Here is a 57,319-nt window from a genome sequence, read left to right on the forward strand (position 1 = left end):
TATGGCTCGTTGTTCCTAGTCGCGCTGCAACATCAGCCACGCTATGACCTTTTTCAGTCACTTGTTTGACTGCTTCAATTTTAAATTCTTCTGGATATCTCTTACTGCTCATAAGCACCTCTCTATTAGTCATTTTGTCTAACTAAAAGGTGTCTATCAAGTCGGTGGCTATTCAACCTAAATGTCCAGATACCTTGTTTAGAGAGTGTAAGATAGCGCATGTTTTAGTACCTACTTTTAGTACAAAACTGCAAAACGAGAGTCAACTTAAACAAAAAGGGCCAACTCTTTCGAGTTGGCCCTTTCCAAACGTTTGGTGGAGCTGGCGGGAGTTGAACCCGCGTCCGAAAACCTTTCATCATTGGTACTACATGCTTAGTCGATCTTTAATTTCACCACCGACCTGCGAACCGACACGCTAGCTGATGGCTATCCTGAATTATAATTCGTCGTTCATCTCTCAGGCGGGAGAATCCGGACTAGCGCGTTTGGGTTTGATCCCTCGTTGGTCCCCGTCTTACGTGCGGAAGCTAGGGCGAGAGAGCTCTGAGCAGGTTATTAAGCTGCTAGTGCGTAGTTTTCGTCGTTTGCGACTATTTTTTTGCGGTTTGTTAACGAGGCCTACCGCACCTCGGCATGCACCTCAGACTTCTGAATTCCCGTCGAATCCTAAATCAGCCCCAAGTGTTGGAAGCATAGTACCAGAAAAGCCCAGCCTGTCTAGTACTCTACTTCTTAAGTGGTCAAGATTAGCGCAATCCGCTCTTCATTACGCGCGCTTTTTCACGAGCCCAATCTTTTTCTTTAAGATCAGTACGTTTATCGTGCAGTTTCTTACCTTTTGCTACACCAATTTTGATTTTGACCCAAGAGCGAGACCAATATAGAGATAGGGCAGCAAGTGTCATACCTTCGCGGTTGATTCGACCAAACAAGTTGTCGAGTTCGCGACGGCTCATAAGTAGTTTACGCACACGTGTCGGGTTAGCGACAACGTGGGTTGATGCTTGATTAAGAGGAGTGATTGTCATGCCGCTGATAAAGGCTTCTCCGTCACGCATAAACACATAGCTTTCTGCGATATTGGCTTTGCCTTGGCGTAGGGCTTTCACTTCCCAGCCTTGTAGCTCCAAGCCAGCTTCAATTTCATCGTCAATGAAGTATTCGTGGCGAGCTTTCTTGTTAAGCGCGATAGTATTGCTACCCGCTTTTTGTTTTGAATTTTTCTTTGCCATAATGGCGACATTATACGGTGCACTGATGGGTTAGCAAATCCCTTTATTTGCGCTCAAGGCAAATAAAAGTAAAATTGCACTGAGCTTAACGCTTAGATTGTTCTGAAGTAGGAGAATATATGAAGCAAGTCACTCGTTCTGCATTGGTATCCTTTAGTGCTGATCAGATGTTTGATCTAGTTAATGATGTAGCCAGTTACCCAGAGTTTTTACCAGGTTGCTCTGGCTCGCGCATTTTAGAAGCGAGCACGTCTGGAATGGTTGCTTCGGTAGATGTCTCCAAAGCAGGGATTAGCAAAACCTTTACCACTTCAAATGAGTTAGTGGCAGGTGAGGCAATTTTGATGAACCTCGTTGACGGTCCATTTAAAACCTTAAAAGGTGGCTGGTTCTTTACTGCTCTTGATGAACAAGCGTGTAAAGTTGAGCTAAAACTGGAATTTGAGTTTTCCAGCAAGATGATTGAAATGGCTTTCGGCAAGATTTTTAATGAATTGACCAGTAATATGGTGAATGCTTTTACCAAACGCGCGAAACAGGTGTACGAGTGCTATGAGTATTGAGTCGGATATGATTCATGTGGAGGTAGTGTACGCACTGCCGCACGAACAACGTGTGTTTACTCTAGTGGTGAATAAGGCGATGAAAGTTGAAGAGATCATCGCGCAATCTGGTGTGCTTGAGTTGTACCCAGAGATTGACCTTAAAGAGAATAAAGTCGGAGTATACAGCCGTAATGTGCGTTTAGACGCGACAGTGCGTGATGGCGATCGTATTGAAATTTATCGTCCGCTGCTGGCGGATCCAAAAGAGATTCGCCGTAAACGTGCTGAGCAAGCTAAAGCGGCGGGTTCTGCTGATCCGGTAACCGGCGGCAAACCGAATGCTCTGCGCAAGAAAGATTAAACCTATTTTGGCTTAGATAAAACAAAGGCTCGCAATTGCGAGCCTTTTTAATGTTTCAATTCAGTGATTTAGTTGATGCTTTCGTAGAAAGATTCACTGATTGGGTAATCACCAGTTACTTCAACTAAGCGACCTTGATCATCGAATTTCACGATTAAGTCGCGTTGAATCGATTCTTTATGACCTTCGGTATGGTGGTAGATGTAATACCAAGTATTTGGGTATCCATTTTCTACTAACATTGGTGAGCCCATTACAAAGCGCACTTGCTCCTTGCTCATACCAAACTTCAATTTGTTTACCGCTTCTTGCTCAATGTAGTTACCTTGGTTGATATCAATGCGATACACCAACTTTTCTAACAGCGAACAACCCGTCAGCATTGTCATTGCGAGTGGTAGTGCGATAAGCCACTTTTTAAATTGCATACTCAAATTCTTGTAACTATCCATTTGTTAATCTGGGCTGATAATAAACAAGCTTGCCCCTAATGTAAAAAGCTCATCTTGTTTTGAATTATTTCAGACCATGATTTTTGAATTAGGTTGCAAAGTCACAATACAAATCGGGCAAAATTTACCAATTATGCCGCAATCAGCAATTCGCGTGCGTTGGCAAGCGTCGACTCGGTAATTTGGCTACCACCCAGCAAGCGAGCCAATTCCGCAACACGTTGGTCAACTGCCAATTGGTTCATCTGTGTTTCGGTTTTACCGCCTTTAGTTTGTTTGGCGACAAATAGCTGTTGATGACCACAACCTGCCACTTGAGGTAGATGCGTTACACACAGCACTTGCGTTGACTCTCCCAATTTACGCAGCATTTTGCCCACAACTGCCGCAGTAGGACCGCTGATACCCACATCCACTTCATCGAAGATCAAGCTAGGAGTATCAACTTTCTGTGCGGTGATGACTTGGATTGCCAGTGAGATACGTGACAGCTCACCACCAGAGGCGACTTTGGCGATTGGCTGCATTGGTTGCCCAGGGTTGGTCGAAACCACAAAACACACGCTGTCTAAACCCAGTGGTGATGGATGTGCACCTTGGTTAGTGACCTCAATACTAAACTGGGCTTTTTCCATGCTCAGCTCATGCATGCTTTCGGTGATCAGCTTGTTGAGCTCTTTGGCGTAGCGGCAACGTGATTTATGCAGTTTTTCAGCACTTGCCAAGAAGGCTTGGTATTTGGTCTCCACATCTTGTGCTAATTCTTCGAGTTTTTCATCTGAACAATCAAGTTGTTCAATTTGCGCCAGCAAGTCTTGATGGTGCTGGTAAAGCTCTTCTGGTAACACATGGTGCTTGCGTGACATCGACATGACTTTAGAGAAACGCTCTTCCACAAATGCCATGCGTGCGGGATCAACATCGATGTTATCCAGGTAGTTACGCAGTTCGCTATTGGCTTCTTCGACTTGGATGATCGCTTCTGCCAGCATATTCGGCAGTTCAGCCAATTTTTCATCCAGTTCTGCAAGCTGAATTAGGGAGTGACTGGCTGATTGCAAAATACCAAGCGCATTAACTTCTTCACCTTCGTAAATAAGCTCGATGGCTTGTTGGCAAGTTGAGGCAAGCTCTCCGCTATTGGACAAGCGTTTATGTTCTTGTTCGAGTTCTTCATACTCTTCCTCACCAAGTGAAAGTTCATTAAGTTCTTTGATTTGGTATTCCAACAGCTGTTTCTGCGCTTGGTTTTGTGCGCTATTTTCGCGAAGTTGTTTTAGGTTGTTATCCGCCTGACGCCAAGTTTGGTAAGCGTTGCGGGTACTTTTCAGCAAGTTAAGGTGTCCAGCATACTGATCCAGCATTGCCAGTTGGTATTCACTTTTCATCAATTGATGATGCGCGTGTTGACCATGGATATTAATCAGTAATTGCCCTAAAGATTTAAGTTGCGAAAGGGGAACAGGGCTACCGTTAATAAAGGCGCGTGAGCGACCATCTTTAGTGATGGTACGGCGCAAGATGCAGTCATTGCCATCTAACAGTTCATTGTCTTCTAACCAGCGGGTGGCATGGAGGTTATTCTCCAGTGAAAAAGCCGCACTGACTTCGGTTTTTTCTTCGCCTTGGCGCACCATAGAGGCTTCCGCGCGACCGCCTAAACATAACCCCAGCGCGTCAATCGCAATGGATTTACCTGCACCCGTTTCACCAGTAATAGTGGTCATGCCTTTAGAAAGTTCTAGCTGCAAAGATTTAACAATAGCGAAATTATTAACACTTAGATGAGCCAGCATTTTGAGTTACCTGTTTAAATGAACAACACTGTATATAGATTCAGTATATACTGTTTCTTTATACAGTAAATATAGGTAGGCAAAAAATTGTGAGGAAAGTGGAGGAAAATCAATATTGAATTACATTGTTTGCTTATTTCTTGATTGATTTGTTGAGGAGTTGAGCAAAGAGAATCTTCCTAACTCTTTGCTCTATATGACAAAAAATAAGCATCGCTCGGGAGGCACTCCCTTATTTTGATAAACGATTTGCTAACATTTCTATGCTTTTTTGCACGGCAATCGGTGGATGTGCGGTAAACGCTGTGAGCGCGTATACAGTATTGTTTGGCAGTGTCCATTGAGGCGTGAGGTTGACGATCTGCGGTGATGTTTGCTCAAGATAAAAGTCAGGAATTAGTCCAATGCCAGCGCCTGCACGGATCAGAGCAAGGCAGCTGTGAAATGAATTACTCATGCAGTTGGCTTGGCTGGTAAAGGGAGTCACATCACCAGAGCTGGATTGAAAGTGGTGAACATATTGCTCACCTTGCCAGGAGTTGGCGATATAGGGCAATGCTTCCAGCGGTTTGCCAAGCATGGCGGCGCTGCCACACAGCACATCACGAAACTGTCCGATGCGTTTTTGTTTTAGGTTGCTGTCGGGTGAGTTACCCACGCGAATAGCCAGGTCGATGTCGTGCTGCATAAAATCAAGCCTTTGATCATCGTTAATCAGTTCAGGGCGCAGCTTTGGGTATTGCTTGAGGAGTTCGGCAATAACAGGGGCGACTAAGGTATCCATCAAAGCGTGCGGCGCGGTAATGCGGATTCTTCCTGCGGGTTCCGCTTGCTGTTGACGTGTGGCGTTCCAAGCTTGATCGGCAATGCTGTTAATGTTTTGGCAGCTAAGGTAGAACTGCTCACCCAGTTCAGTCAGGGTTTGGCGACGTGTGGTACGTTTTAACAAGGTCGCGCCGAGCTCGTGCTCAAGGGCTTTGAGGTGCTGGCTCACAACTGACTTAGAAAGATCGAGTTTATCTGCTGCTGCCGAGACCGACCCTTGTTCGACGATATGAGCGAAGATAGACATTTGTCTGAGTCTATTCATTATTGTTCTCTTTTTCTAAACAGTGATTTCTATTGTCTTTGTATTTCATTGTAATCAACCCACCTACACTTGTGGTATCAAAATGACTAACGAGAAACGGATATGACAGTGAATACAATTGAACAAAACGCAGTGTTAGAAGCGTGCAAACAAGGCATTAAAGCGTGGCAAACGGCGTTTAATCAACAAGATGCCCAAGGTTGCGCGGCGCAATATCAAGAAAGTTGCACCATGCACGCGCGACCATTTGGTGAGTTTACTGGGCGCGAAGCTATCCAAGCTTTCTGGCAAGACATCATGGATAAGGGCTTTAAAGATGTCGATTACACCGAAGTCGAGTGGCAACCTCTTGGCGACGATGCGTTTATTCTGTCTGCCAAGTGGACTATGAACCAAGCCTTTGGCGTCGTGCACAAAGAAGTATGGCAAATTGACGCTGACGGCAAAGCCCGCCTAGCCAGCGATGACTTTGAAGTATTAGGCGAACGTTAATGAAAAAGGCTTGCTTTTAGAGTGCAAGCCTTTGCTATTTTATCCGTAATCCGTAATCCGTAATCCGTAATCCGTAATCCGTAATCCGTAATCCGTATTCGCGTTCTCACTTCTCGCCGCTAAAAGAGCTTACTCGCCCAGCCCAATTTGTTACGCAGTACGTGATAGTAGCTGTAATCTTTCGGATGGATCAGCTTAAGCACATTCGGGCTTTGGTAAATGTGGATCTCATCACCTGGAGAGACGGGCAGTGAAACTTGTCCGTCACAGCTGACTTCTTGCGTGCCACGGTTGTCCGGTGATACCACGAGCTTGATGCGGCGTTTGCTATCAACCACCAGTGGGCGGCTTGATAGGGTATGCGGAAACATCGGTACCAGCGAAATGGCATTTAAGCTTGGTGAGAGGATCGGACCGCCACCTGAGAGTGAATAAGCGGTAGAACCGGTTGGCGTTGAAATGATCAAACCATCAGAGCGCTGAGAGAAGGCGAAGCTATCATCAATATACACTTCAAATTCAATCATGTGTGCCACTTGCCCTGGGTGGAGCACTGCCTCGTTTAACGCTGCATTATGGCTTTTGATCTGTTTATGACGATGAATTTCCGCTTCAAGCAAGAAACGCTCTTCTTCGATAAATTCGCCATCCAGCACCGCTTTAAGTGCAGTTTGGAAATCTTCAGGGTTAAGATCGGTCAAAAAGCCTAGATTACCGCGGTTGACACCAATCACGGAGATATCGAATCGAGAGAGGACGCGCGCTGCGCCGAGCATATTGCCATCGCCACCAACTACAACCGCCAAGTCGGCAATTTTGCCAAGTTGGATAAGGCTCGCAAAATGCTCCTGTGGGATATCACTAAGAATGTCGCTTAAGCGGTCGTCAATATATACGCTGTAACCCTCGGCAGTTAACCAATCAAACAACTCTCTATGGGTTTGAATTGCTTGCTGATCTCGAGGTTTACCAATGATGGCGATCACTTCAAAAGGTTTTTTCATGTCTTTTCCGGCACAATTAGGCTTGATTCGATAATCTTCATCCCCATAATAATGGCAAGTTAGCTAAATATGCGAATTTTTGTGTATTTATAGCGTGTATTCGTGACACGCGGGCAGCACAAATACGTGAATTCTGGAGATATCATGAGCAACGAAGAGAAAAAGATCCAAGAAGAAGAGCTTCAGCAGCAAGAAAAAGCAGTTGAGTCTGACGTAGAAGCAGTTGGTACAGACGCTGATATCGAATGGAACGAAGAGACTGAGCTAGACGAGCAAGAAGCGAAGATCGCTCAACTAGAAGCAGCTCTACTTTCTAGCGAAGCGAAAATCAAAGATCAGCAAGACAGCGTGCTACGAGCGAAAGCAGAAGTAGAAAACATGCGTCGTCGTACTGAAACTGAAATCGATAAAGCGCGTAAATACGCCCTGAACAAGTTTGCTGAAGAGCTACTGCCAGTAATCGATAACCTAGAGCGCGCTATCGCAGCCGCTGACGGTGAAAACGAAGCAGTGAAGCCATTACTTGAAGGCGTAGAACTGACGCACAAAACTTTCGCAGACGCAGTTGCGAAGTTCGGCTTGAAAGAAATCAATCCTGAAGGTGAAGCATTCAACCCTGAATTCCACCAAGCGATGTCGATTCAAGAGAGCCCAGACCACGAGTCAAACACTGTTATGTTCGTAATGCAAAAAGGCTACGAGCTTAACGGTCGCGTGATCCGCCCAGCCATGGTTATGGTTGCGAAGTAATCTTTTGATTGCAAAAAACGCCTCGTCTTTCGACGGGGCGTTTTTTTGGAACGCTTCGCATACGGACGCTTCGCATACGGACGCTTCGCTTACAGAACGCTGGCGCTATGGAATTGGGATTTTTGCGACTGAATTTTGAGCTTACCCAGCAAATCTTCTATGTTTGCGAATAAGAGCAAATAGCATTTTGCTGATCCGTTCGCATTGCTCGCTTAGTACGTCACAATCGTCGTGAGGTATATAGTTGAGTTCTTTAGCCATCATCAATTGGGTTTTAAGCTCTCCAGTTGATCCTTTGGCGACATCTAGAAAATAAGCGGTTTCTTTGTCGCTATATCTTTCGATGCCCTCTGCGATATTGCTAGGAATAGATAACGCAGAACGCTGTATTTGATCGCGAAAAGAGTAATCTTTGGTGAAACGAAACAGTATGTAAATTTCCTTGCACAGCACAAAGCTCATTTTCCATACATCTAAGTTTTGGTATTTCATATCAACGCATTTGTTGGTGAAAAACTTAGTTTTGCTGAAGAGTGTTGTAATCTAGTGGGAAATTAGCACCAAATGTTGAGAGTTGATTCAACAGTTGACAATACTTGTCCCGAAAAAAACAAAATATCCCGCATCCCGCATCCCGCATCCCGCATCCCGCATCCCGCATCTTTTTTCAATTTTTTTTCCCTTGTTCCCTTGAAATGCTGTTTAGCGCCCTTATCTATGGTGCATACGAGAAGCAAACATTAAATTTTTTGTTTGTGAGCAAGGGTTGAAACCCGATTCTCTATCCCCCACATAGGGGATATAGCAAAACGAAAATAGAATTTATTCGGAGATAGCCTGATGGGTAAAATCATTGGTATTGACTTAGGTACTACTAACTCTTGTGTTGCTGTTCTAGACGGTGACAAGCCACGCGTAATCGAAAATGCGGAAGGCGAGCGTACAACAGCATCAGTTATTGCATACACAGATGGTGAAACGCTGGTTGGTCAACCTGCTAAACGTCAAGCAGTAACAAACCCAACTAACACGCTATTTGCAATCAAGCGTCTAATCGGTCGTCGTTTCGAAGACGAAGAAGTTCAGCGTGATATCGAAATCATGCCTTACAAAATCGTTAAGGCTGACAACGGTGATGCATGGGTAGAAGCGAAAGGCCAAAAAATGGCTGCTCCTCAAGTATCTGCTGAAGTACTGAAAAAAATGAAGAAAACTGCTGAAGACTTCCTAGGTGAGGAAGTAACTGGCGCAGTTATCACAGTTCCTGCTTACTTTAACGATGCTCAACGTCAAGCAACTAAAGACGCTGGCCGTATCGCAGGTCTAGAAGTTAAACGTATCATCAACGAACCAACTGCAGCAGCGCTAGCTTACGGTCTAGACAAGTCAGGCGGCGACCGCACTATCGCGGTATACGACCTTGGTGGTGGTACATTCGATATCTCTATTATCGAAATCGATGAAGTTGAAGGCGAGAAAACTTTCGAAGTTCTAGCAACTAACGGTGACACTCACCTTGGCGGTGAAGACTTTGACAACCGTCTAATCAACTACCTAGTAGATGAGTTCCAAAAAGAGCAAGGTATCAACCTTAAGAACGATCCACTAGCGATGCAACGTGTTAAAGAAGCAGCAGAAAAAGCGAAGATCGAGCTTTCTTCTACTTCTCAAACTGACGTAAACCTACCATACGTGACAGCTGACGCGACTGGTCCTAAGCACATGAACGTTAAAGTGACTCGTGCGAAACTAGAATCTCTAGTTGAAGATCTAGTACAACGTTCTCTTGAGCCACTAAAAGTAGCTCTAGCTGACGCAGACCTATCTGTAGGCGACATCACTGATGTTATCCTAGTTGGTGGTCAAACTCGTATGCCAATGGTTCAAGCGAAAGTAACAGAATTCTTTGGTAAAGAGCCACGCCGTGATGTGAACCCAGATGAAGCAGTAGCTATGGGTGCAGCAGTTCAAGGTGGTGTACTAGCAGGTGATGTTAAAGACGTTCTACTACTAGACGTTACTCCTTTGTCTCTAGGTATCGAGACTATGGGCGGCGTAATGACTAAGCTAGTTGAGAAGAACACAACTATCCCAACTAAAGCGAACCAAGTTTTCTCAACAGCAGAAGACAACCAAAGCGCGGTAACAATCCACGTGCTACAAGGTGAGCGTAAGCAAGCGTCTTACAACAAGTCTCTAGGTCAATTCAACCTAGAAGGCATCCAAGCAGCACCACGTGGTATGCCACAAATCGAAGTTACTTTCGACCTAGATGCTGATGGTATCCTACACGTATCAGCGAAAGACAAGCAGACTGGTAAAGAGCAGAAGATCACTATCCAAGCTTCAGGCGGTCTAAGCGATGAAGACATCGAGAAAATGGTTCAAGAAGCAGAAGCTAACAAAGAAGCGGACAAGAAGTTCGAAGAGCTAGCAACTGCACGTAACCAAGCAGACCAAATGATCCACGGTACTCGTAAGCAAGTGGAAGAAGCAGGTGAAGCGCTTCCAGCAGACGAGAAAGAGAAGATCGAAGCAGCAATCGCAGAACTTGAAACAGCGCGTAAAGGCGATGACAAAGAAGCGATCGATGCGAAAGTTCAAGCTCTAGCAGCAGCAGCGCAAAAGCTAATGGAAATCGCTCAACAGCAAGCTCAAGCTCAGCAAGCACAAGGTGCTGACGCAGGTGCTCAGTCTAAAGACGATGACGTTGTAGACGCGGAATTCGAAGAAGTTAAAGACGACAAAAAATAATTTATCGTCGCTATAGCGTGTAACTTCTGTGTCGAGAGTGCTCACTTACTTGCGTAAGCTGCGCGCTCTCTCCTTGAACTAACGCGCTCTAGCTTAGATAAATCGTTTTTAGAATCTAACGATACGGGCGTCAGAGGTAACTCTAACGCCCGTATGTTTGTAAGTAGGATTGTCATTCTAGCTAAGCTCTTTGAGTAAAAAGCTTTTAGCTAGAACGATACAAAAAACACCAAGCGATGCTGATTCTGGCTCGTTTGCAGTAATAAATTGGTGACTAAAGCATGTCAAAACGTGATTTTTACGAAGTATTAGGCGTAAGCCGCGATGCATCTGAGCGCGATATTAAAAAGGCTTACAAACGCCTAGCGATGAAATACCACCCAGACCGTAACCAGGGTGACGAAACTGCATCTGACAAGTTTAAAGAAGTAAAAGAAGCGTACGAAATCCTGACGGATCCGCAAAAGAAAGCGGCTTATGATCAATACGGTCATGCAGCATTCGAACAAGGTGGCGGCGGCTTCGGCGGTGGCGGCTTTGGTGGCGGCGGCGCTGATTTCGGTGACATCTTTGGTGATGTATTTGGCGATATCTTCGGTGGCGGTCGTCGTGGTGGCGGTGGTCAACGTGCGCAGCGCGGTGCTGACCTGCGTTACAACATGGAACTGACACTTGAAGAAGCGGTTCGTGGCGTATCAAAAGAGATTGAAGTACCAACACTCGTACACTGTGATAGTTGTAATGGTAGCGGTGCGAAGAAAGGCACATCGGCAGACACTTGTGGCACCTGTCACGGTCACGGTCAAGTGCAAATGCGTCAAGGCTTCTTTGCGGTACAACAGACCTGTCCTACCTGTCATGGTAAAGGCAAGATCATCAAAGACCCATGTAATGAATGTCATGGTCAAGGTCGTAAGCAGAAGACTAAAACGCTTAACGTTAAGATCCCAGCTGGTGTTGATACTGGCGACCGTATTCGTCTATCTGGCGAAGGTGAAGCGGGAGAAATGGGTGCACCAGCGGGTGACTTGTATGTTCAAGTGCACGTGAAAGAGCACCACATCTTTGAGCGTGATGGTAACAACCTGTACTGTGAAGTACCGGTAAGCTTTGCAATGGCAGCACTAGGTGGTGAAGTTGAAGTCCCAACACTAGATGGTCGTGTGAACCTTAAAGTACCAACAGAAACGCAAACCGGTCGTATGTTCCGTATGCGTGGTAAAGGCGTGAAAGGCGTTCGTGGCGGCGGCATCGGTGACTTGATCGTGAAACTTGTAGTGGAAACACCAGTTAACCTAAGCTCTCGTCAAAAAGAACTATTGAAAGAGTTTGAAGAATCATGCGGCGGCGAAGCGGCAACTAAGCACAAGCCAAAGTCTGAAGGCTTCTTCAACGGTGTGAAGAAATTCTTTGACGACCTAACTAGCTAATTATTAGTGAATTAGAACTCTTATTTTAAAAGCCTGCTTTAAGCAGGCTTTTTTGCATTTATCTTCCTTCAATCTTCTGTCTACGGCTACCAACAAGCGCTTGGGTTACCCAAACCAGTTTGATCTAAGCTGAGACGATCACTTATGCTGGCTAGGCAATCATCCTGTGTTTGCTTACCGACGGGCTGCGCGTAAATGGTGTAGCTATCAATACTTGCCTCTATTGAAAACAGATAATCGCTTGGTTTGCTTTGGCAAAGCGAGCACTCTCCTGCGGGCATCAATGCCTCTTTAGCCTCGCTATAACTGCCGTTGTAATTACTCTCCAGATAAAGCTGTAAGCGACTCATATCCGTTTTGGCGAGGCTGCGAGCTGCCTTAATCATTTGGCTTTGGTAACTAGGGTAACTCACAGCAACCAGCACTGAGACGATCGCAAGTACGATTAGCAGTTCGAGCAATGTCATTGCTCTTAAACGGTTTGTACCTAATTTGCAGTGACTCTTTCGCGCCATTTCAACTCTTCCCTCGTTTCATACTTTGCTCATTGTGCGAGTTGCTAGTATCGGGACAAGGTTGAATCGAAATGTCATCGGAGTTGCATGAGGTTTTGGGAAATGAATCGAGGCTTTAACTTGCTTGAATTGGCGTTGGTGATGTTACTGATATCCCTAGCTGCGAGTCTGCTACTGCCAACATTTAGTGATTTGAGTCGTCGTATTGCAATAAAGCGCTTAGCTGATGAATTGGTGGGTTTTGTTCTCCAAGCTAAAAGTGAGGCGATTTTGCGTAATAAGCGGTTGTATGCGCATTTTTCATTTGAAAAAGCCGCTGTGGGCAGGCAAGGGGAGTGGTCCATTGTCTTAAGCGCTCAGAGCGATTTAAGTGGCGAGCGATGGCTTCAGCTAAGTGGTAACGCATTTCAAGGGCTTGAGATTCGCCACAGCTATGTCACCAACTACATCACTTTTGACCCGATTCGCGGGCGTCCGAGCAGCGGCTCAATTGAATTCAAGGTTGTCGGTAGCAAGCAAGCTTTAAAAGCGATTTTGGCTAATCCACCAGGAAGGATCCGCATCTGCAGCACCGAGGGAGAGGTCTATGGCTACGCAGCGTGTGACTAGGCAGCCGCGAGGGTTTAGCTTAGTTGAGTTTTTAGTTGCTATGACACTGAGTTTAATGGCGATAGGGCTGATTGGCTCGGTATTTATTAGCGCGCAAAAGGTAGCGCATCAGCGTTCCAAACAGCTTTATTTATTGCAAGCGTTAAGCGCGGTTTTCCAGTCTATTGAGGGGGATATCCAACGCGCTGGTTTTGATAACTATCAAGGTGATGTGTTGACCCTTACGGGGACAAACGAGGTGGTAGATATGCGCAGCAGCAGTGATTTTGGTTTGGCTTACTATCGAGAAATGGCAGACAACAAACACTTTCGCGCGATTCGTTACCGGCTGGATGGTGATGCGCTATTGGTATGTGAGCAGGGGGCACAGCAGCAAGCGGCAATAAAAGCACTAGAAGCGATAGGTAGTTGTCGCTCAATGTTGGATGAGAAAAACCTGCGGGTGACCGAATTCAGTCTGACGCCGTTGCCGCTGATCTCATCCAGCGCGCAATCATCGCTTTGGACGCTGAGTATGGCGGTGCAAAGGCGAGATCTTAGCTATTCCCATCATCTAACTATTGATATCAAACAAAGGAACTGGCAATGAAAAAGCAACAAGGCGGATTAAGTTTAGTCACGGTTGTTGTATTGCTTACAAGTCTACTTTTTCTGGTAATAGGCAGCTATCGAATCACTTTTCATCAGATTAAAGTGGCGCAAAACGAGCTGAAAATGCGGCGGATTCACTGGCTCGCAGAAGGGGCAATCGAGTGTGGCTACAGCTTTATTCGTGTCATGGATGTTGATCCTAACAAACTGTTTTTTGCCAGTTCTGAGGCGAGTTATCAAAGTATGCAACATGAGTGTTTAAGCGAGCTAAGCCATGAAGCGCTGTTTAGCCATGCTTTGAGTGCTAGTCGCTATCAGCTTTCATATCAATATGATGGCACCATTCGGTTAAGCCGCGCTATTGAACTGGATGCCACGAGCGGAGAGTATCGTTGGCTTAAGGGGGCGTGGAATGACTACTAACTGGAATGCAAGATGTAACACAAGGCGCAAGGCGAAGCATAAAGCTAAGCATAACGGATTTTCGTTACTTGAAGTGTTGATAGCCCTATTTTTAGTGGGGAGCTCGGCTTTAGGGATCATTAAACTGCAAGCGAGTTTGGAGCAACAGGCGAGTTATATTTTGCAACAAACGGAGGCGATGTATATCGCCGAGCGCCAGTTAGAGCGCTATCTGGCTCGTGGGCAAAGTCCTGCTGAGTCAAGTGGGCTTTTGAGCTATGCGCAGCTTGAAAGCAGTGATAACTGCCTACATTCGCAAATAGGTGCTAATGGTTTTGTTTATGCGATTGACTGCCAAGTCGAGGCGGTTTCTGGTTTGATGGCAGCAGAGCTTAAAATGGTGAAAGTGACAGTAACTTGGCACAATCGGGTGAGTGATGGCGCTGAGCTCAATGCACAACATCAGCTTTCTTTGGTGAGTCAGGTGTCAAAATTTAGTGAATTTGACTTGTAACAAAATGTTTCTAGCACGAAAAATACGGTAAAGGTTTCAAAAAGGTTTCAATATTGTTTATGGCTAATTTGCAGTATTGTGTCTTTAATGTTGTGTCAACAGGGTAAATTTGCAAAATATGTCTCTAAATGTGCTTTTTTCTGTAGGGGTATGTGCTTTTGTGTGATGTATTTAATAAAATGCTCGATTGGATATAGACCGCTATAACTATTTTTACAGGTCAGACTAAACAACATCACATATGGAATTACCATGAGTAACCAAGCTGTAAATAAAGCACCATCACCAAAGCCGAGTGGTATGGATCGCTTTCTAAACGCGATTGAGCGCGTCGGCAACAAAATTCCAGATCCAGCGATCCTGTTCTTCTGGGCTCTAATTATTACATGGGTAACATCAGCTCTTTTGTCGAACGTGACGTTCGATCTAATCAACCCTCGTACTGGTGATGCTCTAACGGTAAGTAACCTTCTAACTGGTGAAGCGCTAGCAAGCTTCCTAGCAAACATGGTGACAACGTTCACTAGCTTTGCTCCACTAGGTATCGTACTGGTAGCGATGCTAGGTGTTGGTGTTGCAGACTCTTCTGGCTTTATCACAACAGGTCTTAAGAAGATGCTGAACGTGACGCCAGCTAAACTGCTAACGCCAATGCTAATCCTTGTGGCTATCGTATCGCACACAGCGGCAGACGCGGGCTACGTACTGGTTATTCCTCTAGGTGGTATCATCTTCCACGCGGCGGGTCGTCACCCTCTAGCGGGTATTGCTGCTGCATTTGCGGGTGTATCGGGCGGTTTCTCTGCAAACTTCATCCCATCAGGCATCGATCCACTACTAGCTGGTTTCACGCAAACTTCGGCTCAGATCTTAGATCCTGACTACATTGTTAACCCACTAGCAAACATCTTCTTTACGGGTCTTTCTTCTCTAGTCATCATCCTTATCGGTTGGTATGTAACTGAGAAAATCATCGAGCCTCGCCTAGCGAGCACGCCGATTGACGAAGATGCAGAAAAAGCACCGGATCTAGGTACTTTTACTGAAGAAGAATCGAAAGCATTCCGCGCAGCGGGTTGGTCAATGATGGCAGGTATTGCGCTACTTATCGCGGCAATCATTCCTGAAACATCAGCGCTACGTTCTCCTGAAGGCGAAATCACAGCGTTCTCTGCGCCATTAATGAAGTCTATCGTACCGCTAATCTTTATCCTGTTTATCATTCCAGGTTACGTTTACGGTAAAGTGTCTGGCACATTCAAGACCAGCAACGACATCATCAAAGCGATGGCGACAACAATGTCGACTATGGGTGCTTACATCGTAATGTCGTTCTTCTGTGCACAGTTCCTATCTGCATTTGCACAGTCAAACATCGGTACTATGCTTGCGCTATACGGTGCTGAAGGTCTAAAAGCGATGAACCTTCCTGGTGAAGCAACCATCGTGGGTATGATCCTGCTAACGGCTTCTGTAAACCTACTGATCGGTTCATCTTCAGCGAAATGGGCGCTAATTGGTCCAATCTTAGTGCCAATGCTAATGGCTGTAGGTATCTCTCCTGAGCTATCTCAAGCGGCATACCGCGTGGGTGACTCTGTATCGAACATCATCTCACCACTAATGGTATTCTTCCCACTTGTGGTTGTTTACTGTCAGCGTTACGTGAAGTCGACAGGTATCGGTACGCTAGCGTCTCTAATGATGCCATTCTCTATCGCGATGCTAATTGGTTGGTCAATCTTCCTAATCGCTTACTGGATGCTTGGTATTCCTCTAGGTGTACAAGCGCCATACACTTACACTATGTAAGCGACATAAATGGTTACAAGCCTACCCACACGGGTAGGCTTTTTTTTATCTGCGACTCGCTATACACTGCAATTCGGCGGCAAATGCCGTTATTCCTGGAAAATAAAAATTTATGAAAATTCTGCTTTTAGTAGGGTTAATTGTATTAAACGGTCTTTTTGCGATGTCAGAAATCGCATTGGTTGCTGCAAAAACAAGTCGATTAAAGCGCTTAGCGGAAAAACACAAAGCCGCCCAAGTCGCGCTTAACCTCAAGGAAAATCCCACACGTTTCCTTTCTACCATTCAAATCGGTATCACGGTCATTGGTCTACTAAGCGGTATTGTCGGTGAAGCGACTCTTTCTGCTCCGCTGGCACAGCAAATGGAACTTTGGGGCTTGTCCGCTGAACAAGCAAACGTGCTCTCCACGCTTATCGTAGTTGTCGGCATTACTTACTTTGCGATTGTAGTTGGTGAACTGGTGCCTAAACGCTTTGCGCAGTCTCAGGCTGAGACGATTGCGGTATTAGTGGCATTGCCTATCTACTGGGTATCAAAGCTCACCACGCCGTTTGTATGGCTTCTGTCATGGTCTACTGAAGCTCTGCTTAAGCTGCTGGGACAGAAAAACCAAGAAGACAGCGTGACTGAAGATGATATTCACGCCATTGTGCGCGAAGGCTCTGAGTCAGGTGCGATTGAGCAGGGTGAACAAGAGATGATCCGTAACATCCTGCAGTTAGATGATCGCTTGGTGAGTTCGCTGATGACGCCACGCCGTGATATCGACTTCCTCGATATTGACCAGCCAATTGACCAGATTCTAAAGCGCTTGCGCAGCACAAAACATAGCGTGTTTCCTGTCTGCCAAGGGCATATGGATAAGATGGTTGGTACCGTAACAGCCAAAGCGTTACTCAACCAAGCCAATAACCTAAGTGTTCAGGTGATTGTTGGTCTATGTAAAGCGCCGGTTTACATTCCTGAGTCGATGAAAGGTTTGCGACTGCTCACTTACTTTAAAGAGTCTGGCTCTGAGATGGCGTTCATTGTTGATGAGTATGGCGATATTCAAGGTGTCGTGACCCACTATGACGTGCTTGAAGCGATCGCGGGTGAACTATCGAATAACCCTAATGACCTATGGGCAGAGCCTGCTGACAATGGTTGGGAATTAGATGCGCTTATCCCGATCAGTGAGCTGAAAAACCGTCTCGATCTGGCGGAAATTGATGGCGAAGAAGAAGGCTTCCAAACCCTCAATGGTTGGTTAACTTGGCATGCAGGGCGTTTGCCAACACAAGGTGAAGTGTTTACTTACCAACAATGGCAATTCAAGGTGCTGGTGGTTGAGCACAACCGTATTATGCGCGTGAAAGCAACGCCTGTCGTTCTTGAAGCGGCCGAGTCATAATCTTAGCTTCGCTTAAGTTTTACTTCAGTTGTGCAATAGACCTAATCTTAGGTATGCTTCGCGGCATACCTATTTTTTTATCAATTTTACCTGTTTTATATAGGGAGCCCAGTTTGGATCAGCAGTTTTCCGCACTCGATGAGCAATTTATGCGCCGCGCCATGACGCTTGCCGCACAAGCAGAGCAAGAAGGAGAAGTCCCTGTTGGGGCAGTATTGGTAAAAGATGGCGAAGTGATTGCAGAAGGTTGGAATCAATCGATTGGTCGTCATGACGCGACCGCGCACGCGGAAGTGCAAGCATTGCGTAAAGCAGGACAATTGCTAGAGAATTACCGCCTATTAGACACGACCCTTTATGTCACGCTAGAGCCTTGCCCAATGTGCGCTGGCGCCTTGCTGCATAGCCGTGTTAAACGGATTGTATTTGGCGCGCCAGATCTTAAAGCGGGTGCGGCAGGGACGGTGTTGAATCTGTTTGAGCATCAGGCAGCATATCACTATGCAACCATTGAACGTGGCTTATTGGAAGATGAGTGTCGTGAGCAGTTGCAAGCCTTCTTCAAACGTCGTCGTAAAGAAATTAAGGCGTTGAAGCAAGAAAAGGGCAATAAAGAACAGAATAGCTAGTTTTTAGTTAGTAAACATTAGCTAGCAAGCTTGCGTGAGTAGATCTTAGTTAGCAAACATAGAGCTATGTTTGCTAACTTCTTGCTAAACCACGAATTATACCAAACAGCATAAGTCTTTGAGCATTCTTGCTGATTAAAATCGCTGATAACGTTGTTGCAGATTTTGTAATTAGAATCACTAGTTAGCGGCAATCTGCGCCTAGTTCTAAGCGATTTTCCTTGCGCAATTTTCTGACCACTTACTTATCCTGATTGGTATTCGATTAGTGGCTAGACAATTGCACAAATGCACGATGGCGAGCAATCACCTTTTTCTTGTTGTTTGCTAGTTTGCGTTTACGGCGGTTAGCGGCAACAGTCTTTTTTAGGCGTTTTGATTGCATGCTACGTTTTCGCATAAAACAACCTCCAAATTATACGAATTGCATACCGGTTAAAACCGAAAAATTCCCACCCAAACTGCGATGAGAATTAGCTGCTTACCTTTGCAACTTAGGTTGCTTAGGTAGATTTCATTGGATTTTTATCATCAGAGTTGATGGCTGTTTAGCCATCAACTCTGAAAGGGCAGTGAGTATCTCTGCTTTTACGGGGAGAATTCAAGGGAAATCTGCATAAATCGAGACTTCCCTTGATTTAGGATATGAAACCAGTGTTTTAGTTGGTTTTATCGTTTGCTTGGTCAGTTTTCTCGGCATTTTCCGGTGTGCTTTCAACAGCACCAGAGAGAGAGCTCTCTGCCCCTGAAAGCATTTGCGGGTCGATTTCAATCACAGTTAAATCATTGATATCGACTTCACCTTCATCTGGTGTTTGCTGCTCAATATGCCCGATGATGCTTTGGTAATAACGGCGGATATTTTCAACGTAATTACGTGCTTCATCACCTCGAGCGTAACCATAGCGGGTTTGACGATAGTATTTCGCTTGGCGCAGCAGCGGTAAGCGCTCTTTAACGTCAGACCATTGGTCTGGGTTACCACCTTGCTTTTTCGTTAGGCGGCGCGCATCCATAACATGGCCATAGCCCACATTGTAAGAAGCCAGCGCAAACCAAATTTTCTCATGTTCATTAATTGAGTCTGGAATTCGGGCAACCATGCGGCGCAAGTATTCAACCCCGCCTTTCACCGATTGCTCAGGATCGAGTCGATTAGTCACACCGACACTTTTCGCTGTTGGCAGTGTAAGCATCATCATGCCTCGTACCCCAGTTGGTGAGCGGGCAATCGGGTTCCAGTGCGATTCTTGATACGCCAGTGCTGCAATCAAGCGCCAATCAAACTCTTCAGAATACTCTTTAAACAAAGGTGCCCATTTAGGCAGCTTGTTATCCAGTGCGCGGATAAAGGCACGGGTATCGACATAGTCAAAGCTACCGATATGACCGATGTATTTCTCTTCCAACTGCGCCAACTGATCTGACTGCTTTAGGTGTCCAAAAAACTCAATCACCATGGCATACAGGCTTTCATCGTCTGAACGACGTAAAAACCATGAAATTGGTTGGTCTTCCGTTAGCTCAAATGCGGTTGCCACATCGGGGTAGATACGTTGTGAAAGTGACACTTCAACTGAATCTGCCACGGTAAAGAGGATTTTACCTTCTGAGACTTGTTTCAGTAGATCGCTGACATCGGCAGATTGATTAATTTTAAATTGAAACTCTGGGTGATCACTTTTGATTTTACTCAGAGTTTGATTGAAGTGAGAGTCACCCACAATGGTGATCACTGGCTCGGCATTATTTGCTTCGATAAGCTCGGCTTGTTTTTTCAGTAGCTGTTCAAGGTTACGTGGACGCCATTGACCTTTTTTATAGATCAACTGCTGGCTAACGTAATAGTAAGCAGGTGCGGGTCTAAAGCGTTTGATACGCTCAGGCGATTGAGTTAACCCAGCGGCAATAATATCAATCTCGCCATTTTCCAAGGCAGGATAAAGGTTCGAGATTTGGTAGACAGGTTTCATTTCAAGGCGCACACCCAGCTCTTCAGCGAACTGACGTGCGATTTCATAGTCCAAACCGGCAGGACCATCAGGACCAATATAGTATGAAAGTTGGTTATTTAATGTGCCGACACGCAATACGCCGCGTTCACGAATTTGGTCGAGATCGCTCTTTGGCGCAGACTCAATCTGACAGCCAGCCAGCAACAGTGTGCTAAGGGCAAGTAAGATGTATGTGCGTGCTTTAATTAGAAATTGGCTACTCATTCATAGTTTCTCGTACTTCATGTACCGCATTTATATCAGAGTAGGCGGTCAAGGCAAAGTAAAGCTGAAGTGTTCGCGAGGGTGGCTAAGTTTTTCTGCCCAATGAGAAAAAATTTTGTGTGGATGTTTGAGCTACTGCAGAGCGTTGCAAGCGAGGTGCCATCAGGGGTGGTGAGCCATGCTGGAATTTGCAGCAAGGGGTTGTATTTCAAATTTGACAAAAAAATAAAGCAAACGTTTGCTTTTGGTGTTACATCACAAAAATAAATCCTTTATAATGCGCCCGCAACCCGAGGTGAAATTGGTATGGGTCGTCAGTGGTTACTGAGTTAACTATCTGAATTTATTCCAATATCACCTTAATCAATTGCAGAGAGACCTAAGCACATGAGAATTTTGCGTGGCTCCCCAGCTCTTTCCGAGTTTCGTGTTAACAAACTACTAGAACTTTGCCGTGAACAGCAGTTGCCTGTGAACGATATTTACGCAGAGTTTATGCACTTTGCTAATTTGAACGCTGATCTAGATGCGTCTGAATTAGATAAACTTGAGAAGCTTCTCACCTATGGACCAACCATTGAAGAGCACGAGCCGCAAGGTCTGCTGTTGTTGGTGACGCCACGTCCAGGCACGATTTCGCCTTGGTCTTCAAAATCGACTGATATCGCACGTAACTGTGGTTTAGACAAAGTAAAACGTCTAGAGCGCGGTACGGCTTATTATATCGAATCGTCAGTTGCGCTTTCGGCGCAGCAAATCGACGCTGTGAAAGCACTTATTCATGATCGCATGATGGAAGCGGTGTTCACCGAACTTGAAGCGGCCGATGCGTTATTTAAGGTATCTGAGCCTGCTCCTGTGGCGCATGTTGATATCTTAGCGGGCGGTCGTCTTGCGCTTGAAGAAGCAAACGTTTCCCTAGGTCTCGCGCTGGCTGAAGATGAGATTGATTACTTAGTTGAGAACTTCACTAAGCTCGGTCGTAATCCAAATGATATCGAGCTGATGATGTTTGCTCAGGCGAACTCAGAGCACTGTCGTCATAAAATCTTTAATGCAGATTGGACTATCGATGGCGTCGAGCAAGAGAAGTCGCTGTTTAAGATGATTAAAAACACTTACGAGACAACGCCAGATCACGTGTTATCAGCATACAAAGATAACGCAGCGGTAATGGTGGGGTCTAAAGTTGGTCGCTTCTTCCCAGATCCACAAACTCGTCAGTACAACTACCATCACGAAGATGCGCACATCTTAATGAAGGTTGAAACTCATAACCACCCAACCGCAATATCGCCATGGCCAGGTGCTTCGACCGGTTCAGGCGGTGAAATTCGTGATGAGGGCGCAACAGGTATCGGTGGTAAGCCAAAAGCGGGTCTGGTAGGTTTTACTACATCAAACCTACGTATTCCTGGTTTTGAACAGCCATGGGAAACCGATTTTGGTAAGCCAGGACGCATCGTAAACGCACTCGACATTATGTTAGAAGGTCCACTGGGTGGCGCGGCATTTAACAACGAATTTGGTCGTCCAAACCTACTCGGTTACTTCCGTACTTACGAAGAAAAAGTGACTTCACATGCTGGTGAAGAAGTTCGTGGTTATCACAAGCCGATCATGATTGCTGGTGGTTTGGGTAATATCCGTGATCAGCACGTGCAGAAGAAAGAGATCCCAGTTGGCGCGAAGCTAATCGTGCTGGGCGGTCCTGCAATGAACATTGGTCTTGGTGGTGGTGCAGCATCTTCAATGGCATCGGGTCAATCGGCAGAAGATTTAGACTTTGCATCCGTGCAGCGTGAAAACCCAGAGATGGAACGCCGCTGTCAGGAAGTGATTGACCGCTGTTGGCAACTTGGAGAGCAAAACCCGATTGCCTTTATCCACGATGTGGGCGCGGGCGGTATTTCTAACGCATTACCAGAGCTTGTTGATGATGGTGAGCGTGGCGGTAAATTCCAGCTGCGTGATGTACCAAACGATGAGCCGGGCATGAGCCCACTTGAGATTTGGTGTAACGAATCGCAAGAGCGTTACGTAATGGCAGTTGCGCCAGAAAACATGGCAGTATTTGATGCCATCTGTAAGCGTGAGCGCGCACCATATGCAGTAGTTGGTGAAGCGACAGAAGAGCGTCATCTAACTCTAGAAGATTCGCATTTCGATAACACACCAATTGATATGCCAATGGATATTCTGCTTGGTAAGCCGCCGAAGATGCACCGTGATGCAACGACGCTAAAAGTGGATAGCCCAGCGATCAGCCGTGATGGCATTGAAATCAACGATGCGGTTGAGCGTGTACTGCGTCTACCGACCGTAGCAGAAAAAACTTTCCTAATCACCATTGGTGACCGTTCGGTAACCGGTTTGGTGGCGCGTGATCAAATGGTTGGTCCGTGGCAGGTGCCAGTTGCTAACTGCGCAGTGACAGCAGCAAGTTACGATTCATACCACGGCGAAGCGATGTCGATGGGTGAACGCACACCAGTGGCTCTGCTTGATTTTGGCGCGTCAGCCCGTCTTGCAGTGGGTGAGTCATTAACTAACATTGCTGCTACCGATATTGGCGATATTAAACACATTAAACTGTCGGCTAACTGGATGTCTCCTGCGGGTCACCCTGGTGAAGATGCCGGTCTTTACGAAGCCGTAAAAGCGGTGGGTGAAGAGCTTTGTCCTGCATTGGGCCTTACTATCCCTGTGGGTAAAGATTCAATGTCGATGAAGACCAAGTGGGAAGATAATGGCGAAAATAAAGAGGTGACGTCACCACTGTCGCTGATCATTACTGCTTTTGGTCGTGTAGAAGATGTACGTAAGACGGTGACTCCTCAACTTCGCACTCCAGACAACCTTGAGGGACTAGGTAACACTTCACTGGTTCTTATCGACCTAGGTAACGGTAAAAATCGCTTGGGTGCGACGGCACTGGCACAGGTTTACAAGCAGTTGGGTGATAAGCCTGCAGACGTAGATAGCGCTGAGCAGCTAAAAGGCTTCTTCGATGCGATGCAGTCTCTGGTTCGTAACGATAAGCTGGTGGCTTATCACGATAAAGGTGATGGTGGTCTGTTTGTTACTTTGGCAGAGATGGCATTTGCTGGTCACTGCGGCGTGAAAGCTAACGTTGCTGAGCTTGGTGATGATGTGCTTGCGGCGCTATTTAATGAAGAGCTTGGTGCGGTGGTACAGGTTAAAGACGAGGATCTTGATGCGGTACTGTCGACTTTGGCAGCCAATGGTCTTGAGGCATGTTCACATGTGATTGGTGAGGTGGAAGCATCTGACAAGATCACGATTACCTCTGGTGATGCAATTGTGCTTGAGCGTTCTCGTACTGAACTACGCACTATCTGGGCGGAAACTACGCATAAAATGCAGGCGCTACGCGATAACCCAGCTTGTGCGGACCAAGAATTTGCGGCGAAAAAAGATAACTCAGACCCAGGTTTGAATGTATCGCTGAGCTTTGATGTAAACGAGGATATTGCCGCGCCTTACATCGCTAAAGGTAGCAAGCCAAGAATGGCAATCTTGCGTGAGCAAGGTGTCAACTCGCATGTAGAAATGGCAGCCGCGTTTGATCGCGCTGGCTTTGAAGCCACTGACGTGCATATGAGCGATATTCTTAGTGGGCAAGCGGTACTAGATGAATGTAACGGTTTAGTTGCGTGTGGCGGCTTCTCTTACGGTGACGTATTAGGTGCTGGTGAAGGTTGGGCGAAGTCGATTCTATTCAACGCACAAGCTCGTGAGCAGTTTGAAAGCTTCTTTAACCGTCAAGACACCTTCTCTCTCGGTGTGTGTAACGGCTGTCAGATGCTGTCTAACTTAAAAGAGCTGATCCCAGGCGCTGAATTATGGCCTCGCTTTGTACGCAACGAATCTGAGCGCTTCGAAGCGCGCTTTAGCTTGGTTGAAGTACAGAAGTCGGACTCAGTGTTCTTTGATGGTATGGCTGGTTCACGTATGCCAATCGCGGTATCGCATGGTGAAGGTCGCGTTGAAGTACGTGATGCTCAACATCTTGCGGCGCTTGAAGCATCAGGAACGGTTGCGGTGCGCTACGTGGATAACTTTGGTAAGCCAACACAGCAATATCCAAATAACCCGAATGGTTCACCAAACGCTATCACGGGTCTAACTACTCAAGATGGTCGTGTAACGATTATGATGCCGCACCCTGAACGTGTATTCCGCACTGTGGCAAACTCATGGCATCCAGAGAGCTGGGGTGAGAATGGTGCTTGGATGCGTATGTTCCAGAATGCGCGTAAGAACCTAGGTTAAGTTTGATTCTGAGTTATTGATTCTCAATTCTTAACTCTCAACTCCAGACTTTTATTTGGTTGTGAGATTGGTTAACTATTGATAGTAACCGCTAGCAAACTAGCCGCCGAAGCACTCGCGACGGCGGCTTTTCTTTATTTTTCTGACTCGTTGCGTCGTGAGTTAGCGTAAGAAAAATGGCGCATGGCTAGATTGAGCGCGCGGTTTGTGCTCTAATACGCCGCCCCAAAGGAGGGGAATGATCGACTTAGCTGAGCGGGAATGCAGCAGGCGAAGTCATTGTTAATAATTCATTAGAGCAAAGACTATGACCACAAGTAAAAAGTTTGCAATTCGCGTATCAGAAAAACGTAACGGTTGGTGTGCAGAGATCACTCGCCAAGTAACTTCTCGTAAGCAAGTAGTATCAAAGCGTGAACAAGGTTTTGAAACAGAAGCACTTGCACAAGAGTGGGCTGAAAAAGAGCTAGCACAATTCGTTGAGAACCAAGTTAAACGCAACGAGCGTAAAGCGGATCAACGTGCGGAGCGCAATGAGCGTCAAGAGCGTGAAGCAGCAGAGCGTAAAGCAGCAGCAATGCGTCGTCGCAGCGAAGCAGCACTAGCAGCAGAAGCTGACGAAGAAGATGAAGACGATTTCTAATCGCTGACAAAATCTGAATCTAAAAAAACCGCCTATCGGCGGTTTTTTGTTTTTATCCAGTAAATCTTTGAATGAGTTTAGCGAAACTGCCCAGCGTCAGGTAAAAACTCAAAGCCTGCGGTCGCAAGTTTTGCTTCTAGTGCTTGGCGATCAATATCAAAAAACTTAACCAACTCGTCCAGATCGCCAGCGAAGTCATCACGCAGCTTCAAGTTGACGATACTCATCAGCATGATTGGGTCCATGCTCTCAAATTTGCTCAGATCCATGCTTAGTCCTCAAAGTCTGAGATTAGTAGGTTAGCTGCTGCGAAAGCCGCTTTTTCACGAACTTGCAGATCTAGATTAGTATCAGCAGCAATTTCGTTTAGCGTGCGCACTGCACAGGTAATTGCCTGAGGAATATAGCCCTGATCGCCACTGCCAATCTGCGCGTAAAGCTCACGTACTAAATCACAACAATCGTATACTTTCATCGTATTACATCCACTATAAATGAGAACTTATCTCACTATACTGCTTCTATTACTCAAGTTCAAAGCTAGATAAAACATAGCACTTGAGCTAACTCAATTCAGACTAAGGTTTGCTGCAATCTTGCTCAACTGGGTTAACTATTAAGTTGCAGTTCGAGCTGCTGGGTTACCTCAGGGGCTAAGTTGAGCTGTTTTGCGAGCTCCTGCAAGTAGGCTTTTTCCATAAAGTTTTGTTCATCAATCACGATAAGCGATGCTAAATAGATTTCTGATGCTTGCTGTGGTGTACGCGCTAATTGCGCGATATAGCTTGGGTCAAGTGGCTTGTTGAGCTCGGTATGGATTAACGCTTGTAGTTGCTCATCGGCACCGGCTTGCTTAATGGCAGATTCAATATGTGCCATTTCTGCTTGATCGACATGCCCATCAGCTTTGGCTGCCGCAATCATGGCTTTAAGGATCAACTGATCATGAATAGTGTTATTGGCATCAAATGCTTCAGGTGCATTTTGCGTGGTGGTTTGTTTGCCTTGCCAATCGTTGTACACCTTATAAGCCAGTGCGCCAAGTGCTGCCGCCCCGCCGACTTTAAGTGCATTTTTGCCGACTTTTTTACCGATCTTTTTACTCTTTTTTGAGCCCATTAACAGGTTAACCAGTCCGCCGCCAACCGCCCCAGCACCAAGAGATTTTAGAGTATTTGATGTTGAGGCACTTTTAAGTTGTTGTTGCCCTTGGCGAAGCACATCGGAATTAAGCGCCTGATTTAGTAATGATTTGATATCCATAAATACCTCAAGTTATTGGCTGGGAAAATAGGGATCGCAAGGATTAGGTTAGCTTAAGGAAAATGAACGGGGGATTAATGAAGTGGAATCGAGAATACGGATGCGGGAAAAGAACTTAGCGGAAGAAAACGAGAATCGAGATAAACTCAAACTCTCGTCTAATATAGTGGTGATCGTTAAGCGACATTCTCACCGCGCCTTCATTCCGTAGCGCAGCGTTCCGTCATCCGTGAGCTTGCGTTCTGTTTTTATTCCGTCGCGTAGCCGTGCATGCCGAGTAGTTCACCATCTAGGTAAGCTTTGCCATCGCGCATTTCTAAACGCTCTTCAACAAACCATTTTGCCACCATCGGGTAGATGCGGTGCTCTTGGTTTTGTACGCGTTCAGTAAGCGATTCAACGCTATCTTCGTCGAAAATTGGCACTTTGGCTTGCAAGATTACTGGACCGCCATCAAGTTGCTCAGTGACGAAGTGAACACTGGTACCGTGTTCTTCATCACCAGCGTGGATCGCACGCTGGTAAGTATTAAGACCTGGGTACTTAGGCAATAGAGAAGGGTGGATATTGATCATGCGACCTAAGTAGTGGCGCACAAACTCGCCACTTAGGATACGCATATAGCCAGCAAGGATAACCAAATCGGGTGTAAATTCATCCATTTGGCGCATCAACTCATGATCAAATGCGTCACGAGTATCGAATGCTTTAGGATCAAGAAACACGCCCGCTGCCCCCGCGATTTTTGCACGTTCAAGTGCGTAGGCTTCTACTTTATTTGAGAAAACCGCTGTCACTTTACCATTTTGAATCGTGCTTTCGCAGGCGTCGATTATCGCTTGCAGGTTACTACCGTTTCCGGAAACTAAAACAACAATACTCTTCATAACTTAGTTGATCTCTACTTGCTCTTCGTCAGCTTGTGCTGGTGCGATTGTGCCGATAACCCAAGCATTCTCGCCTTCTTGCTGAAGCAGCGCGACGGCGGCATCAGCTTGCTCTGCTGGCAACGCGACGATAAGACCAACGCCGCAGTTAAAGGTGCGGTACATTTCGTGCGTGGTTACATTGCCTTGTTCTTGTAGCCATTTAAAGATGACTGGCCATTCCCAGCTATTGCCATCAATAACAGCTTTAGTACCTTCAGGTAGTACACGTGGGATGTTTTCCCAGAAACCACCGCCAGTGATGTGCGAAATCGCATGGATATCATGCTGTTCAATCATCTTAAGCGCTGATTTGATGTAAATTTTGGTTGGCTCTAGTAGGTGCTCACCGATAGTGCGACCTTCTAGCTCCTGATTCTTGTCTGCGCCAGACACTTCAAGAATTTTACGTACTAGCGAGTAGCCATTTGAGTGAGGACCACTTGAACCGACGGCGATAAGCGCATCACCAGCCGCCACTTTAGTACCGTCGATGATGTCTTCTTTCTCTACGACACCAACACAGAAGCCGGCTACATCGTAGTCTTCGCCTTCATACATGCCCGGCATTTCAGCTGTTTCACCACCGATTAGCGCACAACCCGCTTGAACACAACCTTCAGCAATGCCAGAGACAACGTCTGCTGCTGTATCTACATCAAGTTTGCCTGTTGCGTAGTAATCGAGGAAAAATAGTGGCTCAGCACCCTGTACAATCAGGTCGTTGGCACACATTGCCACTAAGTCGATACCGATGGTGTCGTGCTTGTTCATATCCAACGCTAGGCGCAGTTTCGTGCCGACGCCGTCAGTGCCAGACACTAACACAGGTTGCTTATATTTGGTTGGCAGTTCACAAAGTGCACCAAAGCCACCAATACCACCCATTACTTCAGGGCGACGAGTACGTTTTACGGCACCTTTGATACGATCGACAAGTGCGTTACCTGCATCAATATCAACGCCAGCGTCTTTATAGCTAAGAGATGTGTTATTGCCACTCACGGGAAGTCCTCGGTCTAGTCAATTGGATATGAGAAAACGGCGCTATTCTAACAGTGGATAAAGTGCAATAGCAAACGTTTGCGCAAGTTTTTTCTCTTACCCTAGATCAAGAAAAACAGAATGAAATCGTATATAATCTGAAGGTTTGTTTAAAAAATACTAAAAAGCCGGAGATGGACATGAAAGTTGTTGAAGTTAAACACCCGCTTGTTAAACACAAAATTGGTCTAATGAGAGAAGGTGACATCAGCACGAAGCGCTTCCGTGAATTAGCGACAGAAGTTGGTAGCCTACTGACTTATGAAGCAACCGCGGATTTTGAAACCGAGAAAGTAACCATTGAAGGCTGGAATGGTCCAGTAGAAGTTGATCAAATCAAAGGTAAAAAAGTAACTGTAGTGCCAATCCTACGTGCAGGTCTTGGCATGATGGACGGTGTACTAGAGCACATGCCAAGCGCACGTATCAGTGTGGTAGGTATTTACCGTGATGAAGAGACACTTGAGCCAGTACCTTACTTTAATAAGCTTGCTTCTAACATCGACGAGCGTATCGCGCTAGTTGTTGACCCAATGCTTGCAACAGGTGGTTCTATGATTGCAACTATCGACCTTCTTAAAGAGAAAGGTTGTCAGGCAATCAAAGTACTTGTACTTGTAGCAGCACCAGAAGGTATCGAAGCACTTGAGCGTGCACACCCAGATGTAGAACTTTACACAGCAGCTATCGATGAGAAGCTAAACGATAAAGGTTACATCGTTCCGGGTCTAGGCGACGCGGGTGACAAGATCTTCGGTACTAAGTAAACCGAATTAAATGTAAAAAGAGGAGCTTAGGCTTCTCTTTTTTTGTCTGAGAGATAGGGCGCAAAGCGGGGCTTTGCTTTGTGAGACGAGCTGCGCTCTTGGATGCGGGAACACGAATCAGAGATTCATTTACGGAGTTGGGAATGCTAAGCGAGGCTTCACTTTGGGAGAAGGCTTTCGGCTGAAAATGTTGTAAATGTCGTTGCTGAGTGTAACGATATTCCGTATTCCGTATTCCGTATTCCGTATTCCGTATTCCGTATTCCGTATTCCGTATTCCGTATTCCGTATTCCGTATTCGCATCCAAAAAATAAGGCTTGCCTTTGGCAAGCCGTATTTTTTATTTCTTCAGCGTCAATGTCCCGCCTACGCGTGGAGCTGAGCTTGGTTTGTGATCGGCTGGTCTGCGATTGGTCGGCTTTGCGTTGCCAGATCTATTGTGGTTTGGTTTGCCATGGTGTGGCTTGCCGCCATGCGCTTTGTCATCTCTAGCGTTGTAAGAGCCGCCATCGCGGTTTGGCTTGCTGTAACCTTTGCCTCTATTGTCGTTTGCACGATCTTTGTAGCTTGGCTTGTCATTGAAGCGCTCGCGATTGCGTTCATTACCTTGTTCATAACGGCGTTCGTTATTACGAGAATGACCACGCTCATTGTTACGCTCGTCATTGCGTTCACCGCGACGCTCACTGTTATAGCTATTGTTTTGGTTGCGACCTTTTTTCGAGTTCGGCGCGTGACGGAACTCATCAGCGTTGCGACCTTTAAAGGTGCGTTCTTTCTGATTACGGCGTGCCGTTGAAGCTTGGTTCTCTTCACGGCTATCAAACAGTTTTGCGTCGGTGGCTTTGCGAATACGTTGACCTTTAGCATCTAATTTAGACGCTTCTTCAGTACTTACCGAGCCTTCACACATTGCGTGAATTTGGTTAATTTCGTCGTCGGTTAAGTAGCGCCACTGACCATTTGGAATACCATCAAGACTAATATTCATAATGCGTACGCGGCGCAGTTTGAACACTTCGTAGCCCAAAGCTTCACACATGCGGCGGATCTGACGGTTTAAGCCTTGCGTCAATACGATTCGGAAAGAGAACTTAGTCTCTTTGGTGACTTTACAAGGTAGGGTCACGGTATCCAGAATGTTTACGCCAGAGCTCATTGCTTTAATGAACTCGTTAGTGATCGGTTTGTCGACACGTACCACATATTCTTTTTCGTGGTTGTTGCCTGCGCGCAGGATCTTGTTAACGATGTCGCCATCGTTAGTCAAAAAGATCAGACCGTCAGAAGGTTTGTCCAAACGACCAATTGGGAAAATACGCGATTTGTGACCGATAAAGTCAACGATGTTGCCTGGGATATTACGCTCAGTTGTACAGGTGATACCGGTTGGCTTATTAAGAGCAATGTAGACCGGTTTTTCTTTCGACTTTAGTGGATTTCCATCGACACAAACATCATCGCCTGCAAGTACTTTAGTGCCCATTTCTGGCAGTTGACCATTAATGGTGACACGACCTTGTTCGATCAACTTATCTGCTTCGCGGCGTGAACAGTAACCGGTTTCACTGATGTATTTGTTTAGGCGTTTGGCATTATCTTGTGACATAGAATTTCTCTTAACGTTTCCCAACGGCAAATTGTAAAGCGCCATGTGAATCCTTCACATGGCGGAGTAAAACGCGGCGATTGTAACAGTCGAAGTGGGATTAGCCCATTCGTTTTTGATGGCGTTCGCGGTTTTCTAGTTTCTTGTCGTCACTTTTACGCAGCAATACATAGACCGCACCAGTGCCGCCGTGAAAGCGTTGCGCGCTATGAACGCATTGCACATCATTGATTTGTGTGAGCCATTGCGCAAGGTAGCTTTTCATCATGGCTGGTGGATTAGAGCGTTCACCACGCCCATGCACAATCATCACGGTGCGAATGTCCATACGCATACATTGCTTAAGGAAGCGAACCACTTCATCGCGAGCATCTTTTAGGGTTTTACGGTGCAAATCGAGTCGAGCTTGAATTGGGTACTTACCTAACCGTAACTTGCGATAAACGCCATCTTGTACGCCATCATGCTTAAACTCGATAATGTCATCGGGTTTAATCATCGGCGCGTGATCAATCGATAGGTATTCTGGATTATCTTCCGTCAACCAAATTGCCGCCTCGCGTTTGGCAAGTTGCGCTTCACTAACATGATGCGTCTTTTTCAGATCGGCAGTGTCATGATTGAGAGGCTTTACGTCGCCCATCATTTGTTGGAATAAGTCGAAGTCGTCTTGAGACATAACTGCATCTCAGGCAAAGAGTTCAATATTGCAATTATACCTAGTCTTGGTAGAGAGTGATCAATTTTGTTTGGTAAGCGTAAGGAGAAGTAAAGAAAAAACCGAAGTGAACAGAGAATCCACTTCGGTGCAAAGCGTATTGCTATAATTAGCTGTGCTTAGCGATCTAGTGAGGAGATTTGTCAGTCATCACCTTGTAAACGAAGAAACCGCCATAAAAGAGCATTAGACCTAAAGCGCCGAAAATAACAATCATTGACGAAAGTCCAACTGCATTACCAAAAAGAAGATCGAGCCAAAAGTCCATGTTTCCTCCAAAGTTCCGAAGACACAGTTAGGTTAACTTTTGGATAAAATATATTAATGATCTGGATCAATCGTTCTTTTAAGGTTGCTAAATTGTTTCTACTAGTGTGTTTTTGCTCACAATTTGTAGCCCGTTGATGTTGTTTTAGGCAAACGGATTATTTGCACCAATAAAATGGTTAAAACTGCTTGCGTTGTCGGTAATTATCAGTAATATACGCATCCGTTGACGGGCAAACAGCTCGAATAAAACATCTCGGTGAATAGCGCAGCTTGGTAGCGCATCTGGTTTGGGACCAGAGGGTCGGGGGTTCGAATCCCTCTTCACCGACCATATTAAGGAAAAGGCTCTACAGCGATGTAGAGCCTTTTTCGTATCTAGCGGTATAGATTAAGGAGAGGCGCAATCGGGGGCTGGCAGCCCAGTCGCATCGAATTCCTCTTCACCGACCATCTTCGAAGAAGCCGCAGTAGAAATACTGCGGCTTTTTTACGTTTGTATCACTAGAAATTAAACTGGCAATTGGCAACTTGGCTTTTGGAACGTTGGGTGACCTTAAAGCCGCGGCTTTCAAGAAGCATAAGTAGGTTGTCAGGACCAATTAAGTGCAGCGCGCCAACGACCACTAAGTAGTTGCCAGAGTTACTCGGGAAGATGGAACCTTGGGTGAGTTTATCTGCCCAGTCGCGGTTTCTCTGGTGCATAAACACCTCTTCCATTTGTGGTGACATTTCCGCGAGAGTAGCAAATTGCTCTAGGTTCTGCTTATCTCCATTTTGCCAGCTTTTGATTAAGCAATGCGCCGCTTCTTCATTGATATCAAACTGCTCAATAGCCGAAGTGAGCAGCTCTTCACCATCATTTGGCAGGCTTGCCAACATATCAATTTGAAATTGGACGGACTCGAGACTGTAGATTGGTTTTGTCAGTGATGAAGCTTGTCCGAGTAGTGCTAAATCAACGCCATCTTGAGCTCGGTAGCCCAAGTACTCAATCTGTTTCTGTTGTACGGTTAATGCCGTGACCCATGGCGAAGCCATCAGAAGCTGCTGGGCATCGAGACCTAGCAATCCAGCGATCCCTTTCAATTCACGGATATTGTTGTCGCTCAGCACTTGTTCGGTTGTCACTTTCATTGCCGGAAAGCGGATGTTTTGTTGTGAACGAATGTCTGTTTCTACAACTAAACCATCGGAATGCTTTAGAAAAGTGGTGACGTTGACTGGCAATGGGTACATGGATTGATCACCAACATGCACAGAACCGAGCAGAAGATAGGTCAACTTGCCTTTACTTGCTTGCCAATAAAGTGGCTCAGCTTGAGCTAGGGGAGTAAAGAGAATGAAAAGTAATAGGTAGCAAAATTTTTTCATAACATGCTCAGATATTTGTAGGTCGTCTTTACTATAACAACTTAGTGAGAGAATTCGGCAATGTGAAGTTAGGCGATGCTATTGCTTGAGGAGAAGAGCGATCAATTCGTGATCTGCAACGCATTAGTTTTCTGAATAAAATAAGCACGCTAGAAAATTAACTAAATTTTTAATGTGAAATAACTCGCAAATTTTGTTGCTAAGGTGATGGTGTGGCTAAGGTTTTTAGCGGTAATAAAAAGCCCAGCATAAAGCTGGGCGATAAAGTCGAACTCGAAAGCGATTAAGCAACTTGAGTTTGCTGCTCTTCGATTTGCTGTTCAGTGCTAATTGGTGTTTCTGCACCGTGCATCCAGCGAACTAGCGTGTTTGAGAACAATAGCAGAATAACACCACTGATGGTTGCTGTTACTGCAATGCCACTAAAGATAGATAGTGCACCCAGTTCACCTACGTGTGAGCCAACGTAACCCGCAACATAGTTTGCGATAGCGTTACAACCGAACCATGCCCCCATCATAAGAGATGCTAGACGAAGTGGCGCAAGCTTGGTTACCAGTGACAGACCAATTGGCGATAGGCACAGTTCACCCAAAGTATGGAAGAAGAATGCACCAACTAGCCAAAGCATAGATGTCTTCACTGTAGTGTCACCACCTTGCTCCATCACCGCGCCAACCATACATAGGAAGCCAAGCGCAAGGAAGAACATTGCTAAAGCGAATTTTACCGGTGAGTTTGGCTCACGTTTACCCAGTTTCACCCACAGTACAGCCAGTAACGGTGCTAATGTGATGATAAAGAATGGGTTAAGTGATTGGAACCAAGCCGCTGGTACTTCAAAGCCGCCAATCATACGATCGGTGTATTGCTGAGTGTAGATATTCATTAGACCACCAGCTTGTTCAAAGCCTGCCCAGAATACGATGGTGAACACACTCATCACTAGAATAACTTTGATGCGATCAAATTCTTCTTTAGTTAGCGGCTCTTTCTTGCTTGAGTTTTTAAGCTCAAGATCGCGTTTCGCTGCTGGCTCTCTACCAATGTCGCCTAACCATGATTGTGCTAGCGTCATTTGCATTACTAAGCTCATAAGCATACCGATACCGGCTGCGATAAAGCCTGCTTTCCAACCAAATTCGTTAGTTACAGAGCCTGATACAACGCCCGCAAGTAGCGCACCAATGTTGATGCCCATATAGAAGATAGTGAACGCGCCGTCACGACGGTTATCGCCTTCTTTATATAGGTCGCCCACCATAGTAGAAATGTTTGGCTTAAATAGACCGTTACCAGCGATCAGCAGTGCAAGACCTAGGTAGAAACTGTGTAGTACGCTAAGACCAAGCATATCGGCTGGAATCGCTAGTGTGAACTGACCAATAGCCATCAACGCACCACCGATAAGGATAGAGCGACGTTGACCTAAGTAGTTATCTGCTAACCAACCACCGATTAGCGGCGTGATGTAGACGAGTCCAGTATAGATGCCGTAGAGATCTAGAGCATCTTTAGTCGACCAGCCTAAACCGCCGTTTAACGTAGTGTCTGTCAGATATAGCACTAAGATTGCGCGCATTGCGTAGTAGGAGAAACGCTCCCAAAGCTCAGTACCGAATAGTAAGAACAACCCTCGTGGGTGTCCTAAGATTTGATGATGCTGTGTTGACATAAATTTTACTAATAGATTTTGTTAAAGAATTTTATGTGGGGAATATCTATACAGGATGAGATTAAGTATTGCAAATTATTAATTTGTTGGAATTTGCATAAAAAATGTGACAAGTGTATGTTTTGTGGTGCTTTGTGAGTGTGGTTTATTCATTTTCAACCCAATTAAAACTTAGGTTTCATATTTGGTGGTAGATTGATTTATTTGGCTTTTTTGCTGATAGTAGCCAATAAAAAAGGGCGCTAAGCGCCCTTTAGTTGATAAGGTTAATCAATTGTTAGTAAGCGTCGTTATGGACTGCTTTGACCGCACGACCTGAAGGATCTGCGTTGTTTTTGAACGATTCATCCCATTCGATAGCTTTAGCTGATGAACACGCTACTGACGGACCACCTGGAACACACTCTGCCGCTGATGGTAGTGGGAATAGCTCCTCAAAGATTTCACGGTAAACGTAACCTTCTTTGGTGGTTGGCGTGTTGTATGGGAAGCGGTATGCCGCTGTCTCAAGTTGTTGATCAGTAACCTTCTCTTCAGCGACTGCTTTTAGTGTATCAATCCAGCTATAGCCGACACCATCAGAGAACTGCTCTTTTTGACGCCAAGCAATGGCTTCAGGTAGGTAATGCTCAAAACACTCTCGTAGTATGTGCTTTTCCATCTTACCGTTACCACACATCTTATCTGCTGGGTTTAAACGCATAGCAACATCAATAAACTCTTTATCTAGGAATGGTACACGACCTTCCACGCCCCACGCTGCAAGCGATTTGTTGGCACGAGCACAGTCAAACATGTTGAGAGCTAGCAGTTTACGTACGGTTTCTTCATGGAACTCTTGTGCGTTTGGCGCTTTATGGAAGTATAGGTAACCGCCGAAGATCTCATCAGCGCCCTCACCGGAAAGCACCATCTTGATCCCCATCGCTTTGATCTTACGTCCCATTAGGAACATTGGGGTTGAAGCGCGAATCGTTGTTACATCATAGGTTTCAATGTGGTAAATCACATCACGAATAGCATCAAGTCCTTCTTGGATGGTGTAGGTCATTTCATGGTGAACCGTGCCAATTTGGTCGGCAACTTCACGCGCCGCTTTTAGATCCGGTGCTCCCTCTAGGCCTATCGCAAATGAGTGCAGTTGTGGCCACCAAGCTTCAGACTTTTCATCATCTTCGATACGCATTGCAGCAAAACGTTTTGCCACCGCAGAAGTAATTGAAGAGTCCAAGCCACCAGACAGTAACACACCGTAAGGTACGTCAGTCATTAGTTGGCGTTTGACTGCTGCTTCTAAGGCTTCAGTCAGCTCTTCCTTACTTGATAGGTTACCTTGTACCGCTGCGTATTCGTTCCAATCACGAATGTAGTAGCGTTGTGGTTCACTGTCGCTACTTGTGTAGTAGCTACCCGGAGGGAATTCACTGATGGTTTTACATACTGGCACTAGTGCTTTCATTTCAGAAGCGACGTAGTAGTTACCGTGTTCGTCATAACCTTGGTACAGAGGGATGATACCAATGTGGTCGCGACCAACTAAGTATTGATCTTTCTCTTCATCGTAGAGCACAAAAGCAAAGATGCCGTTTAGCTCTTCGAGTAGATCTGCCCCCATCTCTTGGTATAGCGCTAAGATCACTTCGCAGTCAGAGTCGGTTTGAAACTCGTACTTACCTTCGTAGCGCGCACGGATCTCTTTGTGGTTGTAGATTTCACCGTTTACTGCAAGGATGTGTTTGCCATTTGGGCTGTATAGAGGCTGCGCTCCGCTATTTAGACCAACGATGGCAAGGCGCTCGTGGGCAAGGATCGCTTTATCTGATGAATAGATACCTGACCAGTCTGGACCACGGTGGCGAAGTTTTTTCGACATCTCAAGTGCGATTGGGCGAAGCTGGGCTGCATCACTCTTGATGTCTAAAATGCCAAAAATTGAACACATACAAATCCCTCATGTAAACTTTATTTAATCTGTTAGCTATAACCTTGCCATTCTGGTTAATAAATTCAACCTTAAGCGATAAAAAAAATCATAAAACATTAATTGTGGTGAATGAAATTTAATATATTTCTAAAGTGTTAAAAAAAATCCACCTATCGGTGGATTTTAATACAATCATTGTGGGTTTTTGGATTAAACCAGCATTAAAACTGTGGTTTATTGAAGTTTGGCTTTAACTGATCACACACATTATTAGCAAAACCAGCACCAGCCTCGCTGTAGATGTTAAATGCCGCGTCCACACCATGCTCAAGTAGGATATCCATTTGATCTTGATATTCAGCAATCGCGGCAATCTGTCCTTGGAAGTTACGTGCTTGCAGTTGCTCCAGTGCAATTTGGTTACCTTGGTGATGCGGCATGGCAAGAAGCACTAGCTTAACCTGTGCTGTATCTAAGATCCGTTCCCAAAAATCCGGGTCGGTTGCGTCGCCTTGAATTACATTGCGTCCTTGTTCGCGGTGTAACTTCGCGGCTTCATCGCGCACCTCGATGCCCAGACTGATATTGCCATAATTACTAACTAGCTCATCGTAAGCACCGGTGCCAATGCGTCCCATACCAAGAATTAAGACTTGGGCGCTACCGGGATTGATCAATTGATCGCGTTGATTGAGTTTTTCAGCGGCGTGTTCTTTGAGCCAACGGCTTGAACGCTGATAAAGTTCATGACCTTTGCGGTTGATAGGCGCTGAGATCACAAATGAGATAGAGACGGCTAACGCCAGCGCGACAAGAATATCGCCACTCATCCAGCCCATCTTAAACGCCAGACCTCCGACAATCAGACCAAATTCGCTGAAGTTAAAAAGGCTTAGTGAGGCAAGCAGCGATGTGCGCACACGGAACTTAAATGCGTTGAGGACCAAAAAGTAGAGTAGACCTTTAAGTGGCAACAGCAGTAAGAACAGCAGGGCGAGTGCCAGTCCGTTGATGGTAGGCTCGGCAGATAAGCCAATATTTAAGAAAAAGCAGACTAAGAACAGCTCTTTGAGATTAAACAGCGATTTGGACAACTCAGAGGCTTTTTTGTGTCCGGCTAGCAGCATACCGAGAATCAACGCACCCAGATCGGCTTTCATGCCCACCAATTCGAACAATCCCGCACCGACTACTAAAGCGAAGAAGATGCCAAACAATACCAGCATCTCACCGTGTCCCACTTTATCTAACAGTTTATAGAACAGCGGTCTTAACAGAGGTAGGGCAAACAGCGCAATCGCGTACCACTCTGGGATTTTGCCGGTAGATGCGGTAAGGAAGATAACGGCAAAGATATCTTGCATAACCAAGATACCAATTGCGAGCGTGCCGTAGGTGGCATTCATCTCACCTTTTTCTTGCAGCGACTTCACCGCAAAAACAGTACTTGAGAAAGAAAGTGCAAAGCCAAGTAATACTAACTGCTCAATGTTCATCGCAGCGATACTGCTTACACCAAGGACTTTTAAAAGTAATAGGGCAGCGGTAAAAAGTGCAGTAGAGAGAAGGTTATGTACCGTTGCACCTGCCCAAATTTCTTTTGACAGCAAAGTTTTGATATCGAGTTTTAAGCCGATAGTGAAAAGTAGCAGCGTTACGCCAAGATCGGCGAGGGTGACTATAGTGTCGTTGCTGCTATAGCCAAAAGCATTGAGACCAAAGCCAGCTAACAAGAAGCCAACTAAGGGGGGAAGATTGCATTTTAGGGCAACAAAGCCAGCAGCAAATGCTGCAGTGATTAGAGTGAGTTCCATATAGTTAAAATATTACGTCCTACAAAAATTAAAGGCCACGTCACTGACGCAGCCTCTTATTCTAACGCAACAATATGCTTAAGCTATCAATCTTCGAGCAATTTTTGTAACAAAACGCCGTTTAACATTGCACGTTTGATCATTGCAAAGGCACTTAATGTTGGCTGTTTGTCAATTTCTGATGCCACGATTGGTAAATCAGTATGGAAAGTGGTTAGCGATTGGTTTTCGACATTACGACGGATTGCAGGGAAGAGGATCTCTTCACACGAAGTAATATCACCGGCAATAATCACTTTTTGCGGGTTAAACAAGTTGATGGTAATCGCCACCGCTTTACCAAGTTGGTTACCCACTCGGACTAAGCTTTGTTTTGCCAGTTCATCACCTAAATTGGCGTGTTGGCATACATCTTTAATCGTGATGCTGTCGAGTTGAGCGAGGCTAGACTCGTAGCCTTGTGCAATCAGTTTTTTTACGCGCTCAACAATCGCAGGGTTTGCTGCGACCGTTTCCAAACAACCGAAATTGCCGCATTGGCACTGTTCGCCAAGTGGATCAATTTGGATATGACCAATCTCACCAACGTTGCGGTTATGCCCTAAGAATACTTGACCATTAACAATGATGCCGGCACCAGTACCACGGTGAACACTGACTAGAATTGAATCTTGGCAATCTTTGCTCGCGCCAAAGTAGTGCTCAGCCAATGCCATACCACGGACGTCGTTACCAACAAAACATTCAACATGGAAGGTATTGCGGATCAAGTCAGCTAGGGCAAGGTTGTCGACATTGATGTTTGGCATGTACTCAATCACACCTGTCTCTGGGTTAATCAAACCCGGCAGCGCAACGCCGATGGCGATTAGCTGGTTGATAGTGGATTGGTTGTATTGAATAAAGTTTTTAAGGAAAAGCAGTAATCCGTCAACGAGCTCGCCTTGAGTCGTGTAGAAAAACTCTTGATGATCGTGAGCAAGCTCTTTGCCACCAAGGTCAAATAAACTGAATTCGATGTAATCGCGTCCAAGTCGAACCGCGACAGAGTGGAAAGGCTCAACTTCTGTGGTCAACGAAATGGCTCGTCGACCACCAGTCGAAGCTTGCTGTGCGACCTCTTTAACTAGGCCGCGCTCTAGAAGTTGGCGGGTGATTTTTGTCACGCTAGCCGGCGCTAATTGACTGACATCCGCCACTTGGATCCGAGAAATTGGTCCTTGTTGGTCAATCAGTCTATATACCGCTGCACTATTTAGTTGTTTGACTAAATCTACGTTACCTATTTGTCCGCCATTCATGTTTACACTTGCTCGTACTGTCCGTTAACAATATTCGCTTGGATAGTGAAGTCACGATCAAACACAGTCAGGTTTGCCACCATGCCAGCCTTAATACGACCAAGCTTGTTGTCAACCTTGATTGCTTTAGCAGGATACAAAGTAGCCATGCGTAGTGCTTCATCCAAAGCGATACCGACGTGCTCAACAGTGTTTTGAACTGCTTCAATCATAGTGAGTGCTGAGCCGCCAAGTGTGCCATTCTCATCAACACACTTACCATCTCGGTAATATACTTTCTTACCTACAAAAATAAAGTAATCCATGTCAGCGCCTGCAGGAGCTGTGGCATCGGTCACTAATACTAATTTTTCGCCCTTAATTTTGTGAGCGATTCGAATATTCGCGTAATCTACATGGAAGCCGTCGGCGATGATACCAGCATAAACATCTGATGTATCGTAAATTGCACCAACCACACCAGGCTCACGACCGACCATTGGCGTCATTGCATTGAATAGGTGAGTAGCAAACGTGATGCCGTGAGCAAAACTTTCACGCGCTTCAGCATAAGTCGCGTTAGTGTGACCAATTGAAACCACGATACCAGCGTCGCTAAGGCGTTTAATGTGTTGTGGGTCGTTGTGCTCAGGAGCCAGCGTTACTTTGGCAATCACGTCAGCGTTGTCACACATAAAATCGATCATGCTGTCATCTGATGGGCGAATAAAGTCCACGCTGTGGATGCCTTTTTTCGCAACGTTTAGGTATGGACCTTCAAGGTGCAAGCCTAGAGATTGATTTTGATGTTGTGCGTGGTAGTCGCGCGCAGCTGCAACGGCTTGGCGCATGTTTTCGTCAGAAGAAGTAATCAGTGTTGGTAGGAAGCTAGTACAACCTGACTTTAGGTTGGCTTCATGCATGATTTGAATAGTTTCAGCGGTGATTTCATCGTTGAACATCACACCACCACAGCCATTTAACTGCAGGTCGATAAAGCCCGGGCTTAGATTTGCGCCTTGCAGATCTCGAGTTTCAATGTCCGCTGCAAGCTCAGCGATAGGGCATACAGACTCGATAAGACCATTGTTGATAATGACTGCATGGTCAACGAGAACGTCGCTGCCTGTATAAATTTTACAGTTAGTTAGCGCATACATGATTAGCTAATCCTTATATGTTGAAATCTGGGAATTTATGGCCACTCAAATCGAAGGAGTTTTCCTCACTTGTTTACTTAATTCGTGAACTTCAATTAGGCCGCAAAATATCTTTAGCAAAGGATGATTTTGTCCTTTATTAGCTCCACTTGTGTGCTTTCCGTCGCGAAAAAAATCCATTGTAATTTATAATTTTGTTATAACGATTGAAGCCTTGCTCAATCAGACTTTATTGCCGATATAAACTCACATCAGTAGCGGAAATAATATCTGCTAATTGGTATTTTTTTGAATTGTAAAATAAGTTTTATGATCTCGCTAGCAAAAACCTTCGGCTAGACCCTTTTCTGGTGATTATGATCACAAATGGTAAGGTTTTAATTTGCGGAGCAAAATTAATATCATAAACTGACCTCGACTAAATTGAGCCGCAGAAAAAAGTAGCTCGACCAAAATACAAATCCTATAGGGGGAACTTAAGGTGAATATTCTTGGATATGCACAGAAGCTAGGTAAGGCGCTTATGCTACCTATCGCAACGTTACCAGTTGCGGCGCTTCTACTTCGCTTAGGTCAAGGCGACCTATTAGACATTCCGTTTATGGCACAAGCAGGTGGTGCTATCTTCGGTCAACTTCCACTACTATTCGGTCTAGGTATCGCGATTGGTCTTTCTAAAGACGGTAACGGTGCTGCAGGTCTAGCTGGTGCAGTTGCGTACTTCGTACTAACAGCGACAGCAACAACAATTAACGCTGACGTTAACATGTCATTCTTCGGCGGTATCATCGCTGGTATCATCGCAGGTCACTCATACAACGCTTTCCATGCTACCCGTCTTCCTGAGTGGCTAGCATTCTTTGCAGGTAAACGTCTAGTACCAATCATGGCTGGTCTGTTTGCTCTAGTTGCAGGTGCGGTATCTGGTGTTGTATGGCCTTCAATCCAAGGCGGTCTTGACGCTCTAGCGCACGCAGTATCAACTTCTGGCGCAATCGGTCAATTCGTATACGGTACTCTTAACCGTGCACTTATCCCTGTAGGTCTTCACCACGTTCTTAACTCATACTTCTGGTTCGGTATGGGTACATGTCAAGAAATCGTAGTAGCAGGCGCTGCTGGTTTCGAAAACATCAAGCAACTTTGTGTGGACCCAGCTCTAGCGAAAACTCTAGTTGCTGGTCAGCAATACACGTTTGAATTTGCAAACTCTGTAACTCCAGAAATCACTGCAACTGTTAAAGAAGTAACTGAAACAGTTAAATCTGGTGACCTACACCGTTTCTTCGGCGGCGACAAGTCTGCTGGTGTATTCATGAACGGTTTCTTCCCAGTAATGATGTTTGGTCTACCAGGTGCAGCTCTAGCTATGTACCTAGCAGCTCCAGCTGAAAAACGCAGCCAAGTTGGTGGTGCACTATTCTCAGTAGCATTCTGTTCATTCCTAACAGGTATCACTGAGCCGCTAGAATTCATGTTCGTATTCCTAGCGCCAGCACTATACGCAATGCACGCAGTATTTACTGGTCTATCTCTAGTAGTTGCTAACATGTTCGGTACTCTGCACGGCTTCGGCTTCTCTGCAGGTCTAATCGACTTCCTACTTAACTGGGGTCTAGCAACTAAACCTGTAGTACTACTACTAATCGGTCTAGGTTTCGGTGCTCTATACTTCTTCACTTTCAGCTTCGCAATCCGCGCATTCAACTTGAAGTCGCCAGGTCGTGAAGATGATGACGAAGCTGCAGCAGGCGCTCCAGCAGCAGACGCTGCAAAAGGTGACCTAGCGCGTCAATACCTAAAAGCTCTAGGTGGTCACGACAACCTAACTTCTATCGACGCATGTATCACTCGTCTACGTCTTACTCTAAAAGACCGCTCAGTAGCGAACGAAGATGTTCTTAAGAAGCTTGGTGCGAAAGGTGTTGTGAAACTAGGTGAGAACAACCTACAAGTTATCCTTGGTCCTCTAGCAGAAATCGTAGCTGGTGAAATGAAAGCTATCGGTGCTAACGAAGACCTATCTAACGTAAAACTTCCATAATAACGATTAGTTAGAATGTAAGTGTAAAAGCCTCCTTCGGGAGGCTTTTTTGCTTTTGTGCGCAATCACGATTCTGGCTGGTTAAATAAGCAGCGATCGCGAGTGATTATTTCTCAATATTCGCTCAGATTTAGTTGTGTCTTTGGCTAGAATTGTGGATGATAAGTCGCTATATGCTCTGAGAAGTCTATTGATATTCTTCAGAGCCTTTTTTTCTCTGACAATACTAAAATATCTGAGGTGTTATAGATGAGTGAAGCTGAAGCTCGTCCATCGAATTTTATTCGCCAAATCATTGATAAAGATTTAGCCGATGGAACACACACAAGCGTGCATACTCGTTTTCCGCCAGAGCCAAATGGCTACTTGCATATCGGTCACGCTAAGTCAATCTGCCTAAACTTTGGTATTGCTCAGGACTATCAGGGTAAGTGTAACTTACGTTTTGACGACACTAACCCAGAAAAAGAAGACGTAGAATACGTTGAGTCAATTAAGAATGATGTGTCTTGGTTAGGCTTTGAGTGGGATGGTGAGGTTTGTTACTCATCAAACTACTTCGATAAGCTTTACGAGTACGCCGTGGAATTAATTAATAAAGGCTTAGCGTATGTTGAAGAGCTAAGTCCTGAGCAGATCCGCGAGTACCGTGGCACACTTACTCAACCAGGTAAGCCAAGCCCATACCGTGACCGTAGCGTAGAAGAAAACCTAGCGCTGTTTGAAAAAATGCGTGACGGTGGCTTCGAAGAAGGCAAAGCGTGTCTTCGTGCGAAGATTGATATGGCATCATCATTCATCGTGATGCGCGATCCAGTGCTATACCGCGTACGTTTTGCTTCTCACCACCAAACAGGTGATAAGTGGTGCATTTACCCAATGTACGACTTCACGCACTGTATCTCGGATGCTCTAGAGGGCATTACGCACTCTATTTGTACGCTTGAGTTCCAAGACAACCGTCGTCTATACGACTGGGTACTAGACAATATCACTATTGACTGCCAACCACGTCAGTACGAGTTTAGCCGTCTAAACCTAGAATACACGGTAATGTCTAAGCGTAAGCTTAACCAACTAGTGACTGAGAAATTGGTTAACGGTTGGGATGACCCACGTATGCCAACTATCTCTGGTCTACGTCGTCGTGGTTTCACGCCAGCAGCTATCCGTGAGTTCTGTAAGCGTATCGGTGTAACTAAGCAAGACAACATGATCGAAATGAGCTCGCTAGAGTCTTGTATTCGTGATGACCTAAACGAAAACGCGCCACGTGCGATGGCAGTACTTGATCCAGTGAAAATTGTGATTGAGAACTTCGAAGAAGGTAAAGTTGAAACGCTAACCGTTGCGAACCACCCGAACAAACCTGAAATGGGTGAGCGCCAAGTACCATTCACTCGTGAAGTATGGATCGAGCGTGAAGACTTCCGTGAAGAAGGCAACAAGAAGTACAAACGCCTAGTGCTAGGTAAAGAAGTACGTCTACGTGGTGCTTACGTGATCAAGGCTGAACGTATCGAAAAAGATGCACAAGGTAATATCACTACTATCTTCTGTAGCTACGATGCAGAGACGCTAGGTAAGAACCCAGCTGACGGTCGCAAAGTGAAAGGCGTTATTCACTGGGTATCAGCAGACCAAGGTCTACCAGCTGAAATCCGTCTATACGACCGTCTATTCACTGTGCCAAACCCAGCAGCAGCAGACAACTTTGCGGCAACTATCAACCCAGAGTCACTGGTTGTGTTGAACGGTTTTGTTGAGCCAAGCCTAGCTTCTGCAGAAGCGGAAAAGGGTTACCAGTTCGAGCGTATGGGTTACTTCTGTGCAGATGCAAAAGAGTCATCTGCTGACAAGCTAGTCTTCAACCGTACTGTTGGTCTACGCGACACTTGGGCGAAAATCGAAGCTCAATAATCTCTGCATGAGAATAGTAAAAATGCCAGTCATGTGACTGGCATTTTTTTGTCTGCTTGTTAAGACAATAAAAAAGCGCCTTAAAGGCGCCTTTTTATTACTTAGCTTTGTGTGCGTCAGGGTTATCTTTGCACGTGCCGTCACCACATTTGCCGTATAGGTATAGGCTGTGGTTGGTTAGAGTCACATTGTATTTTGCTGCGATCTCACGTTGACGTTCTTCGATAACGCTGTCTGAAAACTCAATTACTTCACCACAGTCAAGACACACTAGGTGGTCATGGTGATGTTGGGTAGATAGTTCAAATACCGACTTGCCGCCTTCGAAGTGGTGACGAGTAACAATACCTGCATCATCAAATTGGTTTAAAACGCGATAAACTGTCGCAAGGCCAATCTCTTCACCTAGATCGATCAGTTTTTTGTACAAATCTTCAGCACTGATGTGTTGGCAGTCAGGTTGCTGTAATACTTCTAAAATCTTCAGTCTAGGTAAGGTTACCTTAAGACCAGCATCCTTAAGCGCTTGGTTATTGTCTGACATATACTTTCCCGTTGATGATCTGCAGTGTTTAACAGAATTCAATATTCCTACCATTATAGGGCAGGTTACCTTAACAATAAACCACGAAGTTCAAGGGGTTACTTATATTTTTCCCAAAGTTGTGTGGTGTCACGGATAAAACTGGTCAGATTAGTTACAATTTTTTAACTTAATAAGTAATAAGCATGGATGCCTATAAGAATGAGTTCTTTATTTTCAAAGGTTTACAAGCCAAACATAGTAAGGTTCGCCTTAAACTGTTGGCCGCCTTTTTGGGGCAGTGGGATAAAAATTGTTTCAATTAGTGCTGATTTTCGTCAGGTTAAGGTTAAGCTGAAGTTGCGCTGGTGGAACAAAAACGCCAATCGAACTCAGTATGGTGGCAGTATTTTTTCCCTTACCGATCCTATTTATGCTTTGATGCTGATGGGCATTTTAGGAGAGGAATATTACGTCTGGGACAAGGAAGCGAGCATTAATTTTATCAAACCGGGTAAGGGTGATTTGTTTGCTGACTTTGAACTGCATACCGGGCAGCTAGAAGACATTTATCAACAAACTTCTTTGGGGGATAAGAGTTTTCCTGAGTTTGTTGTGCATGTGAAAGATAAGCAGGGTGAGGTGATAGCGGAAGTGCAGCGCAAACTGTATGTACGTAAGAAGCCGAAGTATCGTGAGGTAGCTGAGTCGCAAGCGTAACGAAGACTTTCAACCAATAAAAACAAAAAACCTCCCGAGTGGGAGGTTTTTGCATTATAAATGTTGCCATTAGCCTTCAAGTTCAGCTAGGCACATTTCTTCATGAATCTGTTTACACCAGTTTTTAACGCGCTCATCAGTCAATTCTGGTTGGCGGTCTTCATCGATACATAGACCAACAAACAGGCTGTCATCACCTTCTACTAGTGCTTTTGATGCTTCGAATTCGTAGCTTTCAGTAGACGTGTTACCTAGGATAGTACCGCCTTTTGACTCAACGATGTCACGTACAGTACCCATTGCATCACAGAAGTACTCTGCGTAGTCTTCTTGGTCACCACAACCGAAGATAGCAACAAGCTTAGTAGAGAAGTCGATTTGCTCAAGCTCAGGGAAGAAGTCATCCCAGTCACACTGCGCTTCACCGTAGTACCAAGTTGGGATACCTAGAAGCAGAAGATCGAAATTATCGATGTCTTCTTTGCTGCTTTTTGCAATGTCTTGAACGTGAACTAGTTGCTTACCTAGTTCTTTTTGAATCATCTTTGCAACAGCTTCAGTGTTACCTGTGTCGCTACCAAAGAAGATACCTACACTTGCCATAGATTCGTTACCTTTAAAATTGTCTACTTACTAGCATCAAAAGTGGATTAGCCTAAACCGGTTCCTTCCCAACTGAGTTGGATAAGCCCCTTTGCGACAAATCCGGCACAGCCAAGAAACAGCACCAACCATACTATTCTACGACCAAATGGCGGAACATTACCTGCATGAAGTACATCTTTAATTGCCATGCCGATCAGAAAGAAAATCGAGGCAAATAATAGATCGAGACCAATAGACTCAAGCATGTTCATGTAGTCGTAAAGCATGATATCCCTTTATGCTAATTTACTTGCGCTGCACTATACCACTGTTATCACGCAAAGTTAATGTGGAAGCTTCTCACTTTACGTTTATCCAATAAATTTACGAATAACACGTAGCACTTCATCTGGCTTCTCTGCGTGTAACCAGTGCCCGGTATTGGCAATAATATGCGCTTTGGCTTGGCTAAATTGCGCTTGGATCTGGGCTTGGTGTTCAGAAAGCAGATAGTCCGAGTTAGCCCCTTTAATAAACAAGGTTGCTGTTTCTACGCGCTGAATAGGTTCCCAGCCCATAATGTGCTGATAATTACCAAGAAGGTTGCTGACGTTAAATCGCCACGCGAGATGCTCACCGTTGTTATACAAAGATTTACCCAAAAACTGTCGTACGCCTTCAAGCTCAATGTGCTGAGCGAGAATCCCGAGCGCAGCTTGACGCGAAGCTGGACGCGCACTCTCAACGGCAGTAATTCCAGCAAACACATTTTGGTGACGGTTTTGGCTGTAGGCGACTGGCGCCATGTCGAGCACAACCAGTTTGTCGATGCGCTCTTGCATCAATTCGGTGACTTTCATTGCCACTTTGCCACCCATTGAGTGACCGATTAAGGTAAAGCGTTCAAGGTTGAGATGATTGATCAACTGACAAACGTCTTCGGCTTGTGCTTGGTAGTTGTGCAACTCGGCATGGAACGAAAGCCCATGATTACGTAGATCAATGCTAAGCACTTGATGATCTTGTTTTAAATCTCTAGCAAGCAAGCCAAGATTGTCGAGATTGCCAAATAATCCATGGATCAAGACTATGGTGTGACCCTCACCTTCGAGTTTGTAGTTGAGCTGTAGTGACATTTTATCTTATTCGTGACTGGTTTAACGTAGAGTCTGAGAGAAGATCTCGCTATAATCGCCACAGAGTTTAAACATAGAGATTGTGAAAAGCGAATGAAAACAATTGAGGTTGATGAGGATCTATACCGTTACATCGCAAGTCAAACCCAACACATTGGTGAGAGTGCTTCAGATATTTTACGCCGTTTGTTAAACGTTGATGGAGAGGTTTCAGCTGAGACTCCTCACGTTATCAAGGCAGTTAAAGGTATCGTGGTAAGCAAAGATGCAGTAAAAGATGTGCAGGTCGATTGCGTTAAAGAAATGCGTTCTCTGTTGATCTCGGATGAGTTTGCTGGTCTTAAAAAAGCGATCGATCGCTTTATGATGGTATTGTCAACGCTACACCGTCTGGATCCGGAAGGGTTTTCAGAGGCAACTCAAGTAAAAGGACGCAAGCGCGTTTACTTTGCTGACAATGAGCAAACGCTATTAGCTAACGGTAATACAACCAAGCCTAAAGCAATTCCAGCATCACCATTCTGGGTAATTACTAATAATAATACTAGCCGCAAAAGACAGATGGTTGAGCAATTGATGTCACGCATGAGTTTTCCTGCGGATTTGATTGAGAAAGTGGCTAACTCAATCTAAATCAAAATATAACAGCCTCATAGTTTCGATTATGGGGCTTTTTTACGTTTGTTAATTTAGAAAGGATGTCAAAATGGCTATGCACCCAAGAGCTGGACAAAAAGCTCAGCAACAAGATCTTCATAATATCCCCGCGTTAGTCGCAAACTATTTCTTACTGCAACCACAACCAATTAACCCTGCGCACCGAGTCGAATTTGGTACGTCTGGTCACCGTGGTACGGCAGATAAAGCGACCTTTAACGAAAACCATATTCTTGCCATCGCTCAAGCGATTGCGGAAGTGCGTGCTGAGCATGGCACTACAGGTCCACTTTTCGTCGGCAAAGACACGCACGCGTTGTCTGAGCCTGCTTATGCCTCTGTGGTAGAAGTGCTGATTGCCAATGGTATTGAAGTAATTGTTCAGCAAGACAATGGCTACACGCCTACGCCGGGTGTCTCGCATGCGATTTTGACTTACAACTTAGCTCACGCTGAGAAAGCCGATGGCATCGTGATCACGCCATCACACAACCCTCCACAAGATGGCGGGATCAAATACAACCCAACTCATGGCGGTCCTGCGGAAGATGCTCTGACCAAAGCGATTGAGAACCGTGCTAATGCACTGATCGCAGAAGGTCTGCAAGGGGTCAAACGCATGCCATTGGCAGACGCGAAAGCCTCACCGCTGTTTAAGCAAGTGGACTTGGTTAAGCCATATATCGATGATCTCGTGAATGTGATCGATATGGAAGCGATTCAAAAAGCGAACCTGAAGATTGGTGTTGATCCGTTAGGTGGCAGCGGCATCGATTACTGGCGTCAAATTGCTCAAGCTTACAATCTTGATCTTACTTTGGTCAGTGAAGCGATCGACCCGAGCTTCCAGTTTATGTCACTAGATAAAGATGGCGTTGTGCGCATGGATTGTTCTTCTCCATACGCAATGGCAGGTTTACTGGCACTTAAAGACGAGTATGACTTGGCATTTGGTAACGACCCAGATTACGACCGCCACGGCATTGTGACGCCAAAAGGTCTAATGAATCCAAACCACTTCTTGGCCGTGTGTATTGATTATCTATACCGCCATCGTCAAGGCTGGGGTCAAGAGGTTGCAGTAGGTAAAACGCTGGTTTCAAGTGCTCTGATTGACCGTGTTGTTGCTGATCTCGGTCGCGAACTGTGTGAAGTACCAGTGGGCTTTAAGTGGTTTGTTGATGGTCTCTACAGTGGCAAATTTGGTTTTGGCGGTGAAGAGAGCGCGGGCGCATCTTTCCTACGTAAAGATGGTACGCCGTGGGCAACCGATAAAGATGGCATCTTGTTATGTTTGCTAGCGGCTGAAATTACCGCTGTGACAGGTAAGAATCCGCAAGAGTACTATGAAGAGCTTGCAGCCAAGCATGGGGAATCTCAATATAACCGTATTCAAGCAGTCGCAAATGGTCCGCAAAAGGATGTGTTGAAGAAACTGAGCGCTGAGATGGTCTCAGCAGAAACGCTTGCGGGAGATGCGATCACAGCGCGTTTAACCCATGCTCCAGGTAATGGCGCAGCAATTGGCGGTCTAAAAGTTACCACAGCGAACGGTTGGTTCGCCGCGCGTCCATCTGGCACCGAAGATATCTACAAGATCTACTGTGAAAGCTTCAAAGGCGCTGAGCATCTCAAGCAGATCGAAGCCGAAGCACAAGAGATCGTCAACCAAGTGTTTAAAGACGCTGGTTTGTAATTTCGAGTGAATGATTTATTGAGAAGAGTCGACGAAAGTCGGCTCTTTTTTTTTGGAAGCGGAGTACGGAGTTGGGAAGACGGAACGTTCGGCTTAGCCTCACTTTCGGAAAAGGGGGGTATTCTGATTTTTCTCGTTCAACTCGCAAGCGCAGCGTTAAGGTTTCTCCGTGAGCGCAGCGTTCCTATTTTTCCGTAGCTTGGCGTTCCGTAAGCTATGCGTTCCGCCTCGGCCACACATCTGGAACAACAAACCAAAACTGTCCGCTGTCGGTTTGGGCGTGAATAAAGCGCTCAGGGTTTGGCGTAATGATTGCGGCGTCAGACGCTTTACCGGTTGCCCAGCGGATCTTTGGTAGTTCATACAGCGTTTCTTGTATTTGATGGGCTTGAGAATAGTGACACCAGTAGCCGCTAATTTGGCTGGTGTTGAGAGTAAAGCCCAAGCAACTGGTTGGGGTAGGCTCGGAATTAAATGGGTTCGTGTAGAGCCTGCCTTGCATGAGCAGGTGATGAGTCACCACTTCTAATTCTGGGTGTTGCTGATGAAATTGCGCGGTGGTAGACATGGCAAGCTGGTGGTTCAACATGTGTGGCAGTTTGGTCTCTAATTGATCGTGGGCATTGGGACCAAACCATTGCCCTTCGTGTAGTAGGTAGAACTTGATTGCCAGCTCCCAGTGTTCATTTCTCTGTTTGGCTTTATTGCGCACAATCAGGTCGATGGCACCGAGCGTTCGCCCTTGTTCAGAAAGCTGAATTTCTTCTGCCAACACTTGATAGTGAGCACTATTAACAAAGGCTTGCGTGCACAAATGCTGATAGATAAAGCCTAAACGGCGATTGCCAGTGTAAACTGAGTTTTTGCAAAGTGAAGTTGGCTCAAGTGAGCGTAAATCGCAGAAAGTTTCCTGATGATCGATAAGGTTAGGGCTGGTGGTAATCCATTGGTAAAACTCGTCCAGTGCACTCATATCTGCTCACTATTTTGTATCGGGTTTGTTTCGACAATCGAGAGTGAAGTTGCTATAACTTCGCTAAAGTCAGCATACTGGAAAGTAAGATGAATAATCTACAACTTGAAAAGATACTTAACGAAAAACTCTCACCACACCTGATCAAGGACTACAGCCCAAATGGTCTGCAAGTTGAAGGTGGCGAACAGATTAAGAAAATCGTTACAGGTGTGACCGCTTCACAAGCATTGATTGATAAAGCGGTAGAGCTGGGCGCTGATGCTTTGCTGGTTCATCATGGCTATTTTTGGAAAGGTGAACCAGAGCCGATCCGAGGCATGAAGGGTAAGCGTATTCGCACACTGATCAAACATGATATCAATCTGTTTGGCTATCATCTGCCATTAGATATTCATCCAGAACTGGGCAACAATGCAGAGCTCGCACGACTGCTTGAGATTGAAGTGGAAGGTGGGTTAGAAGGGCACCCTCAATCAGTTTCGATGTATGGTCGTTTAAAACAGCCTGTAACTGGTGCTGAGTTTGCGGCGCGTATTGATAAGGTATTAAACCGTCAACCTTTGCACATTGCGCCTGAAAGCGCAGATAAGCTTATTGAAACAGTAGGCTGGTGCACAGGTGGTGGGCAAGACTACATTGAACTGGCTGCGCAACATGGTTTGGATGCGTTTGTGTCTGGTGAGATCTCAGAGCGTACCACTTACAGTGCTCGTGAGCTGGATATTCACTACTTTGCGGCAGGGCACCATGCGACAGAACGTTACGGTATTAAAGCGCTTGGTGAGTGGTTAGCAAGCGAACATGGCATGGATGTCACCTTTATTGATATAGATAATCCGGTTTAAAGAAGGGGCGGACTTCGTCCTTCGGAACGCTACGCTTCGGGAAGTGGGAATCGGCTTTGCCCTTTGGAATGCAGCGTTGCGGAAAGTGGCACACTCTTTAGGACGCCGATGTTTGATTCTTATAAAAATCATTGACTCAACTTGTCCTCAAAAAGACAAAATTTCCCGCATCCCGCATCCCGCATCCCGCATCCCGCATCCCGCATCCCGCATCCCGCATCCCGCATCCAAAAAGAAAGGGCTGACGCTTTCACGTCAGCCCTTTGCTTTTTATGCTGCTTGCCTATTCACGCTCGTGTAGCGGGCGGAATTCACGTTGGCTTTCACCAGTGTATAGCTGACGAGGACGACCGATACGGTTAGTCGGATCGCTGTGCATCTCGTTCCAGTGTGCAATCCAGCCGATAGTACGAGACATGGCAAAGATTACGGTAAACATTGAGACTGGAATGCCGATCGCTTTCAGAATGATACCTGAGTAGAAGTCTACGTTCGGGTACAGTTTCTTCGATACGAAGTATTCGTCAGAAAGAGCAATACGCTCAAGTTCCATCGCAACGTCTAGCAGTGGGTCTTGGATGTTTAGCTCAGTTAGAACTTCATGACATGCTTCGCGCATTACCGTTGCACGTGGGTCATAGTTCTTGTAAACACGGTGACCAAAGCCCATTAGGCGGAATGGGTCATCTTTATCCTTCGCACGCTCAACGAACTCAGGAATGTTGTCTACACTACCAATTTCTTCCAACATCTTCAGACACGCTTCGTTCGCGCCGCCATGAGCCGGTCCCCATAGTGATGCAATACCTGCAGCAATACAGGCAAATGGGTTTGCACCTGATGAACCTGAAAGTCGAACAGTCGACGTTGAGGCATTTTGCTCATGATCTGCGTGTAGGGTGAAGATCTTATCCATTGCACGCGCTACAACAGGGTTTACTTCGTATTCTTCACATGGGTTAGCAAACATCATATGCAGGAAGTTTTCTGCGTAGTTTAGATCGTTGCGTGGGTAGATAAATGGCTGACCAATTGAGTACTTGTAACACATGGAAGCCAATGTTGGCATTTTTGAAATCAGACGATATGCCGCTATCTCACGGTGTACGTCGTTGTTGATATCGAGTGAATCGTGGTAGAAGGCTGCAAGTGCGCCAACTACACCACACATAACCGCCATAGGGTGCGCATCACGACGGAAGCCGTGGAAGAAGCTAGCAATCTGCTCATGCACCATAGTATGACGAGTTACTGTTGTCTTGAACTTCTCGTATTGCTCACGGGTTGGGGCTTCACCGTAAAGAAGAATATAACAGACTTCCAAGTAATCAGCGTTGTTCGCTAATTGATCGATAGGGAAACCACGGTGCAGTAGCACACCTTTACCGCCATCGATGTAAGTGATTTGAGATTCACAAGATGCAGTGGCAAGAAAACCTGGGTCAAACGTAAAGTGGCCTGTCGCCCCAAGTTTGCGAACGTCAATCACGTCAGGACCAATGGTACCTTCCATAATTGGCAGCTCGACTGGCGCTTGACCTTCAATATGAAGGGTCGCTTTCTTATCCGCCATAACAATCTCCTTTGTTTATTATTTAATCCATCCAGGATGTTTGTGTGCCATTTTTGTACGTCTGTTCGTTAACAAAGTCAATTTTTCTCCTCTGATGTGTGGTCTTGTTATTATTTTTTGCGCACATTAAGTTAAAAATCTGTTCTGTGTAGCAAAAATTGTTACACTAATTGTATTAGAATGTTGCCAACCGTATATTGGTGGCGTGAAATCTGGGAGAAACCTAATAAATTCAAGGATTGAAAGAATTATAATCTAAATTCTCAAGACTTGTTGTTAACAATTCTTTTACAATTAAGTGGTTTGTGTTTTGTCTTATTTGTTAACGAAATGTTATCATTTTAAAGGGTTCAGCTACCAAGTTTCGTCAATAACTATAAATGCTCTAGTGAGCTGAGTGAGCAAGCCCGTGAAAGAAAGAAAGTCAAGACCTGTAAACTTAGACTTGCAAACCATACGCTTTCCGATCACTGCTATCGCATCTATTCTTCACCGAGTTTCTGGTGTGATCACGTTTGTAGCAGTCGGTATCCTGTTATGGTTGCTGTCTTTATCCCTATCTTCTCCTAATGGATTTACCCAAGCTGTTGATATTATCGATGGTTGGTTTTTTACGTTTATCCTATGGGGAATCCTAACCGCGTTGGCCTACCACATTGTGGGTGGTGTTCGTCATTTATTGATGGACTTAGGCTACTTTGAAGAGCTCGACACCGGTGCGATGAGTGCAAAAGTCTCCTTCGGTGTAACAGCAGTGCTGTCTCTATTAGCGGGGGTAATGGTATGGTAAACCACGTTTCATCATTTGGTCGTAATGGTGTGCATGATTTCTTATTGATTCGTGCAACAGCCATCATTATGACGTTATACACGATCTATCTAGTGAGCTTCATTGCTTTCTCTGATATCTCGTACGCATCATGGAGCCAGTTTTTCGCTGGTAACTTCACCAAAGCATTCACAATGGTCGCACTAACCAGCGTATTAATTCACGCTTGGATTGGTTTGTGGCAGGTGCTGACTGACTACATCAAATGCGCGAAGTTGCGCGGTGGTCTGCAAGTCGGCGTAGTCGCTCTGTTGTTCGGCTACTTCTTCTCTGGTCTGTTTATTCTGTGGGGTGCGTAAGTGTCTATTCCAGTTCGTGAATTCGATGCCGTTGTAATCGGCGCAGGCGGTGCGGGTATGCGCGCCGCTCTACAAATTTCAGAGCAAGGTCTTACTTGTGCTCTACTTTCTAAAGTTTTCCCTACTCGTTCACACACAGTTTCAGCGCAGGGTGGTATTACCGTTGCGCTAGGTAACTCACATAAAGACGATTGGCAGTGGCACATGTACGATACCGTAAAAGGTTCGGACTACATCGGTGACCAAAACGCGATCGAGTACATGTGTAAAAACGGTCCTGAGTCGGTTATTGAGCTGGAGAAAATGGGTCTGCCGTTTTCACGCTTTGATGACGGTACCATTTACCAACGTCCATTTGGCGGTCAGTCAAAAGAGTTTGGTGGTGAGCAAGCAGCACGTACCGCAGCAGCCGCTGACCGTACTGGTCACGCTCTATTGCACACGCTTTACCAGCAAAACGTCAAACACAAGACGATGATCTTTTCTGAGTGGTATGCGCTGGATCTAGTTAAGAACCAAGACGGTGCAGTGGTCGGTTGTACCGCTATCTGCATGGAAACGGGTGAGATTGTTTACTTCAAATCGAAAGCAACGATCTTAGCAACGGGCGGCGCAGGTCGTATTTACGCTTCGACAACCAATGCGCACATCAACACTGGTGACGGTGTAGGCATGGCGCTGCGTGCTGGCGTGCCAATGCAAGATATGGAGATGTGGCAGTTCCACCCAACCGGTATTGCAGGTGCAGGTGTACTAGTAACAGAAGGCTGTCGTGGTGAAGGTGGTTACCTACTCAACAAAGATGGCGAACGCTTTATGGAGCGTTATGCACCAAATGCGAAAGACTTGGCGGGTCGTGACGTTGTTGCACGTTCAATGATGATCGAGATCCGTGAAGGTCGCGGTTGTGATGGCCCATGGGGTCCACATATTAAACTGAAACTAGACCACTTAGGCAAAGAAGTGCTTGAGTCGCGTCTACCGGGTATCTGTGAGCTATCACGTACATTTGCCCACGTTGATCCAGTGAAAGAGCCAATCCCAGTTATCCCAACTTGTCACTACATGATGGGTGGTGTGCCAACGCAAGTATCTGGTCAGGCGATTAAGCAAACTGCTGACGGCGGCGATGTTGAAGTTCAAGGTCTGTTTGCTTGTGGTGAAATTGCCTCAGTATCGGTACATGGTGCGAACCGCCTGGGTGGTAACTCTCTACTCGATTTGGTGGTATTTGGTCGCGCAACGGGTCTGCACCTTGGTGAAACACTTGCGGCACAATCGGAAGCGCGTCCTGCTTCTGAGTCTGATATTGAAGCTTCTCTGGCGCGTACTATGCGCTGGGAAAATAGTGCCAGCGGTGAAGACCCATTCCAAATTCGTAAAGATCTGCAACAGTGCATGCAAAACAGCTTCTCGGTATTCCGTGAAGGCGACGCAATGGCAACGGGTCTAGAAGAGCTGAAAGTGATTCGTGAGCGCTTAAAAGAAGCACACCTATCGGACAAGTCGAAAGAGTTCAACACTCAGCGCATTGAGTGTCTAGAGCTAGACAACTTGATGGAGACAGCGTTCTCGACTGCAGTTGCGGCTAACTACCGTACCGAAAGTCGTGGTGCACACGCTCGCTTTGACTTCCCAGAGCGTGATGATGAGAACTGGCTATGCCACTCAATTTATAACCCGGAAACGGAGCAGATGACTAAGCGTGATGTCAATATGACGCCTGTGCATCGTGATGCGTTCCCACCGAAAGTTCGTACGTACTAAGGGAGGATTGAAAAATGAAACTTAACTTCTCTTTGTATCGCTACAACCCTGATGTAGATAACAAACCTTACATGAAGGACTACACGCTTGAGGTAGAAGAAGGTTCCGACATGATGGTGCTTGATGCACTTATCTTATTGAAAGAACAAGACCCTACTATCGCGTTCCGTCGCTCTTGTCGTGAAGGTGTATGTGGCTCTGATGGTCTTAACATGAACGGCAAAAATGGTCTGGCATGTATCACTCCGCTCTCTGCGTTGCAGGGCGATAGAATTGTGATTCGTCCACTACCAGGTTTACCGGTTGTGCGTGACCTGATTGTCGATATGACTCAGTTCTACGATAACTACGCGAAAGTAAAACCATTCTTAATTGCAGATGGTGCTATGCCG

The 57,319-nt window shown here is 45.7% G+C and carries 56 protein-coding genes, 1 tRNA gene and 1 other RNA gene (1 of these 58 cut by a window edge); 27 read left to right on the forward strand and 31 right to left on the reverse strand.

The window, feature by feature from the left end:
• From DPF93_RS17900 to smpB, 3 genes are all read right to left on the reverse strand, one after another.
• Positions 1-112: transposase (locus DPF93_RS17900; RefSeq protein ID WP_164675395.1), on the reverse strand; the 112-nt coding region annotated here is incomplete at its 3' end.
• Positions 113-314: 202 nt separating this feature from the next.
• Positions 315-682, reverse strand: a transfer-messenger RNA (tmRNA) gene (ssrA, locus tag DPF93_RS17905).
• 67 nt (positions 683-749) lie between these two features.
• Positions 750-1,235: an SsrA-binding protein SmpB gene (gene smpB / locus DPF93_RS17910; RefSeq protein WP_075652281.1), complete on the reverse strand. Its 486-nt coding sequence runs from the start codon at positions 1,233-1,235 to the stop codon at positions 750-752.
• 119 nt (positions 1,236-1,354) lie between these two features.
• Between smpB and DPF93_RS17915 the strand changes: the two genes are divergently transcribed.
• Together DPF93_RS17915 and DPF93_RS17920 are read left to right on the forward strand one after the other, a co-directional pair.
• Positions 1,355-1,798 carry an SRPBCC family protein gene (locus tag DPF93_RS17915; RefSeq protein ID WP_114767446.1) on the forward strand — a complete coding sequence of 148 codons (444 nt, stop codon included), beginning with the start codon at positions 1,355-1,357 and terminating at the stop codon, positions 1,796-1,798.
• Positions 1,788-2,141, forward strand: a complete 354-nt coding sequence (locus DPF93_RS17920) for an RnfH family protein (RefSeq protein ID WP_114767447.1) — start codon at positions 1,788-1,790, stop codon at positions 2,139-2,141. The genes DPF93_RS17915 and DPF93_RS17920 overlap by 11 nt, the downstream gene beginning before the upstream one ends.
• 68 nt (positions 2,142-2,209) lie before the next feature.
• On the opposite strand, the gene bamE is transcribed toward DPF93_RS17920, so the two are convergent.
• From bamE to DPF93_RS17935, 3 genes are all read right to left on the reverse strand, one after another.
• Complete coding sequence (gene bamE, locus DPF93_RS17925) at positions 2,210-2,569, reverse strand: outer membrane protein assembly factor BamE (protein ID WP_114767448.1); 360 nt, start codon at positions 2,567-2,569, stop codon at positions 2,210-2,212.
• Positions 2,570-2,724: 155 nt separating this feature from the next.
• On the reverse strand, positions 2,725-4,389 hold the full coding sequence (gene recN, locus DPF93_RS17930; RefSeq protein ID WP_114767449.1) for a DNA repair protein RecN: 1,665 nt from the start codon (positions 4,387-4,389) through the stop codon (positions 2,725-2,727).
• Between the two features lie 232 nt (positions 4,390-4,621).
• Positions 4,622-5,479: a LysR family transcriptional regulator gene (locus DPF93_RS17935; RefSeq protein WP_114767450.1), complete on the reverse strand. Its 858-nt coding sequence runs from the start codon at positions 5,477-5,479 to the stop codon at positions 4,622-4,624.
• A gap of 117 nt (positions 5,480-5,596) precedes the next feature.
• On the opposite strand from DPF93_RS17935, the gene DPF93_RS17940 reads away from it, so the two are divergent.
• On the forward strand, positions 5,597-5,971 hold the full coding sequence (locus DPF93_RS17940) for a YybH family protein (RefSeq protein ID WP_114767497.1): 375 nt from the start codon (positions 5,597-5,599) through the stop codon (positions 5,969-5,971).
• A gap of 119 nt (positions 5,972-6,090) precedes the next feature.
• On the opposite strand, the gene nadK is transcribed toward DPF93_RS17940, so the two are convergent.
• Positions 6,091-6,975, reverse strand: a complete 885-nt coding sequence (gene nadK, locus DPF93_RS17945) for an NAD(+) kinase (protein WP_114767451.1) — start codon at positions 6,973-6,975, stop codon at positions 6,091-6,093.
• A 144-nt stretch (positions 6,976-7,119) separates the two neighbouring features.
• Between nadK and grpE the strand changes: the two genes are divergently transcribed.
• Positions 7,120-7,725, forward strand: a complete 606-nt coding sequence (gene grpE / locus DPF93_RS17950; protein ID WP_114767452.1) for a nucleotide exchange factor GrpE — start codon at positions 7,120-7,122, stop codon at positions 7,723-7,725.
• A gap of 141 nt (positions 7,726-7,866) precedes the next feature.
• Here grpE and DPF93_RS17955 read toward each other — a convergent pair whose 3' ends face one another.
• Positions 7,867-8,217: a four helix bundle protein gene (locus DPF93_RS17955; RefSeq protein ID WP_114767453.1), complete on the reverse strand. Its 351-nt coding sequence runs from the start codon at positions 8,215-8,217 to the stop codon at positions 7,867-7,869.
• 348 nt (positions 8,218-8,565) lie between these two features.
• On the opposite strand from DPF93_RS17955, the gene dnaK reads away from it, so the two are divergent.
• On the forward strand, positions 8,566-10,479 hold the full coding sequence (gene dnaK / locus DPF93_RS17960; protein ID WP_114767454.1) for a molecular chaperone DnaK: 1,914 nt from the start codon (positions 8,566-8,568) through the stop codon (positions 10,477-10,479).
• 281 nt (positions 10,480-10,760) lie between these two features.
• On the forward strand, positions 10,761-11,909 hold the full coding sequence (gene dnaJ, locus DPF93_RS17965) for a molecular chaperone DnaJ (RefSeq protein WP_114767455.1): 1,149 nt from the start codon (positions 10,761-10,763) through the stop codon (positions 11,907-11,909).
• 86 nt (positions 11,910-11,995) lie between these two features.
• Here dnaJ and DPF93_RS17970 read toward each other — a convergent pair whose 3' ends face one another.
• On the reverse strand, positions 11,996-12,424 hold the full coding sequence (locus tag DPF93_RS17970) for a type IV pilin protein (RefSeq protein ID WP_114767456.1): 429 nt from the start codon (positions 12,422-12,424) through the stop codon (positions 11,996-11,998).
• A 102-nt stretch (positions 12,425-12,526) separates the two neighbouring features.
• On the opposite strand from DPF93_RS17970, the gene DPF93_RS17975 reads away from it, so the two are divergent.
• From DPF93_RS17975 to tadA, 7 genes are all read left to right on the forward strand, one after another.
• Entirely contained in the window at positions 12,527-13,033 is a 507-nt protein-coding gene (locus DPF93_RS17975) for a GspH/FimT family protein (RefSeq protein ID WP_114767457.1), read from the forward strand.
• A complete protein-coding gene (locus DPF93_RS17980; protein WP_114767458.1) occupies positions 13,011-13,622 on the forward strand; it encodes a PilW family protein in 612 nt (203 codons plus the stop codon). Before DPF93_RS17975 ends, DPF93_RS17980 begins: the two co-directional genes overlap by 23 nt.
• Entirely contained in the window at positions 13,619-14,047 is a 429-nt protein-coding gene (locus DPF93_RS17985) for a hypothetical protein (RefSeq protein WP_114767459.1), read from the forward strand. Before DPF93_RS17980 ends, DPF93_RS17985 begins: the two co-directional genes overlap by 4 nt.
• Complete coding sequence (locus tag DPF93_RS17990) at positions 14,037-14,540, forward strand: type IV pilus modification PilV family protein (protein ID WP_164675396.1); 504 nt, start codon at positions 14,037-14,039, stop codon at positions 14,538-14,540. Before DPF93_RS17985 ends, DPF93_RS17990 begins: the two co-directional genes overlap by 11 nt.
• Before the next feature lie 252 nt (positions 14,541-14,792).
• Entirely contained in the window at positions 14,793-16,352 is a 1,560-nt protein-coding gene (locus DPF93_RS17995; protein ID WP_114767461.1) for an AbgT family transporter, read from the forward strand.
• A gap of 112 nt (positions 16,353-16,464) precedes the next feature.
• Positions 16,465-17,748: a hemolysin family protein gene (locus DPF93_RS18000; protein ID WP_114767462.1), complete on the forward strand. Its 1,284-nt coding sequence runs from the start codon at positions 16,465-16,467 to the stop codon at positions 17,746-17,748.
• A gap of 53 nt (positions 17,749-17,801) precedes the next feature.
• Positions 17,802-18,377, forward strand: coding sequence for a tRNA adenosine(34) deaminase TadA (gene tadA / locus DPF93_RS18005; protein WP_114767463.1), 576 nt, complete (start codon positions 17,802-17,804; stop codon positions 18,375-18,377).
• Positions 18,378-18,642: 265 nt separating this feature from the next.
• Here the strand turns inward: tadA and DPF93_RS21540 are convergent, their stop codons facing one another.
• Together DPF93_RS21540 and mltF are read right to left on the reverse strand one after the other, a co-directional pair.
• Positions 18,643-18,777 (reverse strand): hypothetical protein, encoded by a 135-nt coding sequence (locus DPF93_RS21540; protein WP_279628078.1) that lies wholly within the window; start codon positions 18,775-18,777, stop codon positions 18,643-18,645.
• Positions 18,778-19,036: 259 nt separating this feature from the next.
• Complete coding sequence (mltF, locus tag DPF93_RS18010) at positions 19,037-20,596, reverse strand: membrane-bound lytic murein transglycosylase MltF (RefSeq protein ID WP_114767464.1); 1,560 nt, start codon at positions 20,594-20,596, stop codon at positions 19,037-19,039.
• 387 nt (positions 20,597-20,983) lie between these two features.
• Between mltF and purL the strand changes: the two genes are divergently transcribed.
• Both purL and DPF93_RS18025 read left to right on the forward strand, forming a co-directional pair.
• Positions 20,984-24,892, forward strand: coding sequence for a phosphoribosylformylglycinamidine synthase (gene purL / locus DPF93_RS18020; protein WP_114767466.1), 3,909 nt, complete (start codon positions 20,984-20,986; stop codon positions 24,890-24,892).
• A 307-nt stretch (positions 24,893-25,199) separates the two neighbouring features.
• Positions 25,200-25,535 (forward strand): DUF3622 domain-containing protein, encoded by a 336-nt coding sequence (locus tag DPF93_RS18025; protein ID WP_075651752.1) that lies wholly within the window; start codon positions 25,200-25,202, stop codon positions 25,533-25,535.
• 77 nt (positions 25,536-25,612) lie between these two features.
• Here DPF93_RS18025 and DPF93_RS18030 read toward each other — a convergent pair whose 3' ends face one another.
• The 5 genes from DPF93_RS18030 to purM form a co-directional block, all read right to left on the reverse strand.
• On the reverse strand, positions 25,613-25,804 hold the full coding sequence (locus DPF93_RS18030) for a DUF4250 domain-containing protein (protein WP_075651754.1): 192 nt from the start codon (positions 25,802-25,804) through the stop codon (positions 25,613-25,615).
• Between the two features lie 2 nt (positions 25,805-25,806).
• Positions 25,807-26,010 carry a YaeP family protein gene (locus DPF93_RS18035; protein WP_114767467.1) on the reverse strand — a complete coding sequence of 68 codons (204 nt, stop codon included), beginning with the start codon at positions 26,008-26,010 and terminating at the stop codon, positions 25,807-25,809.
• Between the two features lie 134 nt (positions 26,011-26,144).
• Positions 26,145-26,798: a tellurite resistance TerB family protein gene (locus DPF93_RS18040; protein WP_114767468.1), complete on the reverse strand. Its 654-nt coding sequence runs from the start codon at positions 26,796-26,798 to the stop codon at positions 26,145-26,147.
• Between the two features lie 248 nt (positions 26,799-27,046).
• Complete coding sequence (purN, locus tag DPF93_RS18045) at positions 27,047-27,685, reverse strand: phosphoribosylglycinamide formyltransferase (protein ID WP_114767469.1); 639 nt, start codon at positions 27,683-27,685, stop codon at positions 27,047-27,049.
• 3 nt (positions 27,686-27,688) lie between these two features.
• Positions 27,689-28,729 (reverse strand): phosphoribosylformylglycinamidine cyclo-ligase, encoded by a 1,041-nt coding sequence (purM, locus tag DPF93_RS18050; RefSeq protein WP_114767470.1) that lies wholly within the window; start codon positions 28,727-28,729, stop codon positions 27,689-27,691.
• 179 nt (positions 28,730-28,908) lie between these two features.
• On the opposite strand from purM, the gene upp reads away from it, so the two are divergent.
• Positions 28,909-29,535: a uracil phosphoribosyltransferase gene (upp, locus tag DPF93_RS18055; RefSeq protein ID WP_075651764.1), complete on the forward strand. Its 627-nt coding sequence runs from the start codon at positions 28,909-28,911 to the stop codon at positions 29,533-29,535.
• A gap of 341 nt (positions 29,536-29,876) precedes the next feature.
• Here the strand turns inward: upp and rluF are convergent, their stop codons facing one another.
• The 3 genes from rluF to DPF93_RS18070 form a co-directional block, all read right to left on the reverse strand.
• On the reverse strand, positions 29,877-31,145 hold the full coding sequence (gene rluF / locus DPF93_RS18060) for a 23S rRNA pseudouridine(2604) synthase RluF (protein ID WP_114767471.1): 1,269 nt from the start codon (positions 31,143-31,145) through the stop codon (positions 29,877-29,879).
• A 100-nt stretch (positions 31,146-31,245) separates the two neighbouring features.
• Positions 31,246-31,824 (reverse strand): DNA endonuclease SmrA, encoded by a 579-nt coding sequence (smrA, locus tag DPF93_RS18065; protein WP_114767472.1) that lies wholly within the window; start codon positions 31,822-31,824, stop codon positions 31,246-31,248.
• A gap of 166 nt (positions 31,825-31,990) precedes the next feature.
• Positions 31,991-32,131, reverse strand: a complete 141-nt coding sequence (locus DPF93_RS18070; RefSeq protein ID WP_075651770.1) for a DUF3149 domain-containing protein — start codon at positions 32,129-32,131, stop codon at positions 31,991-31,993.
• 256 nt (positions 32,132-32,387) lie between these two features.
• Between DPF93_RS18070 and DPF93_RS18075 the strand changes: the two genes are divergently transcribed.
• Positions 32,388-32,464 (forward strand) — tRNA-Pro (locus tag DPF93_RS18075).
• Between the two features lie 170 nt (positions 32,465-32,634).
• Here DPF93_RS18075 and DPF93_RS18080 read toward each other — a convergent pair.
• The 6 genes from DPF93_RS18080 to nagA form a co-directional block, all read right to left on the reverse strand.
• The gene (locus DPF93_RS18080) at positions 32,635-33,504 is read right to left on the reverse strand and encodes a TraB/GumN family protein (RefSeq protein WP_114767473.1); all 870 of its coding nucleotides are present in this window, start codon (positions 33,502-33,504) and stop codon (positions 32,635-32,637) included.
• A gap of 283 nt (positions 33,505-33,787) precedes the next feature.
• The gene (locus DPF93_RS18085) at positions 33,788-35,179 is read right to left on the reverse strand and encodes a peptide MFS transporter (protein WP_114767474.1); all 1,392 of its coding nucleotides are present in this window, start codon (positions 35,177-35,179) and stop codon (positions 33,788-33,790) included.
• Between the two features lie 277 nt (positions 35,180-35,456).
• Entirely contained in the window at positions 35,457-37,121 is a 1,665-nt protein-coding gene (gene asnB / locus DPF93_RS18090; RefSeq protein WP_114767475.1) for an asparagine synthase B, read from the reverse strand.
• Positions 37,122-37,324: 203 nt separating this feature from the next.
• Positions 37,325-38,917, reverse strand: coding sequence for a cation:proton antiporter family protein (locus DPF93_RS18095; protein ID WP_114767476.1), 1,593 nt, complete (start codon positions 38,915-38,917; stop codon positions 37,325-37,327).
• A gap of 86 nt (positions 38,918-39,003) precedes the next feature.
• A complete protein-coding gene (gene nagC / locus DPF93_RS18100; protein WP_114767477.1) occupies positions 39,004-40,218 on the reverse strand; it encodes a DNA-binding transcriptional regulator NagC in 1,215 nt (404 codons plus the stop codon).
• Between the two features lie 2 nt (positions 40,219-40,220).
• A complete protein-coding gene (gene nagA, locus DPF93_RS18105) occupies positions 40,221-41,357 on the reverse strand; it encodes an N-acetylglucosamine-6-phosphate deacetylase (RefSeq protein WP_114767478.1) in 1,137 nt (378 codons plus the stop codon).
• A 481-nt stretch (positions 41,358-41,838) separates the two neighbouring features.
• Between nagA and nagE the strand changes: the two genes are divergently transcribed.
• The gene (gene nagE / locus DPF93_RS18110) at positions 41,839-43,401 is read left to right on the forward strand and encodes an N-acetylglucosamine-specific PTS transporter subunit IIBC (protein ID WP_114767479.1); all 1,563 of its coding nucleotides are present in this window, start codon (positions 41,839-41,841) and stop codon (positions 43,399-43,401) included.
• Between the two features lie 249 nt (positions 43,402-43,650).
• Positions 43,651-45,321, forward strand: a complete 1,671-nt coding sequence (gene glnS / locus DPF93_RS18115) for a glutamine--tRNA ligase (RefSeq protein ID WP_114767480.1) — start codon at positions 43,651-43,653, stop codon at positions 45,319-45,321.
• Between the two features lie 97 nt (positions 45,322-45,418).
• On the opposite strand, the gene fcrX is transcribed toward glnS, so the two are convergent.
• On the reverse strand, positions 45,419-45,865 hold the full coding sequence (gene fcrX, locus DPF93_RS18120; protein ID WP_075652184.1) for a ferric iron uptake transcriptional regulator FcrX: 447 nt from the start codon (positions 45,863-45,865) through the stop codon (positions 45,419-45,421).
• Between the two features lie 201 nt (positions 45,866-46,066).
• Between fcrX and DPF93_RS18125 the strand changes: the two genes are divergently transcribed.
• The gene (locus tag DPF93_RS18125; protein ID WP_114767481.1) at positions 46,067-46,564 is read left to right on the forward strand and encodes a DUF4442 domain-containing protein; all 498 of its coding nucleotides are present in this window, start codon (positions 46,067-46,069) and stop codon (positions 46,562-46,564) included.
• 69 nt (positions 46,565-46,633) lie between these two features.
• Here DPF93_RS18125 and fldA read toward each other — a convergent pair whose 3' ends face one another.
• The 3 genes from fldA to DPF93_RS18140 form a co-directional block, all read right to left on the reverse strand.
• A complete protein-coding gene (fldA, locus tag DPF93_RS18130; RefSeq protein WP_114767482.1) occupies positions 46,634-47,167 on the reverse strand; it encodes a flavodoxin FldA in 534 nt (177 codons plus the stop codon).
• Positions 47,168-47,214: 47 nt separating this feature from the next.
• Positions 47,215-47,436, reverse strand: a complete 222-nt coding sequence (locus DPF93_RS18135) for a DUF2788 domain-containing protein (RefSeq protein WP_075652181.1) — start codon at positions 47,434-47,436, stop codon at positions 47,215-47,217.
• Positions 47,437-47,520: 84 nt separating this feature from the next.
• Positions 47,521-48,285 carry an alpha/beta fold hydrolase gene (locus DPF93_RS18140; protein ID WP_114767483.1) on the reverse strand — a complete coding sequence of 255 codons (765 nt, stop codon included), beginning with the start codon at positions 48,283-48,285 and terminating at the stop codon, positions 47,521-47,523.
• A 93-nt stretch (positions 48,286-48,378) separates the two neighbouring features.
• On the opposite strand from DPF93_RS18140, the gene seqA reads away from it, so the two are divergent.
• Together seqA and pgm are read left to right on the forward strand one after the other, a co-directional pair.
• The gene (gene seqA, locus DPF93_RS18145) at positions 48,379-48,918 is read left to right on the forward strand and encodes a replication initiation negative regulator SeqA (protein WP_114767484.1); all 540 of its coding nucleotides are present in this window, start codon (positions 48,379-48,381) and stop codon (positions 48,916-48,918) included.
• A 73-nt stretch (positions 48,919-48,991) separates the two neighbouring features.
• On the forward strand, positions 48,992-50,638 hold the full coding sequence (gene pgm, locus DPF93_RS18150; RefSeq protein WP_114767485.1) for a phosphoglucomutase (alpha-D-glucose-1,6-bisphosphate-dependent): 1,647 nt from the start codon (positions 48,992-48,994) through the stop codon (positions 50,636-50,638).
• Positions 50,639-50,852: 214 nt separating this feature from the next.
• On the opposite strand, the gene DPF93_RS18155 is transcribed toward pgm, so the two are convergent.
• Complete coding sequence (locus DPF93_RS18155; RefSeq protein WP_114767486.1) at positions 50,853-51,611, reverse strand: DUF1853 family protein; 759 nt, start codon at positions 51,609-51,611, stop codon at positions 50,853-50,855.
• Positions 51,612-51,700: 89 nt separating this feature from the next.
• On the opposite strand from DPF93_RS18155, the gene DPF93_RS18160 reads away from it, so the two are divergent.
• Positions 51,701-52,459, forward strand: coding sequence for a Nif3-like dinuclear metal center hexameric protein (locus DPF93_RS18160; RefSeq protein WP_114767487.1), 759 nt, complete (start codon positions 51,701-51,703; stop codon positions 52,457-52,459).
• Between the two features lie 283 nt (positions 52,460-52,742).
• On the opposite strand, the gene DPF93_RS18165 is transcribed toward DPF93_RS18160, so the two are convergent.
• Positions 52,743-54,032: a citrate synthase gene (locus tag DPF93_RS18165; protein ID WP_114767488.1), complete on the reverse strand. Its 1,290-nt coding sequence runs from the start codon at positions 54,030-54,032 to the stop codon at positions 52,743-52,745.
• A 397-nt stretch (positions 54,033-54,429) separates the two neighbouring features.
• Between DPF93_RS18165 and sdhC the strand changes: the two genes are divergently transcribed.
• The 4 genes in view from sdhC to DPF93_RS18185 are tightly spaced (at most 14 nt apart) and all read left to right on the forward strand, a layout consistent with a single transcriptional unit that may run on beyond the window.
• Entirely contained in the window at positions 54,430-54,822 is a 393-nt protein-coding gene (gene sdhC, locus DPF93_RS18170) for a succinate dehydrogenase cytochrome b556 subunit (RefSeq protein ID WP_114767489.1), read from the forward strand.
• Positions 54,816-55,160 (forward strand): succinate dehydrogenase, hydrophobic membrane anchor protein, encoded by a 345-nt coding sequence (gene sdhD / locus DPF93_RS18175; protein WP_114767490.1) that lies wholly within the window; start codon positions 54,816-54,818, stop codon positions 55,158-55,160. Before sdhC ends, sdhD begins: the two co-directional genes overlap by 7 nt.
• Positions 55,161-56,927, forward strand: a complete 1,767-nt coding sequence (gene sdhA / locus DPF93_RS18180) for a succinate dehydrogenase flavoprotein subunit (protein WP_114767491.1) — start codon at positions 55,161-55,163, stop codon at positions 56,925-56,927. It begins immediately after the preceding gene.
• A 14-nt stretch (positions 56,928-56,941) separates the two neighbouring features.
• Positions 56,942-57,319 carry the 5' portion of a succinate dehydrogenase iron-sulfur subunit gene (locus DPF93_RS18185; protein WP_114767492.1) on the forward strand. The gene runs 333 nt beyond the window's last position, so 378 of the gene's 711 nt are visible here — the first part of the coding sequence; the start codon lies at positions 56,942-56,944; its stop codon lies off the right edge, out of view.

It is taken from the genome of Vibrio rhodolitus, assembly GCF_003350325.1.
Taxonomy (GTDB): domain Bacteria; phylum Pseudomonadota; class Gammaproteobacteria; order Enterobacterales; family Vibrionaceae; genus Vibrio; species Vibrio rhodolitus.

Bases quoted from the DNA above. Each gene is read 5' to 3' on its own strand.
- grpE (WP_114767452.1), top strand. From the start codon at position 7,120: ATGAGCAACGAAGAGAAAAAGATCCAAGAAGAAGAGCTTCAGCAGCAA.
- nagA (WP_114767478.1), bottom strand. From the start codon at position 41,357: ATGTATGCGCTAACTAACTGTAAAATTTATACAGGCAGCGACGTTCTC.
- upp (WP_075651764.1), top strand. From the start codon at position 28,909: ATGAAAGTTGTTGAAGTTAAACACCCGCTTGTTAAACACAAAATTGGT.
- glnS (WP_114767480.1), top strand. From the start codon at position 43,651: ATGAGTGAAGCTGAAGCTCGTCCATCGAATTTTATTCGCCAAATCATT.
- purN (WP_114767469.1), bottom strand. From the start codon at position 27,685: ATGAAGAGTATTGTTGTTTTAGTTTCCGGAAACGGTAGTAACCTGCAA.
- DPF93_RS18135 (WP_075652181.1), bottom strand. From the start codon at position 47,436: ATGCTTTACGACTACATGAACATGCTTGAGTCTATTGGTCTCGATCTA.
- DPF93_RS17955 (WP_114767453.1), bottom strand. From the start codon at position 8,217: ATGAAATACCAAAACTTAGATGTATGGAAAATGAGCTTTGTGCTGTGC.
- DPF93_RS18125 (WP_114767481.1), top strand. From the start codon at position 46,067: ATGAGTTCTTTATTTTCAAAGGTTTACAAGCCAAACATAGTAAGGTTC.
- DPF93_RS18140 (WP_114767483.1), bottom strand. From the start codon at position 48,285: ATGTCACTACAGCTCAACTACAAACTCGAAGGTGAGGGTCACACCATA.
- dnaJ (WP_114767455.1), top strand. From the start codon at position 10,761: ATGTCAAAACGTGATTTTTACGAAGTATTAGGCGTAAGCCGCGATGCA.
- DPF93_RS17995 (WP_114767461.1), top strand. From the start codon at position 14,793: ATGAGTAACCAAGCTGTAAATAAAGCACCATCACCAAAGCCGAGTGGT.
- DPF93_RS17985 (WP_114767459.1), top strand. From the start codon at position 13,619: ATGAAAAAGCAACAAGGCGGATTAAGTTTAGTCACGGTTGTTGTATTG.
- nadK (WP_114767451.1), bottom strand. From the start codon at position 6,975: ATGAAAAAACCTTTTGAAGTGATCGCCATCATTGGTAAACCTCGAGAT.
- DPF93_RS17990 (WP_164675396.1), top strand. From the start codon at position 14,037: ATGACTACTAACTGGAATGCAAGATGTAACACAAGGCGCAAGGCGAAG.
- DPF93_RS21540 (WP_279628078.1), bottom strand. From the start codon at position 18,777: ATGCGAAAACGTAGCATGCAATCAAAACGCCTAAAAAAGACTGTTGCC.
- tadA (WP_114767463.1), top strand. From the start codon at position 17,802: ATGCTTCGCGGCATACCTATTTTTTTATCAATTTTACCTGTTTTATAT.
- sdhD (WP_114767490.1), top strand. From the start codon at position 54,816: ATGGTAAACCACGTTTCATCATTTGGTCGTAATGGTGTGCATGATTTC.
- DPF93_RS18155 (WP_114767486.1), bottom strand. From the start codon at position 51,611: ATGAGTGCACTGGACGAGTTTTACCAATGGATTACCACCAGCCCTAAC.
- dnaK (WP_114767454.1), top strand. From the start codon at position 8,566: ATGGGTAAAATCATTGGTATTGACTTAGGTACTACTAACTCTTGTGTT.
- DPF93_RS18080 (WP_114767473.1), bottom strand. From the start codon at position 33,504: ATGAAAAAATTTTGCTACCTATTACTTTTCATTCTCTTTACTCCCCTA.
- DPF93_RS17980 (WP_114767458.1), top strand. From the start codon at position 13,011: ATGGCTACGCAGCGTGTGACTAGGCAGCCGCGAGGGTTTAGCTTAGTT.
- DPF93_RS17920 (WP_114767447.1), top strand. From the start codon at position 1,788: ATGAGTATTGAGTCGGATATGATTCATGTGGAGGTAGTGTACGCACTG.
- pgm (WP_114767485.1), top strand. From the start codon at position 48,992: ATGGCTATGCACCCAAGAGCTGGACAAAAAGCTCAGCAACAAGATCTT.
- DPF93_RS18165 (WP_114767488.1), bottom strand. From the start codon at position 54,032: ATGGCGGATAAGAAAGCGACCCTTCATATTGAAGGTCAAGCGCCAGTC.
- purL (WP_114767466.1), top strand. From the start codon at position 20,984: ATGAGAATTTTGCGTGGCTCCCCAGCTCTTTCCGAGTTTCGTGTTAAC.
- DPF93_RS18030 (WP_075651754.1), bottom strand. From the start codon at position 25,804: ATGGATCTGAGCAAATTTGAGAGCATGGACCCAATCATGCTGATGAGT.
- asnB (WP_114767475.1), bottom strand. From the start codon at position 37,121: ATGTGTTCAATTTTTGGCATTTTAGACATCAAGAGTGATGCAGCCCAG.
- mltF (WP_114767464.1), bottom strand. From the start codon at position 20,596: ATGAGTAGCCAATTTCTAATTAAAGCACGCACATACATCTTACTTGCC.
- bamE (WP_114767448.1), bottom strand. From the start codon at position 2,569: ATGCAATTTAAAAAGTGGCTTATCGCACTACCACTCGCAATGACAATG.
- smrA (WP_114767472.1), bottom strand. From the start codon at position 31,824: ATGTCTCAAGACGACTTCGACTTATTCCAACAAATGATGGGCGACGTA.
- DPF93_RS17975 (WP_114767457.1), top strand. From the start codon at position 12,527: ATGAATCGAGGCTTTAACTTGCTTGAATTGGCGTTGGTGATGTTACTG.
- recN (WP_114767449.1), bottom strand. From the start codon at position 4,389: ATGCTGGCTCATCTAAGTGTTAATAATTTCGCTATTGTTAAATCTTTG.
- DPF93_RS17970 (WP_114767456.1), bottom strand. From the start codon at position 12,424: ATGGCGCGAAAGAGTCACTGCAAATTAGGTACAAACCGTTTAAGAGCA.
- fldA (WP_114767482.1), bottom strand. From the start codon at position 47,167: ATGGCAAGTGTAGGTATCTTCTTTGGTAGCGACACAGGTAACACTGAA.
- DPF93_RS17935 (WP_114767450.1), bottom strand. From the start codon at position 5,479: ATGAATAGACTCAGACAAATGTCTATCTTCGCTCATATCGTCGAACAA.
- seqA (WP_114767484.1), top strand. From the start codon at position 48,379: ATGAAAACAATTGAGGTTGATGAGGATCTATACCGTTACATCGCAAGT.
- DPF93_RS18085 (WP_114767474.1), bottom strand. From the start codon at position 35,179: ATGTCAACACAGCATCATCAAATCTTAGGACACCCACGAGGGTTGTTC.
- fcrX (WP_075652184.1), bottom strand. From the start codon at position 45,865: ATGTCAGACAATAACCAAGCGCTTAAGGATGCTGGTCTTAAGGTAACC.
- rluF (WP_114767471.1), bottom strand. From the start codon at position 31,145: ATGTCACAAGATAATGCCAAACGCCTAAACAAATACATCAGTGAAACC.
- DPF93_RS18070 (WP_075651770.1), bottom strand. From the start codon at position 32,131: ATGGACTTTTGGCTCGATCTTCTTTTTGGTAATGCAGTTGGACTTTCG.
- DPF93_RS18025 (WP_075651752.1), top strand. From the start codon at position 25,200: ATGACCACAAGTAAAAAGTTTGCAATTCGCGTATCAGAAAAACGTAAC.
- DPF93_RS18035 (WP_114767467.1), bottom strand. From the start codon at position 26,010: ATGAAAGTATACGATTGTTGTGATTTAGTACGTGAGCTTTACGCGCAG.
- DPF93_RS18040 (WP_114767468.1), bottom strand. From the start codon at position 26,798: ATGGATATCAAATCATTACTAAATCAGGCGCTTAATTCCGATGTGCTT.
- DPF93_RS18160 (WP_114767487.1), top strand. From the start codon at position 51,701: ATGAATAATCTACAACTTGAAAAGATACTTAACGAAAAACTCTCACCA.
- DPF93_RS18000 (WP_114767462.1), top strand. From the start codon at position 16,465: ATGAAAATTCTGCTTTTAGTAGGGTTAATTGTATTAAACGGTCTTTTT.
- DPF93_RS18095 (WP_114767476.1), bottom strand. From the start codon at position 38,917: ATGGAACTCACTCTAATCACTGCAGCATTTGCTGCTGGCTTTGTTGCC.
- smpB (WP_075652281.1), bottom strand. From the start codon at position 1,235: ATGGCAAAGAAAAATTCAAAACAAAAAGCGGGTAGCAATACTATCGCG.
- nagC (WP_114767477.1), bottom strand. From the start codon at position 40,218: ATGAATGGCGGACAAATAGGTAACGTAGATTTAGTCAAACAACTAAAT.
- DPF93_RS17915 (WP_114767446.1), top strand. From the start codon at position 1,355: ATGAAGCAAGTCACTCGTTCTGCATTGGTATCCTTTAGTGCTGATCAG.